General features: G+C 69.4%; 52 protein-coding genes and 1 pseudogene (2 of these 53 only partly in view). 25 read left to right on the top strand and 28 right to left on the bottom strand.

Features of this window, described 5'->3' with window-relative positions; translation table 11 throughout:
- The 5 genes and pseudogenes from ACIBJH_RS01810 to ACIBJH_RS01790 all read right to left on the bottom strand — a co-directional run.
- Nucleotides 1-416 carry the 5' portion of a hypothetical protein gene (locus tag ACIBJH_RS01810; RefSeq protein WP_399114881.1) on the bottom strand. The gene continues 97 nt to the left of window position 1, outside the view, so the window shows 416 of its 513 coding nt (coding positions 1-416); it begins with the start codon at nucleotides 414-416; the stop codon falls past the left edge of the window.
- A gap of 52 nt (nucleotides 417-468) precedes the next feature.
- Nucleotides 469-1,065 carry a hypothetical protein gene (locus ACIBJH_RS01805; protein ID WP_399114880.1) on the bottom strand — a complete coding sequence of 199 codons (597 nt, stop codon included), beginning with the start codon at nucleotides 1,063-1,065 and terminating at the stop codon, nucleotides 469-471.
- Complete coding sequence (locus ACIBJH_RS01800) at nucleotides 1,062-2,942, bottom strand: alpha/beta hydrolase (protein WP_399114879.1); 1,881 nt, start codon at nucleotides 2,940-2,942, stop codon at nucleotides 1,062-1,064. Before ACIBJH_RS01800 ends, ACIBJH_RS01805 begins: the two co-directional genes overlap by 4 nt.
- Complete coding sequence (locus ACIBJH_RS01795) at nucleotides 2,939-3,343, bottom strand: hypothetical protein (protein WP_399115616.1); 405 nt, start codon at nucleotides 3,341-3,343, stop codon at nucleotides 2,939-2,941. Before ACIBJH_RS01795 ends, ACIBJH_RS01800 begins: the two co-directional genes overlap by 4 nt.
- A 252-nt stretch (nucleotides 3,344-3,595) precedes the next feature.
- Nucleotides 3,596-3,745 (bottom strand): annotated as a pseudogene (locus ACIBJH_RS01790) (helix-turn-helix domain-containing protein); the annotation flags it as partial.
- Nucleotides 3,746-4,228: 483 nt separating this feature from the next.
- On the opposite strand from ACIBJH_RS01790, the gene ACIBJH_RS01785 reads away from it, so the two are divergent.
- From ACIBJH_RS01785 to ACIBJH_RS01755, 7 genes are all read left to right on the top strand, one after another.
- Nucleotides 4,229-4,747 carry a hypothetical protein gene (locus ACIBJH_RS01785; protein WP_399114878.1) on the top strand — a complete coding sequence of 173 codons (519 nt, stop codon included), beginning with the start codon at nucleotides 4,229-4,231 and terminating at the stop codon, nucleotides 4,745-4,747.
- Between the two features lie 131 nt (nucleotides 4,748-4,878).
- Nucleotides 4,879-7,089 carry a glycoside hydrolase domain-containing protein gene (locus tag ACIBJH_RS01780; protein ID WP_399114877.1) on the top strand — a complete coding sequence of 737 codons (2,211 nt, stop codon included), beginning with the start codon at nucleotides 4,879-4,881 and terminating at the stop codon, nucleotides 7,087-7,089.
- A gap of 98 nt (nucleotides 7,090-7,187) precedes the next feature.
- Nucleotides 7,188-7,460, top strand: a complete 273-nt coding sequence (locus tag ACIBJH_RS01775; RefSeq protein WP_399114876.1) for a hypothetical protein — start codon at nucleotides 7,188-7,190, stop codon at nucleotides 7,458-7,460.
- 22 nt (nucleotides 7,461-7,482) lie between these two features.
- Nucleotides 7,483-8,184, top strand: a complete 702-nt coding sequence (locus ACIBJH_RS01770) for a hypothetical protein (RefSeq protein ID WP_399114875.1) — start codon at nucleotides 7,483-7,485, stop codon at nucleotides 8,182-8,184.
- A gap of 166 nt (nucleotides 8,185-8,350) precedes the next feature.
- Entirely contained in the window at nucleotides 8,351-10,780 is a 2,430-nt protein-coding gene (locus ACIBJH_RS01765) for a hypothetical protein (RefSeq protein WP_399114874.1), read from the top strand.
- A gap of 47 nt (nucleotides 10,781-10,827) precedes the next feature.
- Nucleotides 10,828-12,099 (top strand): hypothetical protein, encoded by a 1,272-nt coding sequence (locus tag ACIBJH_RS01760; protein ID WP_399114873.1) that lies wholly within the window; start codon nucleotides 10,828-10,830, stop codon nucleotides 12,097-12,099.
- A gap of 28 nt (nucleotides 12,100-12,127) precedes the next feature.
- Entirely contained in the window at nucleotides 12,128-12,631 is a 504-nt protein-coding gene (locus tag ACIBJH_RS01755; protein WP_399114872.1) for a hypothetical protein, read from the top strand.
- Here the strand turns inward: ACIBJH_RS01755 and ACIBJH_RS01750 are convergent.
- Nucleotides 12,573-12,941 (bottom strand): DUF192 domain-containing protein, encoded by a 369-nt coding sequence (locus ACIBJH_RS01750; RefSeq protein ID WP_399114871.1) that lies wholly within the window; start codon nucleotides 12,939-12,941, stop codon nucleotides 12,573-12,575. The two genes, ACIBJH_RS01755 and ACIBJH_RS01750, sit on opposite strands and share 59 nt — an antisense overlap.
- A gap of 166 nt (nucleotides 12,942-13,107) precedes the next feature.
- Here ACIBJH_RS01750 and ACIBJH_RS01745 point away from each other — a divergent pair, with 166 nt between their 5' ends.
- The 4 genes from ACIBJH_RS01745 (at nucleotide 13,108) to ACIBJH_RS01730 (ending at nucleotide 16,234) form a co-directional block, all read left to right on the top strand.
- Nucleotides 13,108-13,860, top strand: coding sequence for a prepilin peptidase (locus ACIBJH_RS01745; protein WP_399114870.1), 753 nt, complete (start codon nucleotides 13,108-13,110; stop codon nucleotides 13,858-13,860).
- A gap of 39 nt (nucleotides 13,861-13,899) precedes the next feature.
- The gene (locus tag ACIBJH_RS01740) at nucleotides 13,900-14,472 is read left to right on the top strand and encodes a dihydrofolate reductase family protein (protein ID WP_399114869.1); all 573 of its coding nucleotides are present in this window, start codon (nucleotides 13,900-13,902) and stop codon (nucleotides 14,470-14,472) included.
- A 40-nt stretch (nucleotides 14,473-14,512) separates the two neighbouring features.
- Nucleotides 14,513-15,385: an LLM class flavin-dependent oxidoreductase gene (locus tag ACIBJH_RS01735; protein ID WP_399114868.1), complete on the top strand. Its 873-nt coding sequence runs from the start codon at nucleotides 14,513-14,515 to the stop codon at nucleotides 15,383-15,385.
- Between the two features lie 63 nt (nucleotides 15,386-15,448).
- A complete protein-coding gene (locus ACIBJH_RS01730; protein WP_399114867.1) occupies nucleotides 15,449-16,234 on the top strand; it encodes a class I SAM-dependent methyltransferase in 786 nt (261 codons plus the stop codon).
- A 1-nt stretch (nucleotide 16,235) separates the two neighbouring features.
- Here the strand turns inward: ACIBJH_RS01730 and ACIBJH_RS01725 are convergent, their stop codons facing one another.
- Nucleotides 16,236-17,396, bottom strand: a complete 1,161-nt coding sequence (locus ACIBJH_RS01725) for a winged helix DNA-binding domain-containing protein (protein WP_399114866.1) — start codon at nucleotides 17,394-17,396, stop codon at nucleotides 16,236-16,238.
- Nucleotides 17,397-18,025: 629 nt separating this feature from the next.
- On the opposite strand from ACIBJH_RS01725, the gene ACIBJH_RS01720 reads away from it, so the two are divergent.
- From ACIBJH_RS01720 to ACIBJH_RS01705, 4 genes are all read left to right on the top strand, one after another.
- The gene (locus tag ACIBJH_RS01720) at nucleotides 18,026-18,799 is read left to right on the top strand and encodes an isoprenyl transferase (RefSeq protein ID WP_200717436.1); all 774 of its coding nucleotides are present in this window, start codon (nucleotides 18,026-18,028) and stop codon (nucleotides 18,797-18,799) included.
- A 310-nt stretch (nucleotides 18,800-19,109) separates the two neighbouring features.
- Nucleotides 19,110-20,435: a PhoH family protein gene (locus ACIBJH_RS01715; RefSeq protein ID WP_019072758.1), complete on the top strand. Its 1,326-nt coding sequence runs from the start codon at nucleotides 19,110-19,112 to the stop codon at nucleotides 20,433-20,435.
- A gap of 430 nt (nucleotides 20,436-20,865) precedes the next feature.
- On the top strand, nucleotides 20,866-21,555 hold the full coding sequence (locus ACIBJH_RS01710; RefSeq protein ID WP_362975461.1) for a transglycosylase SLT domain-containing protein: 690 nt from the start codon (nucleotides 20,866-20,868) through the stop codon (nucleotides 21,553-21,555).
- A 148-nt stretch (nucleotides 21,556-21,703) separates the two neighbouring features.
- On the top strand, nucleotides 21,704-23,017 hold the full coding sequence (locus ACIBJH_RS01705) for an AI-2E family transporter (RefSeq protein ID WP_399114865.1): 1,314 nt from the start codon (nucleotides 21,704-21,706) through the stop codon (nucleotides 23,015-23,017).
- 140 nt (nucleotides 23,018-23,157) lie between these two features.
- Here ACIBJH_RS01705 and ACIBJH_RS01700 read toward each other — a convergent pair whose 3' ends face one another.
- Together ACIBJH_RS01700 and ACIBJH_RS01695 are read right to left on the bottom strand one after the other, a co-directional pair.
- A complete protein-coding gene (locus tag ACIBJH_RS01700) occupies nucleotides 23,158-23,694 on the bottom strand; it encodes an alkyl hydroperoxide reductase (protein WP_399114864.1) in 537 nt (178 codons plus the stop codon).
- Between the two features lie 7 nt (nucleotides 23,695-23,701).
- Complete coding sequence (locus tag ACIBJH_RS01695; RefSeq protein ID WP_399114863.1) at nucleotides 23,702-24,253, bottom strand: peroxiredoxin; 552 nt, start codon at nucleotides 24,251-24,253, stop codon at nucleotides 23,702-23,704.
- A gap of 134 nt (nucleotides 24,254-24,387) precedes the next feature.
- Here ACIBJH_RS01695 and ACIBJH_RS01690 point away from each other — a divergent pair, with 134 nt between their 5' ends.
- From ACIBJH_RS01690 to ACIBJH_RS01675, 4 genes are all read left to right on the top strand, one after another.
- The gene (locus ACIBJH_RS01690; protein ID WP_399114862.1) at nucleotides 24,388-25,344 is read left to right on the top strand and encodes a LysR substrate-binding domain-containing protein; all 957 of its coding nucleotides are present in this window, start codon (nucleotides 24,388-24,390) and stop codon (nucleotides 25,342-25,344) included.
- Between the two features lie 176 nt (nucleotides 25,345-25,520).
- Entirely contained in the window at nucleotides 25,521-26,423 is a 903-nt protein-coding gene (locus ACIBJH_RS01685; RefSeq protein ID WP_399114861.1) for a MarR family transcriptional regulator, read from the top strand.
- A gap of 69 nt (nucleotides 26,424-26,492) precedes the next feature.
- Nucleotides 26,493-26,852, top strand: coding sequence for a roadblock/LC7 domain-containing protein (locus ACIBJH_RS01680; protein ID WP_399114860.1), 360 nt, complete (start codon nucleotides 26,493-26,495; stop codon nucleotides 26,850-26,852).
- Nucleotides 26,853-26,856: 4 nt separating this feature from the next.
- Nucleotides 26,857-27,285, top strand: a complete 429-nt coding sequence (locus ACIBJH_RS01675; RefSeq protein ID WP_019072752.1) for a hypothetical protein — start codon at nucleotides 26,857-26,859, stop codon at nucleotides 27,283-27,285.
- Between the two features lie 28 nt (nucleotides 27,286-27,313).
- Here ACIBJH_RS01675 and ACIBJH_RS01670 read toward each other — a convergent pair whose 3' ends face one another.
- The 5 genes from ACIBJH_RS01670 to ACIBJH_RS01650 all read right to left on the bottom strand — a co-directional run bounded on the left by ACIBJH_RS01670 (nucleotide 27,314) and on the right by ACIBJH_RS01650 (nucleotide 32,125).
- Nucleotides 27,314-29,653: an ABC transporter permease gene (locus ACIBJH_RS01670; protein ID WP_399114859.1), complete on the bottom strand. Its 2,340-nt coding sequence runs from the start codon at nucleotides 29,651-29,653 to the stop codon at nucleotides 27,314-27,316.
- A complete protein-coding gene (locus ACIBJH_RS01665) occupies nucleotides 29,650-30,342 on the bottom strand; it encodes an ABC transporter ATP-binding protein (protein ID WP_399114858.1) in 693 nt (230 codons plus the stop codon). The genes ACIBJH_RS01670 and ACIBJH_RS01665 overlap by 4 nt, the downstream gene beginning before the upstream one ends.
- On the bottom strand, nucleotides 30,339-30,863 hold the full coding sequence (locus ACIBJH_RS01660; RefSeq protein ID WP_019072749.1) for a PadR family transcriptional regulator: 525 nt from the start codon (nucleotides 30,861-30,863) through the stop codon (nucleotides 30,339-30,341). Before ACIBJH_RS01660 ends, ACIBJH_RS01665 begins: the two co-directional genes overlap by 4 nt.
- A 105-nt stretch (nucleotides 30,864-30,968) precedes the next feature.
- On the bottom strand, nucleotides 30,969-31,202 hold the full coding sequence (locus tag ACIBJH_RS01655; RefSeq protein WP_399114857.1) for a hypothetical protein: 234 nt from the start codon (nucleotides 31,200-31,202) through the stop codon (nucleotides 30,969-30,971).
- Nucleotides 31,199-32,125, bottom strand: coding sequence for an SPFH domain-containing protein (locus tag ACIBJH_RS01650; protein WP_399114856.1), 927 nt, complete (start codon nucleotides 32,123-32,125; stop codon nucleotides 31,199-31,201). Before ACIBJH_RS01650 ends, ACIBJH_RS01655 begins: the two co-directional genes overlap by 4 nt.
- Before the next feature lie 246 nt (nucleotides 32,126-32,371).
- On the opposite strand from ACIBJH_RS01650, the gene ACIBJH_RS01645 reads away from it, so the two are divergent.
- Entirely contained in the window at nucleotides 32,372-34,732 is a 2,361-nt protein-coding gene (locus ACIBJH_RS01645; RefSeq protein WP_399114855.1) for a transglycosylase domain-containing protein, read from the top strand.
- 62 nt (nucleotides 34,733-34,794) lie between these two features.
- On the opposite strand, the gene ACIBJH_RS01640 is transcribed toward ACIBJH_RS01645, so the two are convergent.
- From ACIBJH_RS01640 to ACIBJH_RS01610, 7 genes are all read right to left on the bottom strand, one after another.
- Nucleotides 34,795-36,252, bottom strand: coding sequence for a catalase (locus tag ACIBJH_RS01640; protein WP_399114854.1), 1,458 nt, complete (start codon nucleotides 36,250-36,252; stop codon nucleotides 34,795-34,797).
- Nucleotides 36,253-36,349: 97 nt separating this feature from the next.
- Entirely contained in the window at nucleotides 36,350-38,434 is a 2,085-nt protein-coding gene (locus tag ACIBJH_RS01635; protein ID WP_399114853.1) for a SpoIIE family protein phosphatase, read from the bottom strand.
- Nucleotides 38,435-38,736: 302 nt separating this feature from the next.
- Nucleotides 38,737-39,429, bottom strand: a complete 693-nt coding sequence (locus ACIBJH_RS01630; RefSeq protein ID WP_399114852.1) for a DUF402 domain-containing protein — start codon at nucleotides 39,427-39,429, stop codon at nucleotides 38,737-38,739.
- A 72-nt stretch (nucleotides 39,430-39,501) separates the two neighbouring features.
- A complete protein-coding gene (locus tag ACIBJH_RS01625; RefSeq protein ID WP_399114851.1) occupies nucleotides 39,502-40,887 on the bottom strand; it encodes a class II fumarate hydratase in 1,386 nt (461 codons plus the stop codon).
- 59 nt (nucleotides 40,888-40,946) lie between these two features.
- Nucleotides 40,947-44,015: an NACHT domain-containing protein gene (locus tag ACIBJH_RS01620; protein ID WP_399114850.1), complete on the bottom strand. Its 3,069-nt coding sequence runs from the start codon at nucleotides 44,013-44,015 to the stop codon at nucleotides 40,947-40,949.
- A gap of 13 nt (nucleotides 44,016-44,028) precedes the next feature.
- Nucleotides 44,029-44,502, bottom strand: coding sequence for a hypothetical protein (locus tag ACIBJH_RS01615; protein WP_399114849.1), 474 nt, complete (start codon nucleotides 44,500-44,502; stop codon nucleotides 44,029-44,031).
- A gap of 110 nt (nucleotides 44,503-44,612) precedes the next feature.
- The gene (locus tag ACIBJH_RS01610) at nucleotides 44,613-46,283 is read right to left on the bottom strand and encodes a fumarate hydratase (RefSeq protein WP_393035617.1); all 1,671 of its coding nucleotides are present in this window, start codon (nucleotides 46,281-46,283) and stop codon (nucleotides 44,613-44,615) included.
- A gap of 179 nt (nucleotides 46,284-46,462) precedes the next feature.
- Between ACIBJH_RS01610 and ACIBJH_RS01605 the strand changes: the two genes are divergently transcribed.
- Both ACIBJH_RS01605 and ACIBJH_RS01600 read left to right on the top strand, forming a co-directional pair.
- A complete protein-coding gene (locus ACIBJH_RS01605; RefSeq protein ID WP_399114848.1) occupies nucleotides 46,463-47,179 on the top strand; it encodes a DUF1707 domain-containing protein in 717 nt (238 codons plus the stop codon).
- A 173-nt stretch (nucleotides 47,180-47,352) separates the two neighbouring features.
- Nucleotides 47,353-47,727 carry a WhiB family transcriptional regulator gene (locus ACIBJH_RS01600; protein ID WP_399114847.1) on the top strand — a complete coding sequence of 125 codons (375 nt, stop codon included), beginning with the start codon at nucleotides 47,353-47,355 and terminating at the stop codon, nucleotides 47,725-47,727.
- 96 nt (nucleotides 47,728-47,823) lie between these two features.
- On the opposite strand, the gene glpX is transcribed toward ACIBJH_RS01600, so the two are convergent.
- Complete coding sequence (gene glpX / locus ACIBJH_RS01595) at nucleotides 47,824-48,858, bottom strand: class II fructose-bisphosphatase (protein ID WP_019072737.1); 1,035 nt, start codon at nucleotides 48,856-48,858, stop codon at nucleotides 47,824-47,826.
- Nucleotides 48,859-48,984: 126 nt separating this feature from the next.
- On the opposite strand from glpX, the gene ACIBJH_RS01590 reads away from it, so the two are divergent.
- Entirely contained in the window at nucleotides 48,985-49,506 is a 522-nt protein-coding gene (locus ACIBJH_RS01590; RefSeq protein WP_399114846.1) for a DUF4245 domain-containing protein, read from the top strand.
- Between the two features lie 18 nt (nucleotides 49,507-49,524).
- On the opposite strand, the gene ACIBJH_RS01585 is transcribed toward ACIBJH_RS01590, so the two are convergent.
- The 5 genes from ACIBJH_RS01585 to ACIBJH_RS01565 form a co-directional block, all read right to left on the bottom strand.
- A complete protein-coding gene (locus ACIBJH_RS01585; RefSeq protein ID WP_399114845.1) occupies nucleotides 49,525-49,932 on the bottom strand; it encodes a VOC family protein in 408 nt (135 codons plus the stop codon).
- Nucleotides 49,933-50,197: 265 nt separating this feature from the next.
- Nucleotides 50,198-50,788, bottom strand: coding sequence for a malonic semialdehyde reductase (locus ACIBJH_RS01580; RefSeq protein WP_399114844.1), 591 nt, complete (start codon nucleotides 50,786-50,788; stop codon nucleotides 50,198-50,200).
- Nucleotides 50,789-50,974: 186 nt separating this feature from the next.
- Nucleotides 50,975-51,220 (bottom strand): exodeoxyribonuclease VII small subunit, encoded by a 246-nt coding sequence (locus ACIBJH_RS01575; RefSeq protein ID WP_019072733.1) that lies wholly within the window; start codon nucleotides 51,218-51,220, stop codon nucleotides 50,975-50,977.
- 9 nt (nucleotides 51,221-51,229) lie between these two features.
- Nucleotides 51,230-52,447, bottom strand: coding sequence for an exodeoxyribonuclease VII large subunit (gene xseA, locus ACIBJH_RS01570; RefSeq protein ID WP_388104661.1), 1,218 nt, complete (start codon nucleotides 52,445-52,447; stop codon nucleotides 51,230-51,232).
- 53 nt (nucleotides 52,448-52,500) lie between these two features.
- Nucleotides 52,501-53,868: an APC family permease gene (locus ACIBJH_RS01565; protein WP_399114843.1), complete on the bottom strand. Its 1,368-nt coding sequence runs from the start codon at nucleotides 53,866-53,868 to the stop codon at nucleotides 52,501-52,503.
- Between the two features lie 98 nt (nucleotides 53,869-53,966).
- Between ACIBJH_RS01565 and ACIBJH_RS01560 the strand changes: the two genes are divergently transcribed.
- Both ACIBJH_RS01560 and ppgK read left to right on the top strand, forming a co-directional pair.
- Complete coding sequence (locus ACIBJH_RS01560) at nucleotides 53,967-54,992, top strand: 4-hydroxy-3-methylbut-2-enyl diphosphate reductase (protein ID WP_399114842.1); 1,026 nt, start codon at nucleotides 53,967-53,969, stop codon at nucleotides 54,990-54,992.
- A 29-nt stretch (nucleotides 54,993-55,021) separates the two neighbouring features.
- Entirely contained in the window at nucleotides 55,022-55,768 is a 747-nt protein-coding gene (gene ppgK, locus ACIBJH_RS01555; RefSeq protein ID WP_399114841.1) for a polyphosphate--glucose phosphotransferase, read from the top strand.
- Between the two features lie 64 nt (nucleotides 55,769-55,832).
- Here ppgK and ACIBJH_RS01550 read toward each other — a convergent pair whose 3' ends face one another.
- Nucleotides 55,833-56,272 carry the 3' portion of a DUF6542 domain-containing protein gene (locus ACIBJH_RS01550; RefSeq protein ID WP_399114840.1) on the bottom strand. Its footprint extends 136 nt past the window's final position, so only the last 440 of its 576 coding nucleotides appear in the window; its start codon lies beyond the right edge, outside the window; it ends in the stop codon at nucleotides 55,833-55,835.

The raw sequence follows: 56,272 nt of genomic DNA, 5'->3' as shown, positions 1-56,272 counted from the left end.
GTCTCCGTCGCCTCAAGGCGACCGTCGGCACAACGTCCGACGGTCCACTGGCGGCTCACGGTCCGGCTGGGCCCGCGCGCGTACTCCGACGTCACCTGAAGTCTCGTCGGAGTTCCGACCCGGCTGAGCTCCCACTGCTCCTCAAGAGCGCGCACTTCGTGTTTTTCGTGGTTCAACCGCATCCGGATCCGCACGGCGTGACTGACCTCGGACCGGACGAAGACCTGCTGCCAGGCGGGCTCCGTCAACCGCCACTCCGCGAGGAGGTCACACCGCTCACCGCCGCCGTAACGGACGACGTACGGAACCTCGGGCTGGTTGAGGCCGAGCAGGGCCGCCCGCAACTCCTCCCCGGGAACCGGCGACACCCCTTCTGGCGGGGGCTGGGTGCCGGTCAACTTGTCGAAGAGTCTCATGGGGTCTACCTACGGAGGTCGGGGCGGACGGCGCAATCCGCACCGACGCCGGTCAGTACTCCTTGCTGAGGTCGGTGCCTTCAGGGGCGCGGTAGCAGCCGGAGACGACGGTGACCGCGAGCAGTGGTTCCTTCTCTCCGGACGGACCCGTGATGTGTAGTGAGGCGTTGACCGAAAATGGTTCCGTCCTCGAATCAGCGGTGAGTTCGAGGTTCTTGTTCGCGCTCGTGTCGGGGCCGTAATCGACGATCTTCCAGCCGTTCTTGGGGAGTGCTTCCCGGAGCCGTTGGAATCCGGCCTTCAGCTTGTCGGGCGTCACGTCATAGATCGACCAGGGGTGGTCCATGCGGTAGAGGTGATCGGGATCCTTGTCGCAGAGGGCGACGCCGGCACCTCCCCCCGCCACCTTGCCTTCTTTGATGCCGATCATGTCGAGGATCTGGCTGGAGAGATGGTCAGCCTTCGCTCTGGCCTTATCCACAGCCAGGGTGGTCGGCTCGGGGCTGCCAGTGCTACGGGCGTTGCTGGCGTCGTTCGCGTCCTTCGAGTTCACGTCTTCTGAGCATCCCGTCATGACGAGGGGCAGGATCATGGCCACGGTGAATGTGGCGAGTCGACGCTGGGCTGACCGATGGCTGAGACTGTTCACTTGTCTTCCTTCACATCGCCGTAATTGCCAACCACGACCGCCGCCTGGTTCTGCAACGACAGAGACCCCTCGTTCCAGTAGCCGCTGTGGCCGCTGGTGTTCACGTCCATCCGATGTGCCCCGAACGCCTCGTCGGACGGGATGGTCGTGACGTATCCGGCGTTGTAGGGAACCCCGTGGTAGTACTCCACCCCCCATTTCTCGCCGCCCAGGAACGATCGGCCGATGTAGGGCACAGGATCGTCACTGGCGGCCTCGGACCACACGTGTTCGCTGCCCACGCCCAGGTCGCTCGCGTCGCCCACCAGCATGCCCGGGCTACCGGCGACCACGATGTCGTCGGCGGCGATGTGGTGTTCCTTGGTGGCGGCGCCGACGACGGTTGTGCCGTAGCTGTGCGCGATGACCGTCGTGTGGCTGGCGTCGGCGCCGCCCTGGGCGGTCTGCAGGCCGTCCAGGAAGTTGTTCAGCTCGGGCGCGGAGTCGTAGGCGTAGCTGGCCCGGGGAGAGTCGGTGAGGATGTTCTGCGGGGCGTCGTAGCCAATCCAGGTGATGGTGGAGGTGGATTCGCCGGGGGCCACCTGATGCGCCCGCCGCCATGTCACCGTCATCCGGTTGATGCCGCCGGTCGCGTTCTCCAGTTTCGCCCCCGTCCCCGGCACGTACACAGCCGTGTTGTCCGCCGTGTCCGGGTTCCCGTTGGCGATGATCGCGTGCCCGTCGCCCTTGGTGTCGAAGCCGAGCAGGTACGCCTGCGGCAGGCCGGACTCGCCGTTCTTGCCGGGCGCGCCGCTCGCGTCCAGTCTGGCCTGGACCGCGTCCATTCCCTTGAGCTGGGACCGTAGCCGCAGGCCGCCCTTCTCCTGCCACTGCCGCCAGCTCGGGTTGACGACAGTGGTGGGAGGATCACCGGCCTGGATGTAGTGGGACGGCTCGGGCCCCAGGCGCTCGTACCGCTGCCACACCTGTGCCCGGGTCTCCGCCAGCACCATCCGGTTGGAGGTGTCGCGAACCTCGGACGGCAGGCCGTCGAGCGCGCCGATCTCGGCCGGATAGAGCGTCGCGTACTCGTCGCGTTGGTCGGCGGTGAGGCTGTCCCACCACTTCCTGTTCGCGGCGGGGGCGGCACCGTGCGGAATGCTCTTCTTGTCGAGGAAGCCACCCACGGTCTTGCGGACGGCCTTCATGTCCGCGGCGGCGTCGATCAGCATGTCGTCGGTGACGTCCAGCCCGGCCGGGGCCTTGAGTCTGCGGAGCACCGGCGCGTAGCGGGCGTCGATCTCGCCCGCGGCGCGCACGGCGTTCGCGATGCGTTCGGCGATGTCCTCGGCCTTGGCCCTGTTGGGGTTGTCGCCGCCCTCGCCCTTTCCGGGCAGGTAGGGGACGAGTGAACCCGCTCGCGCCGTGCCGCCGCCCGCACCCGGGGCGAACGGAAGGGAAGGGCTCACCGGTTCCGTGCCCGGGACGTACGGACCGTAAGGGACCATCGACGTGCCGTCCTCCGAGACGGGCGGAGGATACGTGACCGAACCGTCCTCGTTCACCGTGAACGTGAGCGCTTCGGCGTCCTGCAAGGCCTGGCTCAGTGTTCGCTGAGGCCCTTCGAGGTCGGCGGCGAGGGATTCCAGAGTCGTCCGGAGGAGGCCGCATTCGGCATGGACGTACTGGTAGTTGCGGCTGAGCCGATCCAGGTCACCGGCCGCCGCGGTGGCTGTCTCGCCCTTCTGGGTGGACCTGACCGGAAGGGTCATCTCCCGGTCGACCCGGAGGCGGACGGTGTCGGCGCGGTGGCTGACGTTGCGCCAGCCCTCGGCTGCGTCCCGGTATTCGGACAGCTTCAGGTCGCGCAGTTGCTGCCAGGTGGGCACCGTCGTCACCGCGCCCAGTCCGGGGTGTTGCCCGTCCGGACACCGCCTGCCCGGCTCGCGACCTGGTGGTCGACCTCGCCGAAGTGCTTCCCGGTGCCGGCCAGGGTTCCGTGCAGTCGGCCGCATTCGTCACGGACCGCCGTGAGCCGGGCCTCCCAGGTTGCGCGTGTCTCGTTCAGCGCGGTCGTGCAGTCGAACCCCTTGGTGCCGCTCGTCAGACCGGCGTCGGCTTCTTTGAGGTCTGTCAGACCGCTGTTGGTGTCGGTGCGCAGTTCGTCCGCGACGCCGGACGCGCTCGTCCACGGCGTCCTGCTGATCCGCAGGTCGGCGTCGCCGCCGCTTTCGGTGCCGCTCGCGCCCCCGGTCGCGGTGCTGCCGCCCCCTCCGCCGTCGAGGTTCGCCAGTTGCATGCGGGCACCTCCCGCAGCACCGGCGCGGGGCGGAACGCCCACGGCCGACTCCCAGTCAAACCCCACGTGTCTGCCCCTCCCACGCCATGCGTGGCCCCCCAAGTCCCTTAGTGCGCCGCCGTGTTGCTGTGAACGCGCGACCTCGACACCGCCCGTCGAAAAGCACAGTAGCGAGACCTCATCACGGGCCCCATCCGTATCGGCCACCAGACCTGCCTGAGTACCCGTACTCAGGCAGGCATCCGCCCCCCCGATGCCCGACTCCATGTTGGACACCTTCGTGCGGTCCAGCCCGAGCAGACCTGCTGCGTACTCGGTGGTCCTGCCCGCCGCAAGCCGCATCTTGCGCAACTCGGCGCCCAGGCGTCGCTGACGTTCGGTTGGCGCGGGCCGTGTGGGCAGTGACTGGCGAGTCCGTCCATGACGGGAGCCTCGGTCCGTTCGAAGCGGCCTTCGGGAACATCGTCGCCGCGCCGTGACCGGCAACTTCTCCTGACCGACCGGACTTTGAAACAGCCCTGGTGGACAGCGCGCGTACACCGCCGAAAAGCTGCCCCGAGACGCTTGAACGCCGCTTTTGGTTGTGCACGAATCTCATACCGATGCAGTCGCGAGCGCATTCCAAGTAACCGCTTACAACGAACTAATCCGGCTGTTTTCGGAGTGTACCGGACCTGGTCAATTCCATGGCGGCCTGAGAGAATTATTCGCCGGTACCCCCACGGATGACATAAACATCTCCGAATGCGATATCACCTCAACTGCGGGCATCCCGGCCCAGGCTACCAACCGTATAACCGGGATGCCGCGCAGTGGAACACGACAGGAGTGGAATCTGTGCGTCCCCTGTTCATGATACGGCGATTAGCGACCGTGTTCTTCGCGGTGCTGGTTCTTTTGGGTCTGACCACTCAGGCTTCGCTGGCCCGGAGCCCCGGACCCACGGGTTCCGCCGTCGCGACCCGCAGCGACGGCATCACCGTCCGGCTGGCCGCGGGGGCCGACACCGCCACCGCCGAGGCGGCCGCGTCGAACCCGCAGGCCGTCGCCGCCGCTTCGACGGTGTGCGGCGGGAGTTACAACACCCTGGCCTACATCGACGCCTCCCTGCCCGGCGACACGGGGGCGGTCAGCGGCAGCATGGCCGCCTACGTGGGCGGCGGGTACCTCTGCATCGTGTTCTACAACCAGACGCCCGGCGGCGCCAACTGGATGTACCTGCAAGCCTGTCCGGGCACCACGACCAGCTCCGCCTGCGGCTATGACTCCGGCACCTTCAGCTCGTATGCCGGCCCTGTGTACATAACGACCGGTTCCGGTGGGTGCTTCACCGTGGCGTATCTGCTGGAGACCGAGGCCGAAACCGGCTATCTCGTCAACGGCAAGGAAAGCTACAGCTGTTAGCGGCGACTGTACTGAAATGAGGCGTAAGCCGATCCCGTTTCAAGCGGTCGAACGGCCACGGCGAACGTGCGGCTTACGCCTCTCTCCCTTTGTTGCCCCACCGCAGAAGCGACCACAGGAGAAGTGGACCCATGGCGGACGAATTAGTGCTGCGCGCGCAGAGATTCGTGAACGAGACCTACGGCACCATCATCGGCATGACGGTCGACGAGGACGGCAAGACCGGCTGGAACACGATGTACGCCCTCACGCGGGCGCTCCAGTACGAGCTGGGAATCACCGCACTGTCCGACACTTTTGGACCCACCACCCTGAGCACGCTCACGTCGAAGTACCCGAAGCTGAACGCCTCGACGGTCCCCTCCGCCAACTTCTGCCGGATCATCCAGTCCGGCCTCTACTGCAAGGGCTACGACGGCGGTGAGATCGACGGCACCTACAACTCGCGCGTCGAGGCCGCCGTGACGAAGCTGAAGTCCGACATGGGTGTGGGCGGGGTCTACACCGGAAGCGACGTGACACCCAAGGTGTTCAAGGCGTTGCTCAACATGGACCCCTACGTGCTGGTGGACTACGGGGACAGCTTGGGCAGTGCCGGTATCCGTTCGATCCAGCAGTGGCTGAACGGGCGCTATGTGACCCGCGCGGACTTCTTCATCATCCCCTGCGACGGCCATCACTCCCGCGATGTCGCGAAGTCCATGCTGTACGCGATCCAGTACGAGATCGGTCTGGCGGACGGCGTGGCCAACGGGGTCTTCGGCCCGGCGACTCAGACGGGCATCAAGGCTCACACCCTCACGGTGGGCAGCTCGGGTGCCTGGGTGTCCCTCTATTCGGCCGCCCTGATCCTCAACCAGCGCAGCAGTACCGTGTTCTCCAGTTCCTACACCTCCGCGCTGGCGGCGGAGTCGACGAGTTTCCAGGCCTACGTCGGTCTTCCCCAGACCGGAAACGCCGACTTCCCCACCTGGGCGTCCCTGCTGGTCTCCTATGGTGACCAGTCCCGTCCCGGCACCGCCTGCGACTGCGTCACCACCGTCACCGCCGAGAGGGCGACGGCCCTCAAGGCGGCCGGTTACAAATACGTCGGCCGCTATCTGTCCAACGTTCCCAACACCACCCTGGACAAGGTGATCAAGCCCGGCGAACTGGCGACCATCGCCGACGCCGGACTGAGCTGCTTCCCGATCTACCAGACCTGGGGCGGCAGCAACGCGTACTTCAACTACCCGCAGGGAACGTACGACGCCTACGACGCGATCGAGTGGGCGAAGTACCACGGCTTCAAGGACGGAACCCGCATCTACTTCGCCGTCGACTACGACGCGCTCGACGCCGACGTGACCGACTACGTCCTTCCGCACTTCCGCGGGATCTATCGGGTCATCCAGGAGAACTCCCGGTATCTGGTCGGCATCTACGGTCCGCGGAACGTGTGTTCACGAGCCATGGTGGCGGGCTACGCCGACGCCAGCTTCGTCTCGGACATGTCGAGCGGTTTCTCGGGGAACCTGGGATACCCGTTGTCCAACAACTGGGCTTTCGACCAGATCGCCACCGTCGCCGTCGGGTCGGGAACCGGTTACATCGAGATCGACAAGAACGTCGCGTCCGGCCGGGACATAGGCCAGAACAGTTTCGACCCCGGCTCGTACACCGACGGGCTGGACGCCGAGTTCGACGACACCTACCGCGACGCCATGCTTCAGGAAGTGCGCGGTTACCTGGAATCCATAGGGGTCCCCGAAACCGGCGGGGACGGCTGGACCGACAGCGACTGGGCGACGCTGGGCGGAATATCCAACAGCAAGGCGTTCGATGTGGTCGTCGGCACGGACTGGCTCTTCACCTCGCTCGCCCGCCAGCTCAAACTGCGCAAGGCGTTGATCCAGGCCCCGGTGCTCTGGGAACTGCGTAAGTTCAACCCGTTGGACCCCGTCGCGGATCTCGCCGTCCAGAACGGTCTGAAGGACGACTGCAGCACCGGGTGGGGACAGATCTTCGGCTGGGTCGCCATCGAGGCGCGGAACTACTGCGTCCAGCAGGGAATCATCAACGGCACGCTGCTGGTGCCGGGGACGGCGGGGAACCTGACGGACGTGTGGACCCAGCTGCACGACGATCCGGTGTACAACGTGAAGACGGCCGCCTACCTGACGATCTACAACGCGTACCAGATCGGCCTGTCCCGGCCCGGCCTGGACACGAGCGACGTCGATTCCCAGGCGATCCTGGCGCGCTACAACGGAACCAACGACGCCGCCCAGGAGTACGGCAGGCAAGTCGGCGGCCTCTACCAGGTACTGGAGAAATACTACAAGATCGTGCGAAATCTATGAACTCCCGCACAGCTCCTGACACTTTCGCCCGAACACCTTCGGTCCGCCGGACATGGACAGCCCCCGTCGTCGTCAATCTCGTCCTGGGGATTGTCGCCGTGATCCCCGTCTGGGCCCTTGTGCTGTTCGCGGTGAACTACCCCCTCGCGGGGCTGGGAATCACGCACCGGGATCCCACGGAGAACGACGGCATGCTGCCCTGGCTGCTGGTGCTGGTACCGATGTGGGCGGCGTTCCTGGGGCTGTGGATTCCGGTCAACCTCGCGATGCGCCGAAAGCGGGACATCGTCAAACGGCGTTACTGGACCGCCAGTTCACTGCTGGCCCTCCTTCCCATGGTGGCGTTGATGTTCTTCATCGAGAACAAGTGAAACGAAAGGGAGATGCAGCGGGATGGCTCACATCACGAGACGCACGGTGGTACAGAGCACGGCAGTTCTGGGCCTGGCCGGTGTGACCGGCGGGCTCCTGGCGGCGCCTGCCGCCGCCGAGGAAGCCGCCTCGGAAGCAGAGGACACCGCCCGGCCCACCTCCCTCAACGGGTGGGAGCTGATGGAGCAGACCAACGACATCTCAACGGTGTGGACGCGCCCGGTCCCCGGCACGGACTGTTCCGTCGCTGTCTGCATCGGGGACGCGGAAACGGTCCTGGTCCACGTGATCCGCCGCTTCCACTACGAGGTCGACGAGTTGCGCAGGGGCGATGTCGTCGGCTGGCGCACCCCGAGCGAGGTCAACAAGGGGCTGACGGAGTCGAACCAGGCCTCGGGCACGGCCGTTCAGATCCGCCCGGGCTCCTACCCGGCCGGGTCGAGGGGCGGATTCTTCTCGTCCCAGCTCATGGTGATCCGCGACATCCTGGCCGAACTCGACGGCGTGGTCCGGTGGGGCGGCGACGACAGTCGGCCGGACGAGTCGCTGTTCTCCATCGATGTGAAACCCGCGGACACACGGCTCACCGCGGTCGTCGAGAAGATCCGTGCCTGGAAGGACACCCCGGGCAAGGGCCCCGGCACTCCGGTGGACGTCCGGGCCTCCGGGAGGCGGAAGGCCGCGAAGGCACTTGAGAGCCGCCAGCAGGGAACCGCGGCCTGAGCCCGAGCCGACTGGGCCCTCACGAGGCGTCACCATCGTTCTGGCCTGGGCCCACCGGCAGTCTGGGTACTGATTTGGGCCCACGGGCCCATCTCGGACATCGATCCCCTCCCTAGCCTCTGGAAGCTCAGGCGGTCTGGTGAGCGATGGCGGGGGACGGGGAGACATGGCCTCGATCGAGGGAGCCGCAGCGGTCGGCGGGAGAGGTGGGCCGGGCGGGCGCCGGGAAATGCCCGCCCCGCTCGCCACCGCACTGGTGCTGGTCCACACACTCTTCGCGGTCACCGTCGTCGGCGGCCTCGGAGTCCTGCTGACCGCCACGTCGTACGGCACGCTCGACGGCCAGGTCGTCGCCCTCGTCGCCTACGCCGCCGCGCCGGGCGTCCTCGGCCGGTGGCTGGCCCGGCGGAGCTGGGAGGGCGGGACCCGGGTCCGGCTCGGACTCGTCGCCGTACAGGGGTGGTTGATCCTCGGCGGTGTCGTCAACCTCACCTCCGGGTCCGCCCGCGGCGGCCTCCAGCTCTTCCTCCCGATCGTCATCGTGTTCCTCCTGTTCCGCCCGGAGAGCCGCGAGTGGTACGGCCTCGCCGAGCTGGAACGTGTCGAGCGCCGCCCGTTCTCCCTTGCGCGGCTGATCCGTTGGCGCCGGGACGAGGGGCAGACGGCGGTGGAGTACGCCGGTTTCATCGCGATCGTCGCCGCCATCATCGCGGCCCTGCTGGTCACCGGCCTCGGCACCCAGATCTTCGGCGGCATCCAGTCGGAGGTCTGCAAGGTCACCGGCACGGGCTGCGGCACCGGCACCACTACAACAACCACAACCACAACCACCGAGACCGACACAACGGGCGCCGACAAGCCCGCCCCCGCCCCCGCCGCCGACAAGGGCGACGACGGCTGCTTCTCCGGCGTGGGCGCCTTCTTCGGCTGTGCCGGCGACCAGGTCGAACAAGCCGGCCAGGGCCTCTTCGTCGACGGCGTCTGGGGCGACCTCACCGGTATCTACGACATGGTCCGCCACCCCGTCGACACCGTGAAGGGCATCGGCGACTACGGCAAACAGCTCGGCGACGACTGGTCCAAGAACTCCAAGGACGCCGCCAAGAAGTGGTCCGACGGCGACTACGGCGGCGCCCTGTGGGACTGGGGCAGCGCCTCCGTGAAGACCGGTGGCACGGTCCTCTACGACGTGTTCATCGGCGACGACGTCGCCAAGGACTGGAAGAACGGCGACAAGACCCGCGCCGTCACCCACGTCCTGTGGAACGTCGGCTCCCTCTTCATCCCGGGCTACGACGGCGCCAAGATCGTCGAGAAGGTCGGCGACCTCGGCAAGATCGGCAAACTGGGCAAGCTCGGCGAACTCGCGGAAAAGGCCGCCAAGGCGGCGGACGACGCGAAGAAGGCGGCCAAGGCCGGGGACGTGGCGGGCGCGGAGAAGGCGGCCAAGGAGGCCGACGACGCCGCCGAGGAAGCGGAGAAGAAGGCCGAGAAGACCGGCTGCACGATCGGCGCGCCCATCCGGCGGATTCCGTACGAGGGCAACGGTCCGAAGGACGACGGTCCGAAGGACGACGGTGGCCTCACCGGTTCCTCCGGCACGGGCACCACTGTCCTCGCCGCCGGCGACTCCCCGTACGTCGTGCTCGCCGCGGACGGCTGCGACGAGGGCGCCAAGAAGGAGGCCGAGGATGCCCGTAGGAAAGCGGACGAGGCCGACGCGGCCGCTCGCGCCGCCGCCCTGCAGCACGCCGCGGACGAGCTGAAGAAGGTCATCGCGGATGCCAGGGACAAGCAGAAGACGCCCAGGAACGAGCGGTTCACGCTCGACGAGAAGAAGATCGACGACCTCGTCGCCAAGGCCAAGGACAACCCGGATCTGAGCAAGGGGGAGATCGGGACGGCCGAACTGACCCAGTCCCTCAAGGACTTGGCGGACATGCTGAAGAACACGACCATCGACAGCCAGAGCCGCGGTTCGCTCGGCGGCCCCGTGCTCAGGGCCGGCAACCGCTACCAACTGGCCGAAGCCATGGCCGAGGTCAAGGCCGCGACACGCGCCGCGGACGACGCCGCCGAGGGCACCAAGGTCTATGCCGGCGTCGGCGCGAAGAAGGGGCGCCCGACCGTGGACATGGGCGACGGCACGACCGCCGATCTCAGCGGTATCGACGACGCCGACGTGGTCTACAAGGGCAAGGACGGCAACCTCAACGTCGTGGAGGTCAAGAACACGGGGCAGGCCACCACCCAGGCCTCGATCCGCGCCCAGGCCCAGAAACTGGCCGACTGGCAGAAGGCGCACCCGGGCCGCGAAGCCCGCTACGAGATCGTGACGCAGGACGGCTGGGACAAGGTCTTCGACGGTTTCCAGAAGGACAAGAAGACCGGCACCCGTCCGGACGGCACGCCCGCCCAGACCCTCGCCGACAACGGACTCGACCTTCGCGTCGCCGGCCAGGACATCTCGCCGCGGCAGCTCAGGGCGATGAACGACGCGTGGAGCAGGAAGACTCCGGCCGAGCGGCAGGCGGCACGGGACTCGGGCAAGATGAAGGACCCGAAGACCGCCATGCAATACCTGGGTGTCTCCTGATGGCGGCGCGGACGAGCGGACGACGAGAGGAAGGGAGCGGCCGGACCGTGACCGCACATCACCTGCTGCCCGCGACCATGCGCCGGCTCCCGCCCCCGTGGAACGACCTGACCCGGGAACGGAGGCAGCGCCTCGACGCCCTGCCGCACACGGAGGCGAACGAGCGTGCAGCACTCGACGCACTGACCGCCGCGCTCTCCGGCCCATTGCCCTCACCCGCGCCGCGCGTTTGGAGCGATGAGTCATGGGAGTGCTACGACCGTGTCCGTCAGGAGGCTGGGTACCGGCTGGCCCACGCCATGCCGACGGCGGGCCAGTTCACCCGCGAGGGCGTCAGCGACGTACTCGGGGAGTGGGCGAACGCCGCACAGCCGCCGGTGCCGTCCTGGTGGCTGGAGGACCAACTGGACTTGATCGCCGAGGAGTTGGTCCGCGACGACCTTTCGGGCTGGACCCACGACGTGTTGAACTGGCTCCAACAGCGGCAGCCCTACGACGGGGCAGGCGTCGCGGCGATCGCCGAGCGGTGTGCCGTGCACGGCCTCGCTGCCCACGACGCGGTGAGTCTTCTGCGACACCTCGGCCCGCCCCACGGCGAGCGCGCACTGCTCCGTCTCGTGCGGGACGACAGAGTGAGCGAGGACAGCCGCGCCTGGGCGAGAGACTCCCTGATACGGCTGCGCCGCCCCGGCTACGAGGCCCGCGCCCGGCAACCGGCGCAGGGAGAACACCCCTTGCTGCCTCCCGCCGTACGCGAACTCCCCTACAGCTGGGCCGCCGGCTTCCAGTGGCCAGCCGAACTCCCGGAAACCGACGACAACATCACCCGCGCCCACGCGATCCTCCAGGCTTGCGCCCCGACCGCACCCGTACCCGAACCCGTCCCCGACGCCGACTGGACCGGTGACGAGGACGAGGAGGAGCCCGCCTGGCTTGAGATCCGCGTGGTGATGCGGGACCTCATGCCGTACGCGAGCCTGGTCACCGAGGAACGGATGACCGAGGCGGTCCAGGAGTGCTCGCTGCTGGGCATCCCCGGCGCACCGCCCGACCCGGACAGCGAGGAGGCGGAGCGCTTCGTCCGGCGGTGGGTGACCTGGATCGGCGGCTGGATCGCCGGCGAGGTCTTCACCTGGCTCGGCATGTGCGTCGACGACGACACCCTGGTGACCCCGTGGGCCATGGAACTCGCCGAACGCTACGCCCGGTTCGGCGTCGTCACCGACCGAGCCGTGTCGATGCTCAACTGGCACGGCACCGTCCCCCGCAGCCGCGAGGCCCTCGCCCGCCTGAGGGCGGACGGCACACTGTCGCCGTGAACGAGCCGGAGAGCAGGCGAGGTTGACGATGCTGCTCGCGAATCTCTTCGTCGTGGCGGAGTCGCCCCGCGCCGAAATCCGGCGCGCCCTCGCGGACTTGCTGGGCCTGCCCGAAGAGGCCGTGGACGTGGGGGACTGGAACCAGGAGGACCGGAACTGGGCGGCCCCGGTGCTCTGCACCTACTGCCCGCTGCCTCCGGGCGACCTCGCGCTCTGCCTCGACATCACCGTCACCGCCCCGGCCGCCGGCGACCGCACGGAAGCGGACCTCGCCCTCGGTATCGCGGCCAGGGTGGGCAGTTCGGTCCTCTACCCCGCCGAGTCCTACCCACCGAGCGCCACTTGGGCGGCGGTCCCCGACGGCCGTACGGTCCGATGCAGCATGGAGTCGGTCGAGACGGGCTACGGCGCGGACGCCGACCTCTACCCGTTCCGCGTCTACGACGTGGCAGCACAGGTACCGGACCTGCCACCTATGGCCCCGTCTCCACCGCCACCCGAACCCCCACCCCCAGCCCCCACCCCGCCATGACCCCCGCCTCCGCCTCCAGCACATGCCGGGACCGGAGCCGCGGCAGGCCCAGCCGCCCCGGCCGCATCGTGTGGACGGCGACGACCTCCAACTTCCGGTTCAGGTACGCCACATCGATCGGGAAGCGCATCCGGAACGTGTGCACACTGCTCGCCGGCGAGAGCAGCATCGCCCCGTCGATCCCGTCCCGGCCGAGCAGCCCCTTCGTGCGCGCCCGGTAGGAGGTCGCGAGCTCCAGCGGAACGGCGACCGTGCCCGCGGCCCCCCGCACGATCAGCTTCCCCCGCCCGTCACTCCACCGTCGTCCCATACCGGGCCACCTTCCCGCGCCACTCGGATCCATATCCCTGTCCCCCATTCCCCATCCCTTGTCCCCTGTCCCTCCGGTGACGATCGACCGTATCCACCCCGCACTGGGCCCCACATGGGCCCACGGACCCATGCCCCGCCCGCCGCCGCCCGGATATCGTCCCCGCGTGCGCCTGATTCCGATCGTCGTGGGTGCCCTGTGGGGCGCGTGGTCGGGCCTCCTGCTGCCCCGCGCCGCCCACCGCCTCTCCGTCGAGGCCGAGGACCCCTGGAACGGACACTGCCCCGACGGGCACCCGATCAAGGGCCCGTTCGACGGCTGGCTGGGCCGCGCCCGCTGCGACGGAACCGGCGGCTCACAGCGGTGCGGTTCCTACGGCCCCAGCACCCCCGTCGTGTCCGGCGCGACCGCCCTCGTCTGCGGGGCACTCGCCGCGGCCACCGGCCCCCACCCCGAACTCGTCGTCTGGCTGCTCGCCGCTCCCGTCGCCGTGCTCCTGGCGCTCGTCGACCGCCGGGTGCACCGCCTCCCGGACGTCCTGACCCTCCCCCTCGCCGCCGCCACCCTCGCGCTCCTCGGCGTCGCGGCCCTGCTCCCCGCCGGCGCCGGCTCCTGGCTCACCGCCCTGCTCGGCGGACTCGCCCTCGGCGCCGGGTACTTGGTGCTGTATCTCATCAACCCCGCCGGCATGGGCTTCGGCGATGTGAAGCTCGCCCTCGCCCTGGGCACGGCCCTCGGCTGGTACGGCTGGCCGGTGCTCGTCACGGGCGCCTTCGCGGGAGTGCTGTACGGCGCGCTGTACGGCCTCGGCATGGTCGCGCTGCGCCGGGCGGGCCGTAAGACGGCGATTCCGCTGGGGCCGTTCATGCTCGGCGGCGCGTTCACGGGTGTGGTGCTGGGAGCGTTGGCGGCGGCGTGAGACGCTGACGAACCCGGTTCTGAACGAGGTGACGTACCCGTGCGGAAGATCTCCTACATGATGTCCGTGTCCCTCGACGGCTTCCTGGAGGGCCCCGACCGGGACATCAGCTGGCACCTGGTCGACGACGAACTCCATCAGCACATGAACGACACCCTCCGTCCCATGGGCGCCTTCGTCGACGGCCGGGTCACCCACGAACTGATGGCCGCCCACTGGCCCACCGCCGCCGCCGACCCGGACGCCTCCGCGGTCACCGCCGAGTTCGCCGCGATCTGGCGGGACAAGCCGAAGATCGTGTACTCGCGGACCCTGCCCGCCGGTCCCGCCGAGTGGAACACGACCGTCGTGTCCGAGGTCGTCCCCGAGGAACTGCGCGCCCTCAAGGAACAGCCCGGCGGCGACCTCTGCCTCGGCGGCGCCGACCTCGCCGCCACCTTCCTCCGGCTCGGCCTCGTCGACGAGATCAAGGTGTACGTCCACCCGGTCCTCATCGGCCGCGGGAAGCGGATGTTCCCCGAGACCGACACCCACACCGCGCTCCGCCTCGTCGAGAACCACGCCTTCGGCAACGGGGTCGTCCTGCTGCGCTACGAGCGGGTCGCCCCGTAAATCCGTTGTCCGCCGTGCTCCCACCGGATAGGAAGAAACCATGACTGGACTCGGCGCGGTGTTCCGGCCCCAACTTCCCCCCGAGCGCCTGCGGGCGGTGGTCGAACTCGCCGACGCCTCCGGGCTCGAAGAGCTCTGGCTGTGGGAGGACTGCTTCCGCGAGGGCGGGATCTCGGCCGCCGCGGCGGCGCTCGCCTGGAGCGAGCGGGTGCGGATCGGGGTCGGACTGCTCCCGGTCCCGCTGCGGAACGTCGCCATCACCGCGATGGAAGCCGCCACGCTGTACCGGCTGTTCCCGGGGCGCCCGGTCCTCGCCGTCGGCCACGGCGTACAGGACTGGATGGGCCAGGTCGGCGCCCGCGCCGAGTCCCCGGTGACCCTGCTGCGCGAGCACCTCGACGCGCTGCGCGCCCTGTTGCGCGGGGAACGCCTCACGACCCAGGGCCGCTACGTCAAGCTCGACGACGTCGGCCTCGACTGGCCGCCGGCCGCTCCCGTCGAGATCCTCGCCGGCGCCGGCGGTCCGCGCACCCTCCGCCTCTCCGGCGCCGCCGCCGACGGTACGGTCCTCACCGCGTCCACCGCACCGGACGGCGTCCGACGGGCCCGTCGACTCATCGACGAGGGACGGGAGTCGGCGGGCCGTACGGAAGCGCACCAGGTCGTCGTCTATCTCCTCACCGCCACCGGACCCGGCGCCGCCGCCCGCCTCCGCGCCGAACTCGCCGAAGAGGGCCTGGAGTCGGTCCCCGACCTCGGTGTCGCCGGCGACGCGGGTGCCGTCGCGAAGGCCGTCCAGCGCCTCGCCGAGGCCGGCGCCGACACGGTCGTACTCCAGCCCACCGGCGACGAACCCGACCCGGAGGCCTTCGTACGCTTCGCGGCGGAGGAGGTCAGGGCACTCGTCCCCTGACCCGCCCCGCGCCGCTTCGAAAATCGGCAGCGCCCACTGACACCGCCCTGCGACCATCGGCCCATGGGCAACAGCAGGAGTTTTGAGGATCTCGTCGCGGAAGGGGCCGCCGTCCCCACCGAGGGCTGGGACTTCTCCTGGTTCGAGGGGCGGGCCACCGAGGCACGGCCCTCGTGGGGCTACGCGCGGTCCGCCGGGGACCGGCTCATCTGGGTGAACACCGTCCTGGACGTCCAGACCGGGGGAGGGGAGGTCCTCGACTTCGCGCTGAGCCGGGCCGCCGTCCAGCCCCCGATGCTCGTCGCCGCCACCGAGAGCTGGCCGCCCAACATCGCCAAGGCCACCGCCCTGCTCCGCTCGCGCGGGGTCGTCGTGGTCGCGGTGGCCGAGGACGCCCCGCTGCCCTTCGCGGACGCGGCCTTCGACCTCGTCCTGAGCCGCCACCCGATCCGCGCCGACTGGCCCGAGATCGCCCGCGTCCTACGCCCCGGCGGCACCTACTTCGCCCAACACGTGGGCCCCCGCAGCGCGTTCGAACTCGTCGAGCACTTCCTGGGCCCCCAGCCGGAGGGCGTGAGCGGTGCCCGAGACCCCGAGCGGGAGCGGGCTGAAGCCGAGGCCGCGGGCCTTGAGATCGTCGGCCTGCGGGCCGAGCGGCTGCGCATGGAGTTCCACGACATCGCGGCCGTCGTGCACTTCCTGCGCAAGGTGATCTGGATGGTCCCGGACTTCACGGTCGAGGCCTACGAGCCCCAACTCCGTTCCCTGCACGAGCAGATCGAGGCCACGGGCCCCTTCGTGGCCCACAGCACCCGGCACCTCTTCGACGTACGCAAGCCGCTCGCGTGACTCAGGCGTGCGGCCCCGAGGCGACCTCCCCGATCACCAACTCGGCCCGCGCCTCCAGCACTTCGCCCACCCGTTCCGCCCACTCGCCCAACTCCCGCTCCTGCCGCGCCGTCAGCCGTCCCAGCGGCTCCACGGTGACGGTCGTACGCCGTCCCTGCCTGCGCTGGTGCCAGACCCCGGCCACCACCCCGTCGACCAGCAGCACGGGGTAGTTGCCGGCCTGCCCGCCCGCCAGTGCCCGGCGGTACGCGGCACCCGGGAACAGCGTCTCGCGGGGCTGGGCGGCGATGACGTAGGCGTCGAAGTAGGGGAGGAGGCGCACGCCCCGGACGGGTTCCTCGGGGAATGTCGTGTCGCCCGCCGTCACCCACGCGCGCGTGCCCTCGAAGTCGACCTCCTCGATGCCGCCCTCGGCGGCGCAGGTCTCGAAGAGCGTCGTCGCCCAACCTCCGGGCGCCGCGAGCCATTTGGCGAAATCCGGTGGGGTCGCCGGGCCGTAGGAGCGCAGATATCGGTGGACGAGTGTGCGCAGGGCCTCGGTCGTGGGGAGCGGGGTGAAGCGGGGCGGGCGGGTGTAGGTGACTTTGCGGCCGCGGTTCGGGCCGAAGCACAGGGCGCCGGACTGGCCGGCCCGGTGCAGGACCTGGCGCCAGCGCGGCCACAGGTCCTGGAAGGCCGGCATCACCCGGTCCCCGGCCCATGGACCGGTGCGGGCGACGACCGCCTCGTCGAGTTCGTCGATGGTCAGGGTCTTGCCGTCCAGGGCGTCGGCGACGGCCGCGACCACCTCGGTGGCCTGGGTGTCGGTGAGCCGGATGTCGGGGGCGAACCGGCCCGTGCCCGGGATCGCGGTCAACGCGGCGCTCCACAGCGGGAGTTCGCGGGTGGGCAGTAGATGGACGGTCCCGCGCGGGCCGTGGGTCTTGAGCAGGGAGGCAGGTGAGCCGTCGGCCTGCCACAACGCCGTTCGCACGTCCGTCCTGGTCCGCCCGGCCGCCCGTACCCCCACCGACACCTCCGCCGCGGACAGCACCTGCGCGTGGGCGGCGAGCATCGACGCCACCACGTCGGCGACCGGTGTGCCGGTCCCGGCCGGGGTGCCCAGGAACTGCCGTTCGAGACGGCGGGCGCTCGCCATGGTCCAAGTGATCTTCACGGTCATGCCCCGACGCTAGGGCCGAACTAGGTCACCGGATGTCCGCCACACCTCCACGCGGTTTCCACATCGTTATCGAGATCGACTCGCTTCCCGGCCATCTCCTCACGTAAGTTCGGACCAAGGTAATTCGCGTGAGCAAAGCTGCGCGGTGGGCACCGCGCGGTGGAGGGGGCTGCGCGGTGCCCTGCCCCGTCAAGTGGACGTTCACTTGCGGTGTCACCCCTGAGAGCGACACGCCGGGGGTTGGCGGAAAACCCGCATGTTCGCCTCGTAATCCACTGCGAACCGGCCATGATCAGGGCTGGAATCAGCGCTTCAGGGCCCCTGGTCGCGTTGTCGGCCGACTCCGGAGAGTAGTTGTGGCACGCCGATGCGCGCAGCATCACTTACGAAGGGTTATGGTGGAAACCCCCCCTCGGGCCGGTCCGTATCCCCCCCACGGACCGGCCCGATTTTTTGTGCCCCGCGGTGACGACCCCCGCGCCCCCCTCGCACCCTCCCGCACCGGCCGTCGCCGAGACCGACCTTCGTGCCGAACCGGGATGAGCCCAGACACCCCTTGGGGGAACCGGGCTCCGGCGGGGGTAGGCTTCGACGCCGGGGACTGCCATCCACGGAGGGGCTGACAACACGTGAACGTGCGCGACACCCTGCGCCGCCTGCTGGTCAGGTTCTACGCACGCAGGGTGGGAGGCCATCTCGACCACGCGTCGGTGCCCAAGCACATCGGCGTCATCATGGACGGCAACCGGCGCTGGGCGAAGGCCGCGGGCTCCACCACCGTCCAGGGCCACCGCGCCGGCGGCGACAAGATCGAGGAGTTCCTCGGCTGGTGCAGCGAGACGGACGTCGAGGTCGTCACCCTGTGGCTGCTGTCGACGGACAACTTCGACCGCCCCCAGGAGGAACTCGGCCCGCTGCTCGGCATCATCGAGAACGTCGTCAGTTCCCTTGCCGCGGACGGCCGTTGGCGCGTCCACCACGTCGGCACCCTCGACCTGCTGCCGTCCGGGATGCAGTCCGTCCTCAAGGAGGCGGAGGAGTCCACCGCGCACATCGACGGGATACTCGTCAATGTCGCCATCGGCTACGGCGGCCGGCAGGAGATCGCCGACGCGGTCCGCTCGATGATCCTGGACGCCGCCGACAAGGGCACCTCGCTGGAGGAGCTCGCCGACCACGTGGACGTCGAACTCATCGGCAAGCACCTCTACACGGGCGACCAGCCCGACCCCGATCTGGTGATCCGCACCAGTGGGGAGCAGCGGCTGTCCGGATTCATGCTCTGGCAGACGGCCCACTCCGAGTACTACTTCTGTGAAGTCTTCTGGCCCGCCTTCCGCAAGGTCGACTTCCTGCGCGCGATGCGTGACTACGCCGCGCGACACCGGCGTTACGGCGGATGACCGGCAAGGCGCCCCGAGTACCCCGTTTGGTGCACAAGTAACAAGGAGTTCACCAGGGCGTCGTCATATGCCGTGGCATGGCGGCGCATGTTCGAGGGCATAAGCCAAGCAGGTCGACGCCCGAACCACGGGTGTCGTATCTCAGCGGACGGCACGGGGCCGTCCGCCCGGGAGGCCCTTTGCACCAGTTCGACCGTGCGGTCAGTACGGGCGAGACGGAGGGCCGGTCCTCGGCCCGCGCATTGCGGTCCGGACCGGTCCAGCTCCTCTCCGTCGCTCCCCGACCTCTTCCGAGGGGGTACGTCCTTCCGTGGTGACCAGCACAAAGCGCCGCCTGCCTGACCGGCGCACCTATGTTCTCGACACCAGCGTTCTGCTGGCCGACCCGAACGCACTGAACCGCTTCGACGAGCACGAAGTCGTGCTGCCGATCGTCGTGGTCACAGAGCTGGAGGCCAAGCGGCACCATCCCGAACTCGGCTACTTCGCCCGGCAGGCCCTGCGCCTGCTCGACGAGTTCCGGGTCCGGCACGGTCGCCTCGACGCCCCCATCCCGATCGGGGAACTCGGCGGCACCGTCAGGGTCGAGCTCAACCACTCGGACCCCAGCGTGCTGCCCAGCGGGTACCGCCTGGGGGACAACGACTCCCGCATCCTCGCGGTCGCCCGCAATCTGCAGGCCGAGGGGTACGACGTCACCGTCGTGTCGAAGGACCTTCCGCTCAGGATCAAGGCCTCGTCCGTCGGACTCCTCGCCGAGGAGTACCGCGCGGAACTGGCCATCACGGGCTCCTCCGGCTGGACCGGAATGTCCGAACTGACCCTGCCGGGTGAACAGGTGGACATCCTCTTCGAGGAGGGCCACGTCTACGTCCCGGAAGCGGCCGACCTTCCCGTGCACACCGGGCTGACCATCCAGTCCGAGCGCGGCAAGGCGCTGGGCCGCGTCACCGCCGACGGCAACGTCCGGCTGGTGCGCGGCGACCGGGAGGCCTTCGGCATCAAGGGCCGCAGCGCGGAGCAGCGCATCGCGCTGGATCTGCTGCTCGACCCGGACATCGGGATCCTGTCCATGGGAGGCCGGGCCGGCACCGGCAAGTCCGCGCTCGCGCTCTGCGCGGGCCTGGAGGCGGTCCTGGAGCGCCGCCAGCACAAGAAGGTCATGGTCTTCCGGCCGCTGTACGCGGTGGGCGGACAGGAACTGGGCTATCTGCCCGGCTCCGAGGCCGACAAGATGGGCCCCTGGGCCCAGGCGGTCTTCGACACGCTGTCCGCGGTCACCAGCCGCGAGGTCATCGAGGAGGTCACCGCCCGTGGGATGCTGGAGGTCCTGCCCCTCACCCACATCCGCGGACGCTCGCTGCACGACGCGTTCGTGATCGTGGACGAGGCGCAGTCCCTGGAGCGGAACGTCCTGCTGACCGTCCTGTCCCGAATCGGTGCCAATTCACGGGTGGTTCTCACCCATGACGTGGCCCAGCGGGACAATCTGAGGGTCGGTCGCTACGACGGTGTCGTCGCCGTGGTGGAGAAGCTGAAGGGTCACCCGCTCTTCGCGCATGTGACGCTCACGAGGTCCGAGAGGTCCCAGATCGCGGCGCTTGTGACCGAAATGCTGGAGGACGGCCAAATCTGAGGTAGTTGCACGTCAGTTGGCGCCGCCCCGCAAAGCCAAGGAGCTTAGCGGGGCGGCGCTTTGGCGTCCTGCTGTTTCTCCAAATCCCCTGGGGCAAACGGGATGTGAGCTTTCACACGCAACTCAGAATTGCCACCCGGCGTCCGGTTACGGCAGAGTCTCACTCCTGTCAGGCCCCGCATACGACACACGTGTACCCCTGGGGGTACCCCCGCACTTTAGGTAGTGGGGGAGGTACGCACCAACTTGAGCATCACAGCCAACTCCACAGCGAAGTCGTATGCCGCCCGCTCTTCACGCGGCGCTCCCCGAGCGGGAGTTGCCCACCGGGCCCGTGCCTCCCGTGACCCCGTAGGTGGGAGGCCAGCGTTCAGGGGCACGATTGCGTCCGCCAGGGTCACCGAAGCGGACGATGCTGGAAGGAAACCGTGTGAGCCGGATTTCGGTCCGGGGATTCGCAGTGGCTTCGGCCACCGCGGTCACCGCCGTCGGAAGCGTCGTGGGCGTTGCCTCTGGCAGCGTCGCTCAGACGCAGAACAATGACGCCGAGACGACGGCAGCCGACACCACGCTCCTGGCGGACATCCCCACGGGCCAGCAGGCCCAGGTGCAGACCGCCTCCTTGACGCAGCAGGCCGACGCCCAGGCGATCCAGGCCGACGCGAGCGCCAAGAAGGACGCCGAGGAGTCGGCCCGCCTGGCCGCCGCGAAGACCGCGGTCGCCAAGAAGGCAGCAGCCGAGAAGGCGGAGAAGCTGGCCAAGGAGCGCGCGGCGGCGAAGTCCGCAGCGAGCCGTTCCTCCTCCAGCTTCCCCGTGCAGAGCTCCTACACGGTCTCGCAGATCCAGGCCATGGCCGCCCAGATGGTGCCGAGCGGCCAGTTCCAGTGCTTCAGCAACATCGTGTCGCACGAGTCCGGCTGGAACTACCACGCCGTCAACGCCTCCTCCGGCGCCTACGGTCTCTTCCAGGCACTGCCCGCCTCCAAGTACTCCTCCGCGGGCTCCGACTGGCAGACCAACCCCGCCACCCAGATCAAGTGGGGCCTCAACTACATGGACAGCCGCTACGGCAGCCCGTGCGAGGCCTGGTCGTTCTGGCAGGCGAACAGCTGGTACTAGTCGTAAGCCCGGTCCCGGGCCGCTCGACCTCTCAACCTTTGAAGGCCCCTCCCCGTCCTAGGGGGAGGGGCCTTCGCCCTGTACGGTCGGACACGCAACGGCTCCAAGGGGGAGTGGGGTGGGGACAGACGGGGGAAGAGGGCGGATCATGTCGCGAGTGCCAGGGTGGCTCGGCAGGCTCGGCAACGGGCTGAGCGAGATGGGGGAGCGCTTGGACGAGCGCCGTGCCGAGGTGGAGAAGGAACACACCGACGCCGGGCCCGAGTTGCCGGCCGCCGACCCCGAACCCCCGGAGCCCGCCCCGGTACCCGTCACCATCGCCCGTGACCGCCCCGACCCCGCGCTCGCCGTGCCCTGGGGTGTGCGAGTGGCCGCGGAGGCGGGCTGGCGGCTGCTGATCCTGGCCGGCACGGTCTGGGTGCTGATGCGGGTCATCAGCGCCGTCCAACTCGTCGTCCTCGCCTTCGTCGCCGCACTCCTCATCACGGCACTGCTCCAGCCGACGGTGGCCCGCCTGATCCGCTACGGCTTCCCGCGCGGGGTGGCCACCGCCCTCACCGCGATCCTCGGCTTCGTCGTGATGGGCCTGATCGGCTGGTTCGTGACCTGGCAGGTCATGGCCAACATCGACAACCTCTCCGACCAGGTCCAGAACGGCGTCGACGATCTGCGCAACTGGCTGCTCAAGGGCCCGTTCCACGTCACCGAGAAGCAGATCAACCAGATCGCGAAGAACCTCCGCGAGGCCATCGGCGCCAACACCGACCAGATCACCTCGGCCGGCCTGGAGGGCGTCCAGGTCATCGTCGAGGCCCTGACCGGCATCCTGCTGACGGTCTTCTCGACCCTCTTCCTCCTCTACGACGGCCCGCGCATCTGGCAGTGGACACTGAAGCTGGTGCCCGCGGCGGCCCGGCCGGCGATGGCGGGCGCGGGCCCGCGCGCCTGGCGCACCCTCACGGCCTACGTCCGCGGCACGGTCATAGTCGCCCTGATCGACGCCATCTGCATCGGCATCGGCATCTACTTCCTCGGCGTACCGATGGCCGTGCCGCTCGCCGTCTTCATCTTCCTGTTCTCGTTCATCCCGTTGGTGGGCGCGGTCGCCTCCGGCGCGCTGGCGGTCGTCGTCGCGCTGGTCACCCAGGGCGTCGTCGTGGCCCTGTTCACCCTGGGCGTCGTTCTCGCCGTCCAGCAGATCGAGGGCCACATCCTTCAGCCGTTCATCCTGGGCCGGGCGGTCCGGGTCCACCCCCTCGCGGTGGTCCTCTCGGTCGCCGCGGGCGGGATGATCGCCGGGATCGGCGGAGCGGTGGTGGCAGTCCCCCTGGTCGCGGTCACCAACACGGTCGTGAGCTACCTGAAGGCCTACGCCCAGGGCACGGAGCCGGCGCCGAGGCTGTCGCCGAAGCCGAGGGGGGCTACGGCGGTTTCATCGACACCGCCGGACCAGACCCCGTAACGACCTTTCCCGCCCACCCACCCGTTCACCGTTTCTTGAAAGGTTCACCATTCGACTGACGGTGAACGGGTGGTGGGTGGGCAAAGGCCCGGGGGTCTGGGGGCGGAGCCCCCAGCGGGCAGCCGCACGGAAAGCCGAAGTCACACAGCCCCCAGTACCGCCTCCGCCTCCAACGTCACCCCCACCGCCTCCACCACCGCCGCGATCTTGAACGCCTCCTGGATCACGTCCCGTTCGACCCCCGCCTTGCGCAGTACCTGCTCGTGCGAGTCGAGACACATCCCGCAGCCGTTGACCGCGGACACGGCGAACGACCACAGCTCGAAGTCGACCTTGTCGACCCCGTGGTTGCCGATGACGTTCATCCGCAGCCCCGCCCGCAGGGTGCCGTACTCGTGGTCGGACAACAGGTGCCGCGTCCGGTAGAAGACGTTGTTCATCGCCATGACCGCGGCGGCGGACTTGGCGGCCGTGTACGCCTCCGGCGACAGGTGGGCCTTCGCCTCCGGCGCCAACTCCCGCAGCACTAGCGGCGATCGGGACGCGATCGCCGTCGCGAGGACCGTCCCCCACAGCTGCTGCGCCGGCAGGTCGGAGTTGCCGATCACCGAACTCAGGTTGAGCCTCAGGTCCTTGGCGTAGTCCGGTATGGCGGACTTCAGGGCGTCCAGCGACATTGTCGGCTCACTTCCCGGCGAGCAGCGCGCCCGCGTCCAGCGTGGCCTCGCCCTTGGTCCAGTTGCACGGGCAGAGCTCGTCCGTCTGGAGCGCGTCGAGGACCCGCAGGACCTCCTTGGGGTTACGGCCGACCGAGCCCGCGGTCACCATCGAGAACTGGATCTCGTTGTTCTGGTCCACGATGAACACCGCGCGCTTGGCGAAGCCGTCCTCGCCCTCGATACCGAGGTCCCGCATCAGCTCGTGCCGGGAGTCGGCCAGCATCGGGAACGGCAGGTCGCGCAGGTCGTCGTGGTCCTTGCGCCAGGCGTGGTGGACGTACTCGGAGTCGCCGGAGAAGCCGAGCACCTGGGCGTCACGGTCGGCGAACTCGTCGTTCAGCTTCCCGAAGGCGGCGATCTCGGTGGGGCACACGAAGGTGAAGTCCTTGGGCCACGCGAAGACCACTTTCCAACCCTCATAGGTCTTGTGAGTGATCCGTTCGAACTCCTTGCCCTTCTCCAGCGAGACACAGGCGGTCAGATCGAACGACGGGAACTTGTCACCGACAGTGAGCACTGGCTCTCCTTGCAGCGGAAAGCACCCAAGCGGAATGGGTGCTTCTCGTGGGTTTGTCGGCCCCGATCCTGGCACAACGTGCATTGATTGTGGAAATAGCTACACTGGCGCGTGTTGATCGGAGGCGGCTATCAGTGACCGTTAGTAATACGAGTAAGAGACGCCAGCCCAGCCTGGCCCAGCTGCGCGCCTTCTCCGCGGTCGCCGAACACCTCCACTTCCGGGACGCCGCCGCCGCGATCGGCATGAGCCAGCCCGCCCTGTCCGGTGCCGTAGCCGCGCTGGAGGACACCCTCGGCGTGACCCTCCTGGAGCGCACCACCCGCAAAGTGCTCCTCTCGCCCGCCGGCGAGCGGCTCGCCGTACGGGCGCGGGCCGTGCTGGACGAGGTCGGGGCGCTGCTGGCCGAGGCGGAGGCCGTGCGCGCTCCTTTCACCGGGGCGCTGCGCCTCGGGGTCATCCCGACCGTCGCGCCGTATCTGCTGCCGACCGTGCTGCGGCTGGTGCACGACCGGTACCCGGACCTCGACCTCCAGGTGCACGAGGAGCAGACCGCGAACCTGTTGGAAGGGCTGACCACCGGTCGCCTCGACCTGCTGCTGCTCGCCGTGCCCCTCGGGGTGCCCGGGGTGGTCGAACTCCCGCTGTTCGACGAGGACTTCGTGCTCGTCACGCCGCTCGGCCATCCGCTCGGCGGGCGCAGCGGCATCCCGCGCGAGGCGCTGCGCGAGTTGAACCTGCTGCTCCTGGACGAGGGGCACTGCCTGCGCGACCAGGCCCTCGACATCTGCCGGGAGGCCGGGCGCGCGGACGCCCCGGTCACTACGACAGCCGCCGGGCTCGCCACCCTCGTGCAGCTCGTCGCCGGCGGGCTCGGGGTCACGCTGCTGCCGCGCACCGCCGTACGCGTCGAGACCACCCGCAGCGACCAGCTCCTCACCGGCTACTTCACCGAGCCCGCCCCGACCCGCCGGATCGCCCTCGCGATGCGCACCGGAGCCGCCCGCCGCGCCGAGTACCAGGAGCTGGCCGCCGCCCTCCGCGAGGCCCTGCGACCGCTGCCGGTGCGGGTGCTGGGCACCGGTAACTGACCGACCCCGTTCGGTCAAATGAGCGTCGGACAAAGGAAATCGAACGGCGGGAATTCTCAACTTCCGTCACCCGCAGGCAGGTAGGAAGAACCCCGCCGGAATATGCGCTCGGACTGATACACCTTCACCCCTCAGCGCTACACGTCAGGTGCGTGTACGAAAAGCCTAGGGGAGTGATGTCGGGCATTCGGGATTCCCTCGGCCGGGTCGGTCACGACCTGCTCGCGGCGGCTCTCTCGGCCTGTGGGCGCGAGGAGTTCACCGGGGGGCTGCGGGTGTCCGGCAGACCCGGCGGGATCTTCCATCTGCGCGGCGGGCTCGTCATCGCGGTGGAGAGCCCCGGCGCGCCGGGCCCCGAGGCACTGCTGCTGCGCTCCGGCCGGGTCACCGGCGAGCAATGGGCCGATCTGGTGCGGGAGTCGGGCGGCTCGCGCTGGCCGGTGGCCGGACTGATCGCCCACGGGTACGCGGGCGCGGCCCAGTTGCGGATCGTGTGTGTGCTGGCCCTGCACGACGCGGCCTTCGCGGTCGTCGCCGGAGACGTCGACCACTGCGAACGCGCCCCGGACGCAAAGCCGTTGGCCCCCGTCGGCATCGGCGAACCCCCGATCCGGCTGCTCCAGGACGGGGCCCGCAGACTCGCCGCGATCGCCGCGCTGCCGTATCCCGTACGGCCCGACCTGGAACGCCCCCGGGCCCCGGCCGGCGGCCTCGACGAGGCCGGACTCGGCATGCTGCAACGGGAGTTGCTCTCCCATGTCGACGGCCGCCGTACCGCCCGCGATCTCGCCTTCCGGACCGGGCGCGGGGTCTACCCGGTCACCGCCGAGGTCGCGCGGATGCTCGCCGAGGGTCTGCTGGAGTGCTCGGACGCCCCGGTGCCGATCCCGGTCCGGGTGCCGGCCGAGGAGCCTGTCCTGCGTCGTGAACCGGCGCCCGCGCCACCGCAGTTCACCGCGCCCACCGCGCTGCCCCGCCGTAATCCGGGGGCCAGCGGCATCACCGAATCTCTCGTCCCCGAAAAGAGCGGGGCGGGCTGGAAAGGGTTCTTCCGCCTGCGGAACGGAACCTCGAAATGACCCTGACGACAACATGCGATCAGTTTTAGGGGAGTTGAGTAAGTGGATCACAAAGCCCTGACATTGGAAATGCGCACACTGCGGGAACAGGTGACCGGAATCACCGACACCGCGCTCACGGCGGCCGACGGACTGCTCATCGCGGCCGACACCGCCGATTCGATCGACCCGGAGGTCCTCGCCGCGCTCGCCGCGGCCGGCCTGGGCCTGGCCCGGCGCACCGCCGCGGCCACCGACCGCGGCACGCTGCGCCAGACGGTGACGTACGGAAGTCACGGCTGCGCCGCGACGTACGCCGTCGGCGACACCGCGCTGATGGTGGTGCTCGGCGACGAGGGGATGGACGTGGACCGGCTGCATCTGGCGGCCCGGCCGACGCTCGACCGGATCGAGTCGATCCTCACCGAGAAGGCATCAGAAGGAGTGTGAAGGGATGGCGACGAAGCGTATGACCCCAGGATTCTCCGACCAGGTGATGGGCCTGGTCAAAACCCTCCGGACCGATGCCCCCGACTGTGTGGCCTCGGGCGTGGTCGACATGTCCACCGGCATGCTGCTGTCGTACGAGACCATCGACAACCACCCGCCAGAGGTCCTCGACCTGCTGGCGGGTGCGACCCTCGACCTGTTCCAGGGCCGGACGGTCGTGATGATCGAGGACGTCTTCAAGGAGCGTCGCGGGATCACCAGTGACCACCACTTCTTCCAGGAGATCCTCGTCAACAGCGAGAACCTCACCCATCTGTTCGTGCGGATGACCGAGCAACAGGACGTGGTCGCCGTGGTGGTCTGCCGCAAGTCGGTGAACGTGGGCATGCTCTTCGCCCAAGTCCGGCGCGTGGTGCGGGAGTACGGACTCTGACGAGGGCGGACGGGCGGCTGCGGGCGGACTACTCCGTGCGCAGCCCGTCCGGCCGCATCATCCGCAGCAGTGGCGGCAGGCTGAGCAGTGTCACCGCCAGGACGACCGCCCCACCGATGCCGGTCATCATCAGCACGCTCGTCCAGTCGACGACCACCGGCGTGGCCGTCATCTTCAGCAGCACCGTGCCCAGGGTCAGCCCCACCGTCGAGGCCAGGGCCAGGCCCAGGCCGATCGGGATCGCCGTCTGCCACAGCACCGACAGGCTCAGTGTGCGCCGCCGGGTGCCGAAGGCGACCAGCGCCGACAGCAGCTTCCTGCGCTCGCGCAACTGCTCCAGCTGCGACACCAGCAGGCTCGCCCCGATGAGGACGAGCACACAGGTGGCGCCGACCAGCAGTCCGGTGCGGATGGACGTGAACTGCGCCGACTGCCGGGTGGCCACCAGGGTGAACACGTCCGACAGCGGGTCGAGCTTCGCGGCGGTGTTGCGCACGTAGTCGGTCGCGTCCGCCACCGAGGTGTCGAGCGTGATGAACACATGCTGGTTCAGGGTCTGCCTCGCGTTCGCGGGCAGCGCGCCCGAGGTGATCAGCAGTCCGTCGCGGGCGTAGCCGGTCGGGTCCTCGCGGTGTGCCGCCGTCTTCAGGCCCGCGGGCACCTTCCAGGCCACGGTGTGGGCCGGTGACGAGTCGTACGACGGGTCGAAGTACACCGTCCGGCCCGCCTTGGCCGTCTTTGCCGTCTGGAGTTCGGAGTCGGTGCCGCCGCCGGTGATCCGGTAGATGTCACCGTCGCGGCACCCCGTCAGACGGGCCACCTGCTGCAGATCGGCGCAGCTGCCGACGGCGACTTCCAGTTCGGCGTTCGGGTTGTCGGCCCGGTCGCCGACCGAGGTGAGCGAGATGGGCGAGGTCCGCCGCACGCCCTTGGTCCGGGCGAGCTGCCCGTTGGCCTGGGCCAGCGAGGTGCCGCCGTCGACGGTGACCTCGATCTGGGCCCGGTTCACGTCGTTGCCGGTCTCCTTGGTGTAGTCGCCCTCGACGCCGGCGAACAGCATCTGCAGCGCGATCGCACCGGCCACCGCGACCGCGATGCCGTTGACCATCCTCGCGGCCGTACCGCTGCTCAACTGGAGCCTGCGGACGGCGAGTTGCCAGGACACCGAGCCGGAGTTGAGCCGGGCCACGGTGGCCTCGACGATCCACGGCAGCAGGGCGGTGATGCCGACGAGCAGCAGGACCGTGCCGCCGATCACCAGCCACTGGTTGAAGTTCCCGTTGGTGCCGCCCTGGCCGATCATCGGGTAGAGCATCGCGAGGCCGGCCAGCGGCATCATCAGCCGCCACCACAGCCGGCGCCGCGGCGGCTTCGCCTTGCGGACCACCCCGAGCGGTTCGATGACGACCCCGCGCAGCGCGAACAGCGTCACCAGGACCGCCGAGGCCGGTACGGCGACGGCGACAGCGAGGGCGAGCAGCGGTGAGGGGTTGAGATCGCTCGGGAACATGCTGATGTCCCGCACTTCGAACAGCGACGCCAACTGCCGCCCCACCAGGAAGAATCCGGTGCCGAGGACGAGTCCGAGGAGCGCCCCCGCGAGCGCCTCGCCGCCCGCGATCCGGCGCGCCATCCGTCCGTCCGCGCCGACCAGGCGCAGCGCCGCGAGCCGCTGGTCCCGGCGGTCGCCGCCGAAGCGCACGGCCGCCGCGATGAACACGCCGACCGGCAGCAGCAGGACGACGAAGACGATCAGGAGGAGCAGCAGCAGGATCGGGTCGAGCTTCTCCGGAGTGCTGCCCGGGGAGGGCCCGAAGTAGTTGATGCGTTCGACGCTGCTGCCGGCCTGGTGCTGGTAGAGGTCCTTGCCGCCCGCGTAGTAGGCGAGTTCGGCGGGTCCGATGAGCCCGGTCTGCGCGATGGTGCCGGTGATGCGGTAGGGCAGCCGCTCGCGCAGCAGCTTGCCGGAGCCGGACTTGAGGAGCTTGTCCAGCGCGGGGGAGACGACCATCTCGCCCGGCGCCGGGAACTTCGCGACCCCCGGCGGCAGCGGCGCCTTGGCGCCGTCCGGCTCCAGCATCCGGCCGCGTACGTCCTTGGTGCGGAACGTGGTGTCGGAGTTGGCGATGACGAGGGTGTTGTCCGCCTTCGGCAGCACCTTCCCGCTGTAGGTGAAGTCCTGCCGCGCGTTGCCGCGGTCGTCGCGCTGCGACAGCGCGTTCGGCAGCGCGGTGGTGAGCAGCAGCAGCGCCACCCCGAGCCCGACGCCGACCGCCGTCAGTACGGCCCGCACCCAGCCCTCGCGCCCGCCGGCGAAGGCGAACCGCACCCCCATGGCCAGATCCGCGGCCCATTGACGCCCGTTCATACGATGCGCTCCATGTCCTTGGACTTGCCGTCCCGTACGACGATCTCGCGGTCGGAGTACGCGGCCACCCGGGCCTCGTGCGTGACCAGCACGACGGCCGCGTTGGTGGATCTGGCGGCCTCGGTCAGCAGCTCCATCACGCGCTCGCCGTTGAGCGAGTCGAGCGCGCCGGTCGGCTCGTCGGCGAACAGCACGCGCGGGCTGGTGACCAGCGAGCGGGCGACGGCGACGCGCTGCCCCTGACCGCCGGAGACCTCGCCGGGCCGCTTCTTGGCGAGGTCGTCGACCTCAAGGCGCTCCATCCACTGGAGCGAGGCGCGCTCGGCCTCCTTGCGGGCGGTGCCGTTCAGCCGCAGCGGCAGCGCGACGTTCTCGACGCAGGTCAGCTCGGGCACCAACTGGCCGAACTGGAACACGAACCCGAACTCCGAGCGGCGCAGCGCGCTGCGCTGGGCGTCGCTCATCGTCGCCATCTCCTGCCCGTTGTACATGATCGAGCCGGAGTCGGGCGGCACGATCCCGGCGAGGCAGTGCAGCAGCGTCGACTTCCCGGACCCGGAGGGCCCCATCACGGCGACCACCTCACCGGGGTGGATGGAGAACTCGGCGCCGTCGAGCGCGGTCGTCGGTCCGTAGGCCTTGCGCAGCTCCTGGGCCGCGAGCAGGGAACCGGCGGGATGTGTCGTCACTTGGCCACCACCTCGGCGAGCTTTTCGAGACGCGCCGCGGTGAGTTCGAGCCACCGCAGGTCGGCCTCCAGATGGAAGAGGGCGTGGTCGCAGATCAGCTGGTCCGCGAGATCGCCCTTGCGCTTGCGGTCGGTCAGGATCCGCATGCCGCGCAGATGCTCGGAGCGCTGCACATCGAGGATCTCCGCCGCGTCGCGGTGCGTGAGCAGCGCGAGAACGACCTTGGTGTAGAGGGTCGACTGCAGATACGGCTCGGGCTTCTCGGGCGTCGCGAGCCACTTCTGTACGTCGGTGATCCCGGCGTCGGTGATCGCGTACCGCTTGCGCTCGGGACCGCCGCCCGCCTCGATGCCGTCGACCTCGACGAGGCCGTTCTTCAGCAGGCGGGACATCGTCGAATAGACCTGGCCGTAGTGCAGCGGCCGGTCGTGACCGAACTTCTCGTCGAAGGCCCGCTTCAGGTCGTAACCGTGGCGCGGGCCGGACTCAAGGAGCCCCAGAAGGGTGTGACCGATGGACATGCGGAGCACTCTACACAGTGCGTATACCCGGTGTGTATACGCACTGTGTGTAGATCATGGCCGGGGGTACGGCCCCGCAGGTGGGGGCCGATTGTCACGGTTGTGTCACTGGGGCGGCCGACCGCGGCGGGGGATGGGCCCGGCGTCCCCGGGAAGCCGCCCTGCCTCCGCGAGAGCCCGCCGCAGCAGGAACTCGATCTGCGCGTTGGCGGACCGCAGTTCGTCCCCGGCCCACCGCGCGACGGCCTCGTACACCGCGGGGTCCAGCCGCAGCAGCACCTGCTTGCGTTCCTGCTGCGGCCGGCGCTTCGCCCCGGAGGGCTCCGAAGGGTCTGTCACTGGTAGAGGGTCCCCGTGTTCAGCACGGGCTGCGGCGCCCGGTCCCCGCAGAGCACCACCAGCAGGTTGGACACCATCGCCGCCTTCCGCTCGGAGTCCAGCTCCACGATGTCCCGCTCGGTGATCCGGGCCAGCGCCGCCTCGACCATCCCGACCGCCCCGTCCACGATCTGCCGCCGGGCCGCGACGACCGCCCCGGCCTGCTGCCGCTGGAGCATCGCCGAGGCGATCTCGGGCGCGTAGGCGAGATGCGTGAAGCGGGACTCGATGATCTGGACGCCGGCCGCCTCGACGCGCGCGCTCAGTTCGAGGACGAGTTTCTCGGTGATCTCCTCGGCGTTGCCGCGCAGCGAGAGCCCGCCCTCGTCGTGGGAGTCGTAGGGGTACTCGATGGCGATGTGCCGTACGGCCGCCTCGGTCTGGATGGCGACGAAGTCGCTGTAGTCGTCCACCTCGAAGGTGGCCTGCGCGGTGTCGCGGACCTTCCACACCATGACCGCGGCCAGCTCGATCGGGTTGCCGTACGCGTCGTTGACCTTGAGGACCGCGGTCTCGTGGTTGCGGACCCGGGTGGAGATCTTCGTGCGCGCGGTGAAGGGGTTCACCCAGCGCAGCCCGTCCTGCCGGATGGTCCCCCGGTAGCGCCCGAAGAGCTGCACGACCCGGGCCTCGCCCGGCGCCACCGTGTTCAGCCCGCGCATCGCGATGACCGCGGCCAGGAAGACGAGGATGCCGCCGACGATCAGCGCGGCCTTGCCGCCGGGCGCGGTGACCGCGGTGGCGGTGGCGAGCAGTCCGGCGGCCAGCAGCAGCCCCGCCAGTCCGAGGACGAGCGCCAGCGCGCCGCCGATGCTGTGCGCGGCGAACTCGCGCACACGCGGGGCGGGCATCTCGGGTACGTCCGCGGGCGTGTCCGTGGTCATGGTGGTCCCCCTGTGTCGGTTCATATCTCGGTTCTAGCAATCTGATATCAGATTACCCCTCCATGGCAACCCTCAACCCCTTTCGGACGTCGGTTCCATAAGGACGGGTGCTGATTGTCACGTCCGTAATGGGCCGGATCGGCAGCCCTTTGTCACAACTCCTGGTGTTAGCTTTCTGAGCTGACTTGACGGGCGAACCTGTGTGACACCAGAGCACAAGAGAGCGAAGCGGAGCGGAACGGACTCATGGGACGAGCGGAAGAGAGACGAGCGCGCCAACGCGGTGGCCACCGCGCGGCGCCCAAGACCCGCCGCTCGTCGGGGGCCACCGCCACAGCCACAAGGCCGGCGGGGGGCGCCTCGGACGGCACGGGCAGCGCGGATGCCAAGGACGCCAAGAGCGGTAAGAGCGGTAAGAGTTTCATACGCAGACTCTTCACCTGGAAGAAGATCCTCGGCACGTTCCTCGGCTTCTGCCTCCTCGGCATCGGCGCGTTCATCGTGCTCTACATGATGATCAGCATCCCCGAGGGCAACGCGACCGCGAAGCTCCAGAGCAACGTCTACAAGTACAGCGACGGCTCGATCCTGACCCGCAGGGGCCAGGTCAACCGGGAGAACGTGGACCTCTCGCAGGTCCCGAAGCCCGTCCAGGAGACCTTCGTCGCCGCCGAGAACAAGACCTTCTACAAGGACGCCGGCGTCGACCTCAAGGGCACCGCGCGCGGCCTGCTCAACACGCTGTCCGGCAAGGGCGCGCAGGGCGGTTCGACGATCACCCAGCAGTACGTCAAGAACTACTACCTGACGCAGGACCAGACCGTCACGCGCAAGCTGAAGGAACTGGTCATCTCGCTGAAGCTGGACCGTGAGAAGTCCAAGGACTACATCCTCGCCGGGTACATCAACACCAGTTACTACGGCCGCGGCGCCTACGGCATCCAGGCCGCCGCGCAGGCCTACTACCAGGTCGACGCGAGGAAGCTCTCGGTCGAGCAGGGCGCCTATCTCGCCGCGCTGCTCCAGGCTCCGAACCAGTACGACTGGGCGATAGCCACCGACACCGGCAAGAAGCTGGTGAAGGCGCGCTGGAACTACGTACTGGACAACATGGTCGAGCAGAAGTGGCTCAGTTCCACCGAGCGTGCGGGCATGACGTTCCCGACCCCCAAGGCGCCCAAGGCCGAGGCCGGCATGGAGGGGCAGAACGGCTACCTGGTGACCGAGGCCAACGCGGCGCTGGAGAAGCAGCTGATCTCCAGTGGCCAGGCCGCCAACACCAAGGAGGCCGAGGCGCTGGTCGACGTGGGCGGCTGGACGATCACGCTCAACATCGACAAGAAGAAGCAGGCCCAGCTGGAGAAGTCGGTCAAGTCCCAGCTGACCAGCAAGCTCAACGCCAAGAAGCGCAAGGTCGACGGGAACGTCCAGCCGGGCGCGGTGTCCGTGGACCCGAAGACGGGCGCGGTCGTGGCGATGTACGGCGGCGCGGGCTACACCCTGCACTACCGGAACAACGCCACCCGCACCGACTACCAGCCCGCCTCCACCTTCAAGCCGGTGATCCTCGCCGCGGCCCTCGCGGACGACGCCAAGACGCAGTCCGGCAAGACGATCACCGCCGACACGCTCTACGACGGCACCAGCAGGCGTCCGGTCGTGGGCAGCGACGTCGCCTTCGCGCCGGAGAACGAGGACGACCAGAACTACGGCAAGGTCACCGTCCAGACGGCGATGAACAAGTCGATCAACTCGGTCTTCGCGCAGCTCGGTGTCGACGTCGGCATGGACAAGGTGATGAAGACCGCCGAGCAGCTGGGCATGGACCCCGGCGACCTGAAGGCCGTACCGGCGCAGACCCTCGGCACCATGGGCGCGAGCCCGATGGAGATGGCCGGCGTCTATGCCACCTTCGACAACCACGGCCGGAAGGTCACCCCGGCGATCATCAAGTCGGTGTCGCACAACACGCGCACGCTCACCATGCCGAACCCGATCGGCGCCCAGGTCATCCCGCGCGAGGCCGCCGACACGGTGTCCTCGGTGCTGACCGGTGTGGTCGACGACGGTACGGCGAAGGTGTCGGTGGCCGAGAACAGCAAGCGCGACGGGCAGCAGGTCGCGGGTAAGACGGGTACGTCCGACAACAACCTGTCGGCCTGGTTCACCGGCTACACGCCCGACCTGGTGACTTCGGTGGGCCTGTTCGGTGAGGACGCCAAGTCCCACGCCCAGGTCCCGCTGACCGGCGCGACCGGTCTGATCACCGCGGGCGGCGGCCGTATCAACGGTGGTGGCTACCCGGCGCAGATCTGGGCGACGTACATGTTCGGAGTGACCAAGGCGAACAGCAAGTTCGACCTGAACACCGACCAGGGCGCCGCCGTAGAGCCGGACTTCACGCCGACGCCGAGCGCGACCGTGTCGGCGACACCGTCCGAGACGCCGACGACGAAGAGTCCCTCGCCGACCCCGACGACCGAGTCGCCCACGCCGACCCCGACACCCACGCCGACCCCGACACCCACCCCGACGCCGACGACCAGTCCGCCGATCACACCGGGCGACGGCATCACCGACCAGCCGCTCGACCAGTTCGGCCAGTAGCCGGGTCGTACGAGCGAGAGGGCGCCCGGCACACGCATCGCCGGGCGCCCTCTCGCGTGCCGCTACTCGAAGTTCGCGGCGATCCGGTCGCCGAGTGCCTTGTCCACGTGGCGCCAGTAGAGCAGGGCGCGGTCGAGGACCGAGCGGGACACGTCGGCCTTCAGATGGCCGGTGACGTTCGACACCAGCCGGTCGCGGGCCGCGTCGTCCAGGACCTCGCGGACCATCGTGCCGGCCTGCCCGAAGTCGTCGTCCTCGCGGTGCAACTTCGTTGCCTCGCGGACGAGTTCACCGGCGGTCTGCCAGCTCGCCGGGTCGCCGAACTGTCCGTAGTCGGCAGCCGGTCCGCCGTAGGAGTTCGGGGCGTACGGCCGGGCCGCGTTGGACGCCTCGTACCGCATCGGGCCGTCCTTGGCATAGGAGTTGACCCGCGAGTGCGGCCGATTCGGCGGCAGCTGGGCGTAGTTGGGGCCGATCCGGTAGCGGTGGGTGTCCGGGTAGGAGAACAGCCGGCCCAGCAGCATCTTGTCCGGGGAGGGGCCGATGCCCGGGACCAGGTTCGAGGGCTCGAAGGCGGCCTGCTCGATATGGACGAAGTAGTTGTCCGGGTTCCGGTTCAGGGTCATCCGGCCGACGTCGATCAGCGGGTAGTCCCCGTGCGGCCAGACCTTGGTCAGGTCGAAGGGGTTGAAGCGGTAGTCCGCCGCGTCCTCGAACGGCATGATCTGGACCTTCAGGCTCCAGCTCGGCGCGTTCCCCGACTCGATCGACTCGTGCAGGTCCCGGCGGTGTTTGTCGCCGTCGGACCCGGCCAGTTCGTCGGCCTCGGCCTGGGTGAGGTACTCGACGCCCTGGTCGGTCTTGAAGTGGTACTTCACCCAGAACCGCTCACCGGCGCCGTTGATCCACATGTAGGTGTGCGAGCTGTAGCCGTTCATGTGGCGGTACGTCTTCGGGATGCCGCGGTCGCCCATCAGCCAGGTCACCTGGTGCGCCGACTCGGGGGAGAGGGTCCAGAAGTCCCACTGCATGTCGTTGCTGCGCAGCCCGGTCGCCGGGTGGCGTTTCTGCGAGCGGATGAAGTCCTGGAACTTGATGGTGTCCCGGACGAAGAAGACCGGGGTGTTGTTGCCCACCATGTCGTAATTGCCGTGTTCCGTATAGAACTTGAGGGCGAAGCCGCGCGGGTCGCGCCAGGTGTCGGGCGAGCCCTGCTCACCGGCCACGGTGGAGAACCGGGCCAGCATCTCGGTGCGTTTGCCGGGCTGGAAGAGGTCGGCCCGGGTGAACTGGCTGACGTCGTTGGTGACTTCGAAGAAGCCGTACGCGCCGCTGCCCTTGGCGTGCACCACCCGCTCGGGGACCCGTTCCCGGTTGAACTGGGCCATCTTCTCGATGAGGTAGTGGTCCTGGAGCAGGATCGGGCCGTCGGGTCCGACGGTGAGCGAGTGTTCGTCGCTCTCCACCGGGATGCCGACGTTGTTCGTGGTGTACGGAGTGTGCTGGGGTGCCTGCGTCACGAGCGTCCTCCTGTTCGGAAGAAAGTAGGTCGCTTTCGCTTCGCGTACCCCAGCAGTCAACTCCCACGCCGGGACCTCGGCAACTTTTGGACGGGGTCTAATTCCGGTTCAGTTCGAACCAGACCACCTTTCCGGTGCTGAGCCGGGTCGCTCCCCACCGACGGGCCAGTCTGTTGACCAGGTAGAGCCCGCGCCCGCCCTCGTCCGTGGCCCGCGCCTGCCGCAGCCTGGGCAGCTGGGGCACGTCGTCGCCGACCTCGCAGCGCAGCACATCGGTCCGCAGCAGCCGGAGCGTGACCGGCCGCGAGGCGTACCGCACGGCGTTCGTCACCACCTCGCTGACCAGCAGCTCCACCGAGTCGCTCATGTCCTCCATGCCCCAGCGGGCCAGCGCCCGCCGGGCCAGCCGACGGGCCTGACCGGGCGCGGAGTCCTCCGGGTCGAGGAACCAGTACGCCACGTCGCTCGGCGCGATCCCGTCGAAGCGGGCGGCGAGCAGCGCGATGTCGTCGTCCCGGTCGCCCGGGCCGAGCATGTCGAGCACCTCGTCGCACAGGGCTTCCAGGGGCGGCGGATGGTCCGGCCCGGTGAGCTGCGCGACCGCGGCCAGCTTCTCGCGCAGCTGCTCTATGCCGGTCCAGACGTCCCTGAGGCGCGACTCGACCAGCCCGTCCGTGTACAGCAGCAGCGTCGCTCCGGCGGGTGCGTCCAGTTCCACGGCCTCGAAGTCGACGCCGCCGACCCCGATCGGGGCGCCGGGCGGCACCCGCAGCACCTCGGCCCGGCCGCCCAGGTGCAGCAACACGGGTGGCGGATGGCCCGCGTTGGCGATGGTGATGCGGTGCGAGACCGGGTCGTAGACCGCGTAGAGGCAGGTCGCCATGCGGTCGGTGCCCAGGCGCTGGGCCTGTTCGTCGAGGTGGTGCAGGACCTCCTGCGGGGGCAGGTCGAGCCCGGCCAACGTCTGTGCGGTGGTGCGGAGTTGGCCCATGATCGCGGCCGAGGTCATGGAATGCCCCATGACGTCGCCGACCACGAGGGCGACCCGGCTGCCGGGCAGCGGGATCGCGTCGTACCAGTCGCCGCCCACCCGGGCCGTCTCGGCGGCCGGAAGGTAACGCGAGGCCAGCCGCACACCGGTGGGGCGCGGCAGAGTCTCGGGGAGCATGGTGCGCTGCAGCTCGTCGGCGATGTACGCCTCACGGCCGTAGAGCACCGCCTTGTCGATGCCCAGGGCGCTGTGCGTGGCGAGTTGGGCCGCGACCAGGAGGTCGTCGGCCTCGAACGCCATGCGCTCGGGGCGGCGCAGGAAGAGCGCGGCGCCGATCACCCGGCGCCGGCCGCGCAGCGGCGCGAGGATCGCCCGCTGGCCGGCCGGGACGATCAACTCGCCGCCCTCGCCGAGCAGTTCGGGCAGTGCGGCACGGGCGGCCGGGGAGTCGGCGAAGACGGGGCGGACGCCCCGCAGCACCTCGTTCAGCGCGCCGCCGGGCCTGACCTCGCACAACTCGGCGGTGACCGCCGACAGTTCGGACGGCTGCTCGGGCTGGAGCGCGGGCATGAAGCCGTTCTCCGTGTCCCGCTCCTCCGGGATCCGGTCGGTACGGCGCAGCCGCAGCACGACGGGACCCGTGGGCCGCTCGTCGCCGACCGGCAGCGGGTCGCGCAGATAGACCAGGATCGCGTCCGAGAAGGTCGGCACGGTCGCCCGGCACAGCCCCATCACGATCTCGTCCAGGTCGATGCCGCGGGCGATCCGCCGGGTCGCGGCACCCACGAAGCGCAGCCGGTCCCCGTCCCGCCGCATCGGCATGGGACCGCCCGGGGGCAGTCCCTGTCCCGTACGGCGCTCCTTGGCGGCGGAGTCGGGGCCCGGCTGGGCCGGGATGCCCTCGGGCGCGGGACGCGGGCGGTGGGCGTCGGGTTCGGCGGCCGAGGGCTGGGAGTGCTCGGAGCCACCTGCGGTGTCGGGCTTCACAGGGGTACCTGCCGGGTCCTTCCCCTTGGCGCGGGACGTGCTCGTACCCGGTGCCGAGGACGGCTCACCGGTGCGTGCCTGAGCCGGTAAGGCCGGGGCACCGGACGGCCTTGGCGGCGGCGTCGGGGTACGCAGAAGCGCCCCACGGGGGTCCGTGGGGTCGGCGCCCTGTGGGCGCTCGAAAGAGGTGGGGTGCTCCGTCACGCGTGTCGAATCCGTCCGTCCGGGACCGCACGTGTCGCGTGCGGATCGTCCCGCCGAAATGCCGATACCCGGAATACGTGCCCCAGGAACGGAATTCCCGCGTGGTCAGAGGCTGTTCCTGTGTCGCCGGTGGACCGGCGGCCCTCAGAACCGGTGTCGCCGGTGTTGCCCTCGTACCCCTCGCTCACGTCCTGCCGCCCCTCGGTGACATCTGGTCAGTCCCGGTACATGCTCCGGGAGTTGTCGCGGTGCCCTTGCGGAGGACGATCCTACGGTTGCGCACCGGGGGCGCATCAAGGGTCTCATGTGGACATGTGCGCGGGGGTGCGGTCCCAGTCCTCCGGAAGTGAAGGTACAGCCCAGGACGGATCCGGGCGCCAGTGCTGCCAACCATCCGCGAACGGCGGACCCCACGAGCGGATCGTCTCCACCGCCGACCAGCCCGCTTTCCGTACCCGCTCGGCGAGTTGGGGATCCATCAGCCCGTCCCGCTGGGCCTGCGCGAACTCGTCCTCGTCACGCCACTGCCAACTCCGGTCGGGGTCAACGGTGATGTCCAGGAAGTGGTCCTCGGAGTCGACCCCGCCGGCCCAACGGGCCAGCGGTTCCTCAAGGTTCACGTACCAGTTCTTGAACCGCCATCCCGGCTCCCAGAACAGCCACACCGACCACGGCTCACCGGGCCGCGCCAGCTTCAGCACACCCGTACCGAACCAGCGGTCCAGCTGGACCGTGCGCGGCTTGGTGTACCGCGTCTCCAGCGGCTCCCCGTGCACGGAGGTGCCGTCCGCGAGCACCGGCTTCACACACTCGGTGCCGGGCGCCATCCAGACCGCGAGCAGCTCCTCGTCGTCGCGGACGACCGTGACGGGGCGGGCGATGTGGAAGCGCGGTCCGGCGTTCTCCCGATAACGCCACAGGATCTGACTCCCGGGCGCCCAGAAGGCCGTAGACGTACCCGCTTCCACCGCTCTCACCGCTCCACCGTCTGCCATGAACAGATATTAGGTGCCCCGGGCATACGACGCTGCGGCGCGCGTCACGGTTCTCGCCATGGCGACAATTGGTTACGGACGCGTCATCCGCAGGACATCGAGGGCCTCGTCGAGCTGCGCGACGGTCAGATCACCGCGCTCCACATAGCCGTTCTCCAGCACGACTTGGCGGATCGTCTTGCGCTCCGCCAGTGCCTTCTTGGCCACCTTGGCGGCCTCCTCGTACCCGATGTACTTGTTCAGCGGCGTGACGACGGACGGCGACGACTCGGCGTACTCACGCGCACGCTCCCGGTGCGCGACGATCCCGTCCACGGTCCGGTCGGCGAGCAGCCGCGACACGTTGGCGAGCAGCCGAATCGACTCCAGGACATTCTTGGCGATCACGGGGAGCATCACATTGAGCTCGAAGTTGCCCGCGGCCCCGGCGGTGGCGACGGTCGCGTCGTTCCCGACGACCTGCGCGGCGACCATGAGCACGGCCTCCGGAATCACCGGATTGACCTTGCCGGGCATGATCGAGGACCCCGGCTGCAGATCCGGCAGCGAGATCTCGGACAGCCCGGTACGCGGCCCGGACGCCATCCACCGCAGATCGTTCGCGATCTTCGTCAGCCCTACGGCGATGGTCCGCAGCTGCCCGCTGGTCTCGACGATCCCGTCCCGGGCACCCTGCGCCTCGAAGTGATCCCGCGCCTCGGTCAGCGGCAGCCCGGTGACGAGGGAGACCTCCGCGATCACGGCGGCGGAGAACCCGGGCGGGGTGTTGATCCCGGTACCGACGGCGGTCCCGCCCAGCGGCAGCTCGGCCAGCCGCGGCAGCGAGGCCTGCAACCGCTCGACGCCGTACCGCACTTGGGCCGCGTACCCGCCGAACTCCTGCCCCAGGGTCACCGGGGTGGCATCCATGAGATGCGTCCGCCCGGACTTCACGACATCGGCGAACTCGACGGACTTGCGCGAGAGCGCGCCCGAGAGATGCTCCAGGGCGGGGATGAGGTCGTGGATGACCGCACCGGTGGCCGCGATGTGGATGGAGGACGGAAACACGTCGTTGGACGACTGCGAGGCGTTGACGTGGTCGTTCGGGTGGACGTCCCGCCCCAGCCGCTCGGTCGCGAGGGTCGCGATCACCTCGTTGGTGTTCATGTTGGACGAGGTGCCGGACCCCGTCTGGAACACGTCGATCGGGAAGTGCTCGTCCCACGCCCCGCCGGCCACCTCACGGGCCGCCTCCTGGATCGCCTCCGCGATGTCCTTGTCCAGCACGCCCAGTTCGGCGTTCACCTTGGCGGCGGCACCCTTGATCCGGGCCAGCGCCTCGATGTGGGCGCGCTCGATGCGCTGCCCCGAGATCGGGAAGTTCTCCACGGCCCGCTGCGTCTGCGCCCGCCACTTGGCGTCCGCCGGGACCTGTACCTCGCCCATGGAGTCGTGCTCGATGCGGTAGTCGCTCATACCTGTATATCGACCGGGAGGGCGGGGATGTTCCGGGACCGGTCCGCCGAATGGTCTGGTCAACGGGTACGAAGCTGCTCGTCCAGCCTGCCCAGCTCGTCGAGCAGCCGACTGTCGTCCCGCCATTTGGTGAGCTGGGCCAGGGCTTCGGGGGAGATTCCGGGGGTGGGCTCGGTGGGGGAGCCGCTCTGGAGGACTGTGATGCAGCGGCGGAGGGTCTGGCGGTCCAGGGCCAGGGGGGCGCCTCGGGGGACGGTGCGGATGCGCGACACGTAGTCGGTGGCTTCCTTGGCGTCGCGGAGGCCGAAGAGGGCGGTGAAGAAGGCGGGGCCGCCGGGAGAGCCCTGCGCGATGGCGCGGGTCAGGGTGCGGTGGCGGCGGAGTTCGCGGTAGAGGGGGCGGATGGCTCGGCGGAACACCGGGGGTGCGAGTGTGTAGATCACTACTGCACCGCCTCCCACTAAGAGGGCGTACAGCACCCGTGGCGTGTGCTGGACCACTGTCAGCAAGTAGTTGACGAGAATGGCTGTCCCGAGCATCAGTGAGATGGCTAAGGCCACCAGGGCGGTGCGCAGAGCGAGTCTCTTCTTCAACAGCCTGCGAACCAGATGACTTTCGAACACAAGGACGTACGGCACGACGAACACCACTCTCGGCGCGCTGAATCGCCAGGAGGGAGAGGCCCGACGAACAACGTAGAGGAGACTGGGTCCCCACAGGGCGGCGTAGGTGCTCAGCAGCGTCCAGACCAGTGCCCAGACCGCCGAGTCCTCTCTTGAAAACACCAGCAGCACCAGGATCCCCATCGCCAGTGCACAGAGAGCCGCGGCTCCCACGGCGATGCCCACCGTCAACCGTCCGAACCCGATCCTGACCGTTCGGACGCCGCCCTGCTCCAGAAACCTGTGGATCAGGCGTCGCCCCGCTCCGTAGGACAGAGGCTCGCTGACCTGGACGTACCAGAAGAGGATCCAGATAGGGCCGAGAACCCAGCACGAGCCCATCAGGAGGCCACCCAGTACGTCCACCAGGCCCGATTTGCCGGAGAACACCAGGAACAGCGTGCTGAGCACGCCCCAGAGCAAAACCACCTTCGGTGCCCAGCCCGCGAGCTTCCGCAGCGCGACCAGATCTTCATCCACCCGCAGCCGCCGCAGATCCCCGTCGAACGCCCGAGTTTCCGCGGCCGACGACTTCTCCCCGAGGCGAGTGACCAGCAACCTGCGGACAGCCCTGCGCACTGTCTCCGGAACCTCGGGCAACATCGCGCAGTCCCGCAGCGCCGTCATCCGCAGCCAGTTGCTCTTGCCCGCGAACGCCGCCTCCACGTACGACTGGCGCAGCCCTTCGGAGAGCAGCGGTATGCAGTCCAGGGCGAACTTGCGGTCGCTGATGCTTCCGTGCTGCCACGCCCTCGCCACCAGGTCCTCGACCAGCGTCCGCACGGGCGCGTGCGGCAACTCCGGCCGGCCCTGGTAGGCGGCGGTCAGCAGTTCCAGGGTGTGGACGGCCCGGGGCGACCAGGTGAACCCCTCCGCGCCGGCCCGGTCCGCATGGTCGCGTTCGTCGGCCAGGACCTCGCTCAGCGCCTCCAGCAACGGGTCCGTGACCTCGACCGTACCGTCCTGGAGCACGGTCACGGCGGTCTCGCGCCACTGCCCGCTCGTCGCCAGCTCACGGGGCGGCACGGCCGACGGGTGCTGGGCCACGTACCGGCTGGCGAAGTACTGCAGGACGCGCCGATGGCCGAAGAACATCCTGCGGCCGGACTGCTCGGCAGGTCCCGCGCCGCTCTCGTTCCCCATCGGTTCTTCCGGAGAGGAGACCAGGATCCGTGACTCCGCGAGCACGCGGATCATCAGGTCGCGGGTCGCGGGATCCCCGGCGTCCCGGGAGATCTCGCCCCGGAAGGTCCGCTCGTCCACGGACAGTCCGCCCCGCGTCCCGGTCAGCTGGAACGCGAAGCGGGCGAGGAAGTCCTCGATCCGACGCTGCGGTCCGCCGACCCGACCGGTGGGCTCAGGGCCGTCATGGCTGTCACCGCCGTCACGTCCGACCGCCGACGACAGCGCCTTGCGCAGCCGCGACGCGGCGTACTCCTCGAACAGCGCGCTCGGACGGTCCGGTACGGCGTCCCTCTCCCGTACGTACGTGGCGAGGAGATGCAGGCTGAGCGGATTGCGCAGCTCGGTCGCGAACCCCCGGCGCGGGTCTGTCAGCAGCGCCTGCACGCGCGCGAAGTCAGCCTCCTTGAAACCGAGTCTGCCCAGGAACACCTCCTGCTGTTCCGGATCCAGGCCGAGAAGCTGGAGCCGGGTCCAGCCCGACGCACGAGGGCCCTTGTACTCCCGCGCGGCGACCACGCACCGCCCGCCGCCCTCGACGAGTTCGATGACGGTCTCGATGTACGGCGCCACCGCGGCGTCGATCGTCGGACTGTCGAGTACGGCCGGGATCTCGTCGAAGGAGTCGAGCAGCAGGGTGACCCGTCGCCGCTGGAGGTCCTCCGTGAAGCAGTGGGCGAAGTACGTCGCGACGGCGGTGCTGCCCCGCGGTCCGGTCTGCGCCATGATGTACCGCCGCAGTACATCGGTGTTGATCTCGTGCGGTTTCGCCCTCAGCTCGCGGAGGTTGACGTAGAGCGGCAGGGGTCCTTCCGGGTCGCGGCCCTCGGCGATCTCCTCCAGCCGCGACATGGCGTGCTGCCGCAGGGCCACGCTCTTGCCCGCGCCCGCGCCGCCCTGAAGGAGGATCAGGTCGGTCTCCGGGTGGGCCAGCACCTGCGGCAGCGGCCGGACCGCCGAGCGTTCGCGCCACCTCAGGGGACCGCGGCGGCGGCTGGTCACCGTACGACCGTCGACGTCCTCGACGATCGCGGACAGCTCGACCAGCGTGTCGTCCAGCCAGTGCATCTCGTCGAGTGTGGAGGTCAGCTTCCGCAGCAGCAGCCGGGCCAGCGACCGCCGGAAGTCCGCGGCGTCCGGAGGCGGCGGCGGGACGCTCTCCGGTGCCCCGCCGAGTGGTTTGCCGGAGCTTCCGGGAAGGTGGACGGCGCCCGCGTTGATGACCGTCTCCGCACGCCAGTTCGGCTGCTCGTAGCCCGGTTGCGCCGCGTCGGATCCCCGCATCGCACGGGGCCGATCAAAAGTGGTGGCCGCCGGCCCAACGGGCCAGCTCGTCCACGGTGTTGCCCAGCTCGGTGGCCGCGGCGGCGGTGCCGCGCAGGGCGCGCAGCCGATGGGCGAGCCGGGTCAGCCGGCCGGTGACGGCGTCGTCGGTCCCGCCGGGCGTGGCCTCGGTGTCATCCGGGCCGGCCAAACCTTCCGTGTCCTCTGTGTCGTCCGAGCCTTCCGCGTCCGGTTCGGCGGATGTACCGGCGCCGTCGCCGGCCTCGTGCGTGCCCCCGAGGGCGTCCTCGGCGATGTCGGCGAGCTCCGCGTCGAGAGCAGTGCGTTCGGACTCCGGTACACCCTCCAACGCCCCGATACGTGACCGCAGTTCGGCGACCGCTTCGGCGAACTCCGCCGGCCCGCTCTGCTCCGTCAGACGCAGATCGCCGGCGATGTTGTAGACCCGGCTGTTGTGGAGCTGCCAGGAGGACTGGTCGAAGGTCATGCGTGCTCCCCCGAGAGTGACAGGCCATCAGGGTAGGGCCCGGCAGTCCCCGTTGACATCACGAACAACCGCATTGCCCTCGCCGACCGGGCCCGAACCGAGACGCCCGCTCAGCCCAGCCCAGGCCCCCGCACCGGAATGTGCGTGAACGTAGGCTCCGGCGCCGGGTTCTGGAAGAAGTCGTTGCCCTTGTCGTCGACGACGACGAACGCCGGGAAGTCCTCGACCTCGATCTTCCAGACGGCCTCCATGCCGAGTTCCTCGTACTCGACGACCTCGACCTTCTTGATGCAGTCCTGGGCGAGCCGGGCCGCGGGCCCGCCGATCGAACCGAGGTAGAAGCCGCCGTGCGCGTCACACGCGTCGGTGACCTGTTTGCTGCGGTTGCCCTTGGCGAGCATCACCTTGGAGCCGCCCGCCGCCTGGAACTGCTCGACGTAGGAGTCCATGCGGCCGGCCGTGGTCGGGCCGAAGGAGCCGGACGCGTAGCCCTCGGGGGTCTTCGCCGGCCCGGCGTAGTACACCGGGTGGTCCTTCAGGTACTGGGGCATCTCCTCGCCCGCGTCCAGCCGCTCCTTGATCTTGGCGTGCGCGATGTCGCGGGCCACGACCAGCGGGCCGGAGAGCGAGAGCCGGGTCTTGACCGGGTACTTGGTCAGCTCGGCGAGGATGTCGTCCATGGGCTGGTTGAGGTCGATCCGGACGACGTCTTCCTCGGCGGAGTCGAGGTGCTCGTCCGTCGTCTCCGGCAGGAAGCGCGCCGGGTCCGTCTCCAGCTGCTCCAGGAACACGCCTTCCGCGGTGATCTTCGCGACGGCCTGGCGGTCGGCCGAGCAGGACACGGCGATGGCGACCGGGCAGGACGCGCCGTGCCGGGGCAGGCGCACCACCCGCACGTCGTGGCAGAAGTACTTGCCGCCGAACTGCGCCCCGATCCCGATCCGCTGCGTCAGCTCGAAGACCTTCTGCTCCAGGTCCTTGTCCCGGAAGCCGTGGCCCAGCTCCGAACCCTCGGCCGGGATCTCGTCCAGGTAGTGCGCGGAGGCGTACTTCGCGGTCTTCAGCGCGTACTCGGCGCTCGTACCGCCGACGACGATGGCGAGGTGGTACGGCGGGCACGCGGCCGTACCCAGCGAACGGATCTTCTCCTCCAGGAACTTCATCATGGAGCCCTCGTTGAGGACCGCCTTCGTCTCCTGGTAGAGGAACGACTTGTTGGCCGAGCCGCCGCCCTTCGCCATGAACAGGAACTTGTAGGCGCCGCCGTCGGTCGCGTACAGCTCGATCTGCGCGGGCAGGTTCGACCCGGTGTTCTTCTCGTCCCACATGGTCAGCGGGGCCATCTGCGAGTACCGGAGGTTGAGGTTCAGGTAGGCGTCGTAGATGCCGCGGGACAGGGCCGACTCGTCGCCGCCCTCCGTGAGGACGTTCTGTCCGCGCTTGCCCATGACGATCGCCGTACCGGTGTCCTGGCACATGGGCAGCACGCCGGCCGCCGCGATGTTCGCGTTCTTCAGGAGGTCCAGCGCCACGAACTTGTCGTTGTTCGACGCCTCGGGGTCGTCGATGATCCGGCGCAGCTGCGCGAGGTGGGCCGGCCGCAGATAGTGCTGGATGTCGTGGATCGCCTCGGCCGCGAGCTTGCGCAGCGCCTCCGGCTCGACCTTGAGGAACGTCCGCCCGTCGGCCTCGAAGGTGGAGACACCCTCGGAGGTCACCAGCCGGTACGGGGTGGTGTCCTCTCCCATGGGGAGCAGATCGGTGTACGCGAACTCAGGCATCGCAGCCCATTCCTCACTCGACAGACGGCCGCCCGCCGACACTGGCGGGCGCTCACCAGCGTAGAACCTGCCGCTGACAGCGAGCTTGTGAGGTAAGGCTCAGTTCGCCGGGGGCCGCACCACGCCAACGTTGTCCACACCCCTAGTCGCGATCTATCGCGTTTCGGTACTCTGCTGTCGTGGACCTTCAGAAGCAGCCCGCATCCGCGCCCACGGCCCCGCAGCCCGCGCCCGCCGCGTCCGCGCTGCGCGCCTCGGACGCCGACCGTGACCGCATCGCCGACATCCTGCGCGACGCCCTGGCCGAGGGGCGGCTGAGCGCCGACGAGCACGCCGAGCGGGTCGAGGGGGTGCTGAGCGCCAAGACGGTCGGTGAGCTGGAGGTCTTCATCCAGGATCTGCCGGCCGCCCATGGGCACCGGGCGACGGCCCCGTCGTACAGCCCCGCGCCGAACCGTCCGACGGAGGGCGCGATCCCGGCCGAGGCCGACGGGCACGTGGTGGCGGTGTTCAGCTCCGCCATGCGCAAGGGCCGCTGGCGCGCCGGCCGCCGGATGCATGCGTACGCCGTGTTCGGCAGCGTCGAGATCGACCTCAGCGAGGCGATCTTCGAGTACCAGCAGGTCGTCATCAAGGCGATCTCGGTCTTCGGGAACGTCGAGATCCGCGTCCCGGAGAACGTGTCGCTGCGCGGCACCGGCGGTGGTGTCCTCGGCAACTTCGAGGTGGACACGCTGGACTCGCTGGAGCCGGACGCGCCCGTGATCTACGTCGACGGGTGGGCCGTACTCGGAAACATCGAGGCAAAACCCAAGCGCGGCAAGCTCGTTGCGGACATTCTCGATCGGGTTCAGCGCAAGGTCGACAAGGGTTTGCGCAAACACCTGGACCGTTGACGGTTGTGAATCGGGACACATGTGGAGCTGATCGGTCCACGCCGGTCCGCCCCTGACATCGCGCACAAGCACACGGAAACCAGCGGTTCGGAACTCAGTGCATAGGCGCGCGCACAGCGGGTAGGCCTTGCTGCATCGTCTCTCGCTCGCGAAGCCGTCGTCAGGAGTAGACCGTGCTGCAACCGCCGCATTCGTCCCTGCAGGTAGCTGTTGTTCCGGCCCAGCGGATGCCTGCGCGAGACAGGGACCAAGACGCTCCCTGGCACACCGAAGCGGTGTGCCGGCGCGACGAGGCCGGCCTGTTCTTCGCACCCTCCAAGGAACCCACCGCCGCCCGGCTCTCCCGCGAGGACGCCGCCAAGCGCGTCTGCGCGCGCTGTCCGGTCATGGTCGAGTGCCGCGAACACGCCCTCCTCCAACCCGAGCCCTACGGCGTCTGGGGCGGCCTCACCGCCGCCGAACGCCGAGTGGTCCTGGCCAGGCGCCGCCGCCGCGACCTGGAACTCCAGAAGGCGAGGGCGGCGGGCCGCATAGCAGCGGCAGGCTGATCGACGTAGAAGAGGCGCCCCCACCGCACCGGGGGCGCCTCTTTCACGTACGACCGTGTGGTCGTGGTTCTTGCTGTGGCTGTCGCTGTGGCGTGGCTACTTCGCCCGGTCGAAGTCGATCGCGCTGTAGGCGCGCAGCTTGCTCAGCCGGTGCTCCGAGTCGATCCTCCGCACCGTCCCCGACTTCGACCGCATCACGATGGAGTCGGTGGTCGCGGTCTCCGACCGGTACCGCACCCCCCGCAGCAGCTCCCCGTCCGTGATCCCGGTCGCGACGAAGAACACGTTCTCGCCGGAGACCAGGTCGTTGGTGGTGAGCACCCGGTCCAGATCGTGCCCCGCGTCCAGCGCCCGCTGCCGCTCGGCGTCGTCCTTGGGCCACAACTTCCCCTGGATGACGCCCCCGAGGCACTTCACGGCGCAGGCCGAGATGATCCCTTCGGGCGTGCCGCCGACACCGAGCAGCAGGTCGACGCCGGTGCCTTCGCGCAGCGCCAGGATCGACCCGGCCACATCGCCGTCGGAGATCAGCTTGATCCGCGCACCGGTCTCCCGGATCTCCTTGATGATCCCGTCGTGCCGAGGCCGGTCCAGTACGACGACGGTGACGTCCTCGGGCGTGACCCGCTTGGCCTTGGCGACCCGGCGGACGTTCACCGAGATCGGGGCCTCGATGTCGACGAACTCGGCGGCCTCGGGCCCGGTGACGAGCTTGTCCATGTAGAAGACGGCGGACGGGTCGAACATCGAACCCCGGTCCGCGGCGGCCAGCACGGCGATCGCGTTCGGCATGCCCTTGGCGTTGAGGGTGGTCCCGTCGATCGGGTCGACGGCGATGTCGCACTCGGGCCCGGTGCCGTCACCGACGCGCTCGCCGTTGAAGAGCATCGGCGCCTCGTCCTTCTCGCCCTCACCGATGACGACGACGCCGTTCATCGAGACGGTGGAGACGAGGGTCCGCATGGCGCGCACGGCGGCACCGTCGGCGCCGTTCTTGTCGCCGCGCCCGACCCAGCGGCCCGCGGCCATCGCGGCGGCTTCGGTCACCCGGACGAGTTCCAGGGCGAGGTTGCGGTCGGGGGCCTCGGAGGGGACTTCGAGTTCGGACGGCAGATGATGATGCTCGGTCATCGGAGCGCACCTTTCTGATACGACGACGGCCGGATGAGGGTATGGCCACGACTCTATCGCCAGGCAGACAAAATGAGCAGGGGGCCCCACGGATGAGCGGACCAGGGCACCTGCGACGATAGGGACGTGGCAGGTTCGAACGGCAAGCAGAAGACGGTCCGGGACATGATTCTCTCCCTGGGCCTGATCGGGATCGCGGCGGCGATCGTCTACCTCTTCATCCCGCACAGCGACCACGCTCCGGACGTCAAGCGGGTCGACTACCGCGTGGAGCTGCTCACCGCACGCCGCGCGGCGCCGTACCCGGTGGCGGCGCCGGAGGGCCTGCCCAAGACCTGGAAGGCGACCTCGGTCCGCTACGACGGCGCCGCGTTCGACGCCTGGCACCTCGGGTTCAGTGCCCCCGACGGTCAGTACGTGCAGATAGAGCAGTCGACTCAGAAGCCGGCCGACTTCATCGACACCGCGAGCCAGGGCGCCACCGCGACGAAGACCACCCAGACCATCGGCGGCCACACCTGGACCCGCTGGACCGGCGGCCGCTACGACGCCCTCGTGCTCGCGGACAAGGGCTCGACGACGGTCGTCGCGGGTACGGGCTCCTTCGCCCAACTGACCGAGATGGCACAGGCGTTGAAGACGAAGTAGCCCGACGGTGTCCCCGCTCTACGGCCGGACGTACGGCCGGGTCATGATCTCCATGTTGTGGCCGCTCGGGTCCTCGAAGTAGGCGCCGCGACCGCCGAAGAGCTGGTTCGTCCGGCCGGGGTCCTTGTGGTAGGGGTCGGCGTAGTAGGTGACCCCGACCGCCTCCAGGCGGCCGATCATGGTGTCGAACCGCTCCTCGGGCACGAGGAACGCGTAGTGCTGCGGCTGGACGGGCTCGTCGCGCTTCTCGTAGAAGTCGAGCGTCACGCCGTTGCCGAGGTCGACCGGGACGAACGGCCCGAAGGGCGCGCCGACCTCCAGACCCAGGATCGCGGCGAGGAACTCGGCCGACAGCTGCCGGTCGGCGGCGTAGACGGCGGTGTGGTTCAGCTGGACGGTGGTCGGCAGTTCGGGTTCAAGTGACATGTGTGGGCGGGTCTCCGAGTCTTGGGTCCGATGAGAGCGCCACGTGCGGGCGCCAGGAGGGAAGACACGGAGAGACGGCGGGGCTCTGGCCCGCCTAGTGCTCACGCCGAGGCCGGGTGCCCCACTCGTGAATGGCCCATGGCCGACCCGGCAGTCACGGCACGGACCCTAGTGCCTCACCGAGCGTCACGGCAACGCCGAGTACGGAAGGTCCCGGCGTGGACAGTCTCCTGCCCGTGCCGGGGCCCTGTGCGTGTCACACGTCTCAGACGGTGGTGACGACCTCGTCGTACGCCAGTCGCGGGGAGCGCGGGAACCAGGCGTCCTCGCCCGGCTTGCCGATGTTGATGACGACGAACGGGGTGTGGTCGTCGTCCAGGAACTCCTTCTGGACGCCCGCGAAGTCGAGACCGGTCATCGGGCCCGCGGCGAGGCCGGCGGCGCGGATGCCGATGATGAAGTACGCGGCCTGGAGGGCGGCGTTCAGCGCGGCGTTGCCCTCACGGACGGAACGCTCGCCGAAGACGGCGTCCTTGGCCTGCGGGAAGTGCGGGAACAGGTTGGGCAGTTCCTCGTGGAACTCGTTGTCCGCGGAGAGGATCGCGACCAGCGGGGCGGCGGCGGTCTTCTTCTGGTTGCCCTCGGCGAGGTGCTGCACGAGGCGCTCGCGGGCCTCGGGGGAGCGGACCAGGGTGATGCGCAGCGGCGACTGGTTCATCGAGGTCGGGCCGTACTTGACCAGGTCGTAGATCGCCTGGACCTGCTCGTCGGTCACGGGCTCGTCGGTGAAGGTGTTCGCGGTGCGGGCCTCGCGGAACAGCAGGTCCTGGGCGGCGGGGTCGAGAACGAGAGACATACGAGAACTTCCTCGGGGGGCCGGAAGCGGATTTACCGGACCGCGGTCCGGTTAGGCTGACGAGACCGACCGTACGCGACGGGAGGTTCAATGTTCAACCAAAACTGGAGCATGGTGATCCGCCTCACAGCGAACCACTGTTGCCGCTACCGACCGCCGCTGCTCGGCGCCCTTTGCTCGGGGCCGCTACTCGGCGTCGCCCTCCGCGGCCTCTTCCTCCGCCAGCGCCGCGTCCAGTCGCGCCCGGGCCCCGTCCAGCCAGCGCCGGCACACCTTCGCCAGCTCCTCGCCCCGCTCCCAGAGCGCGAGCGACTCCTCCAGCGTCGTACCGCCCGCCTCCAGCCGCCGTACGACCTCGATCAGCTCGTCGCGCGCCTGCTCGTACCCGAGCGCCTCTGCCGTACCGGCACCTTCGTCAACCTTGCTGGTCATCCGCCCACCTTATGCATGTGCCGTATCGACTCGAACCGTGAACTCACCCTCCGCGACCCGCGCCCGCAGCACCTCGTCGGCCGTCACCTCCTCCGGGTCCCGGACAGCGTGTCCGTCGGCCTTCTGCAGCACCGCGTACCCCCGCTTCAGGGTCGCCGCGGGGGAGAGGGCCACCACGCGCGCGTGCGTGTGGGTCAGCTCCGAGTCGGCGCGGTCCAGGAGATGGCCGAGGGTGCGCCGGCCGCGGTCGAGCAGGGCGGCCACATGGTCCGCCCGCTCGTCGATCATCCGATGCGGATCCTCTATCGACGGCCGGGCCAGCGCCTGCGCCAGCCCGCGCTCCTCCCGGTCGACGAACGCGACCACACACCGCCGAGCCCGGTCGCGCAGCTGCCGTACGCGCTCGTACTCCTCGCCGACATCCGGTACGACCTTCTTCGCCGCGTCGGTGGGGGTGGAGGCGCGCAGGTCGGCCACGTAGTCCAGGAGCGGGTTGTCGGGCTCGTGCCCGATCGCGGACACCACGGGCGTACGGCACTCCGACACCGCCCGCACCAACTGCTCGTCGGAGAACGGCAGCAGATCCTCCACGCTGCCGCCGCCCCGCGCCACGATGATCACGTCCACGCCGTCGAGCGCGTCCAGCTCCTTCACCGCCTGCACGACCTGCGGCACGGCGTGCACGCCCTGCACGGGCACGTTGCGCACCTCGAAACGGACGGCGGGCCAGCGGTGCCGCGCGTTCTCCAGCACATCCCGCTCGGCCGCCGAGGCCCGCCCGCAGACCAGCCCGATCAGCTGCGGCAGGAACGGCAACGGCTTCTTCCGGTCGGCCGCGAACAACCCCTCCGCCGCGAGGGACTTCTTCAACTGCTCAAGCCGCGCGAGGAGTTCACCCACCCCCACCGGCCTTATCTCCGTGGCCCGCAACGACAACTGCCCACGCGGCGCGTACCACTCGGGCTTCGCGAGTACGACCACGCGCGCGCCCTCACTGACGACATCCGCGATCTCGTCGAACACCTGCCGGAAGCAGGTCACGCTCACCGAGATGTCGTACGACGGGTCGCGCAGCGTCAGGAACACGACACCGGCACCCGGGCGCCGTGACAGCTGGGTGATCTGCCCCTCGACCCACACCGCGCCGAGCCGGTCGATCCACCCGCCGATCAGCCGGGAGACCTCACCGACGGGGAGCGGGGCGTCCGGAGCCGTGTTGAGAGCCATGCGCCCGAGAGTAACGGCCCGGTCTGACAACGCGGTCGAGGTGCGCGGGACTGTCAACCGGCGTTCGTACGGGACTGCACCGCCAGTACCACCAGCCCGATCGCCAGCCAGATCGCGCCCACCACCTGAGCCGTCCCCGACGCCTCCACGATCACCGCGACGGTGATCGCCGCCCCCAGCACCGGCACGAGCACGTGCCGCCACCACACCACCGGCCCTCCCCGGCGCCGTACCGCGAACCAGCCCACCACGCTCGCGTGCAGCAGCGTGAAGGCGGTCAGCGCGCCGATGTCGACGACCGACACCAGCTGGTCGAGTCCGTCGTCGCGCCGGGCCGCCCAGACCGCCGCGACGAGGGTGATGAGGGCCGCCGACAGGAGTGCGATCCGCGGTACGCCGTCGTCGGTCTTCGACAGGGCGCGCGGGAGGCGCCGATCGCGGGCCATCGCGAAGACCAGGCGTCCCGCCGCGGCCTGTCCGACGAGCGCCGCGAAGGCCGCGCCGATCGCCTTGCTGACGGCCACCAGGTTGTGCAGCCAGTTGCCGACCGACACGTCGACCGCGTCGTAGAACGCCGATCCCTGTTTACCGGCGTCCGCGGCGAGCTGTGCGGAAGTCGTCGGCTCCAGGAGGGCGACCAGGTACGTCTGGGTGATGAACAGGACACCGGCGAGCGCCAGGCAGAACAGCAGCGCCCTGGCGACCTTCTCGGAGCCGCCGGTGACCTCCTCCGCGAAGGTGGCGACCGCGTCGAAGCCCAGGTAGGAGAGCACGGCGACGGACACCGCGCCGATCACCGCCGACAGCGCGAACGCGTCCTGGCTGCCGTCCCCGGAGAGGGGCGACAGCCAGCCGCGTTCGGCGCCGTCGCGCGCGAGGACGACGATCGCCGACACGACGAAGACGGCGAGTACGACGATCTCCATCGCGAGGACCAGGAAGCCCACGCGCGCGGCGGCCCGCACTCCCCAGAGGTTGAGGCAGGTGGTGAGGACGACCGCCAGCGCGGTCCACACCCACCGGGAGACGTCCGGGACCAGCGCGTTCATGGCGATCCCGGAGAAGAGGTAGGCGACCGCGGGGATCAGGACGTAGTCCAGCATCGCCATCCAGCCGGCGACGAACCCGGCCTCCCTGCCGAGCCCCACGCGCGCGTAGGCGAACACCGAGCCCGCCTGGGGGACGACCCGCACCATCTGGGCGTAGCTGAAAGCGGTGAACGCCATCGAGACCGTCGCCACGATGTAGACCAGCGCGACCGCGCCGTGCGACCTGGCGTCCAGGGTGCCGAACACGCCGACCGGCGCCATGGGGGCGATGAACAGCAGCCCGTAGACGACGAGATCGCGGAAACCGAGGCTGCGCCGCAGCTGAGGCCCCTCGCCGACGGTGGTCCTCGTATCCGTGCCCGTGCCCGCCATCTCGCGTCTCCCGTACGTCGTGTCCGGCCCCACCCCTCCCACTCCACCGCCAGTCTCTCCACCGGCGCGATCTTTGACCCGTCGAGCGCGGCCTTACGATGGGACGCATGACCGCTTCGTCTGGCCGCCGTGTCCTGCTCGCCGCCCCCCGGGGCTACTGCGCGGGTGTGGACCGCGCCGTGATCGCCGTCGAGAAAGCCCTTGAGCAGTACGGGGCTCCGATCTACGTCCGGCACGAGATCGTGCACAACAAGTACGTCGTGCAGACCCTGGAGAAGAAGGGCGCCATCTTCGTCGAGCGGACCGAGGAGGTCCCCGAGGGGAACATCGTGATGTTCTCCGCGCACGGCGTCGCGCCCGTCGTCCACGACGAGGCCAGGCGGGGCAATCTCGCCACGATCGACGCGACCTGCCCCCTGGTGACCAAGGTCCACAAGGAAGCCGTCCGGTTCGCCAACGACGACTTCGACATCCTCCTCATCGGGCACGAGGGCCACGAGGAGGTCATCGGCACCTCCGGAGAGGCCCCCGACCACATCACCCTGGTCGACGGTCCCGGCGACGTCGCCAAGGTCGAGGTGCGCGACCCGTCCAGGGTGGTCTGGCTCTCCCAGACGACGCTCTCCGTGGACGAGACCATGGAGACGGTCGACGCCCTGAAGGAGAAGTTCCCGCAGCTCATCTCGCCGCCCAGCGACGACATCTGCTACGCCACGCAGAACCGTCAGCTCGCCGTGAAGCAGATGGGTGAGGAGGCCGACCTGGTGATCGTGGTCGGCTCGAAGAACTCCTCCAACTCGATCCGGCTCGTCGAGGTCGCCAAGCTGGCCGGCGCCCGCGCCGCCTATCTCGTGGACTTCGCCGACGAGATCGAGGAGGCCTGGCTGGAGGGCGTGACCACGGTCGGCGTGACCTCGGGCGCCTCCGTACCGGAGATCCTGGTCGAACAGGTGTTGGAGTGGCTGTCCGTGCGCGGTTACGAGGACGTCGAGCTGGTCAAGGCGGCCGAGGAGTCCATCACGTTCTCGCTGCCCAAGGAACTCCGCCGTGACCTGCGCGAAGAGGCGGCGGCACTGGTCGCCGAGCGCATCGGTGCGGCCCGTACGACCCCCTCCGGGCAGTGACTGTCAGTCGTTCGTCGTAGCGTGGATCCATGCAGATCTTCGGCGTGGACATCGGTGGATCCGGGATCAAGGGCGCCCCGGTGGACCTGGACAAGGGCGAATTGACCCAAGAGCGGTGCAAGGTGCTGACCCCGCACCCGGCGACGCCGGACGGAGTGGCCGACGGCGTGAAGGAAGTCGTCGACCACTTCGGCTGGACGGGACCGGTCGGGCTCACGTTTCCGGGCGTGGTCACCGGCGGGGCCACGATCCGTACGGCGGCGAACGTCGACAAGAGCTGGATCGACAAGGACGCGGGAGCGCTGTTCGCCGAGAGACTCGGCGGCCTCCCGGTGACCGTCGTCAATGACGCGGACGCGGCGGGCGTCGCCGAGATGCACTTCGGTGCCGGCCAGGGCCGCAAGGGCACGGTGATCCTGCTGACCTTCGGCACGGGCATCGGCAGCGCCCTCTTTGTCAACGGCATCCTCGTCCCGAACACGGAGCTGGGCCACCTTGAGCTGAACGGCCACGACGCCGAGAAGAAGGCGTCCAGCAAGGCCAAGGAGGACGAGGAGCTGACCTGGGAGCACTGGGCCCGCCGGATCCAGAAGTACCTCGCCCATGTAGAGATGCTCTTCTCGCCCGAACTCTTCATCGTCGGCGGCGGAGTCAGCCGCAAGGCCGACAAGTTCCTGCACTTCATCGAGGGCATCAAGGCGGAGATCGTCCCGGCCCAGCTGCAGAACAACGCGGGGATCGTGGGGGCGGCGATGCACGCGGCGGGGGACGAATAGGGAGAGCGGGGCGGGGCGGAGTGGACGGGAGCGGAGGGGCGTCCGTCCGTCCCGCCGCCGGACGTCATCCCCGGCGCCGCCGCCGCACCAGCTGGATTCTGCGGACCGTCGCGATGAGGCCCGCGGCGAGCGTTCCGCCGTAGAGCCAGCCGGCCTGGGTGGCGAGGCCGGTGAACAGGCCCATCAGGCGGTTGACCAGGCCGCCGCTGCCCTCGGCCACCGGGAACAGGCCCACGACGAAGGCGATCGGCACGACGACGGGCGCGGTCAGCAGGTCCCCGCGCCGGATCCAGACCGCCGTCAGCACGCACACCGGCAGGAACAGCACGCCGTACACGGTCAGCGACGCCCCGAACAGCAGCTGGTCGAGGAAGCCGAGGACGAGCATCACGGCCGCGCAGAACAGGCCGCCGCCGAGCCCGGTGAGCCGGGGGTTCGGCAACGGCCGTACGGACGGGGGCGCTGCCGGACCGGGGCGTCGTACGGCCGACGGACGGCGTTGCG

The organism is Streptomyces sp. NPDC050548, from assembly GCF_044457385.1.
Lineage (GTDB): Bacteria > Actinomycetota > Actinomycetes > Streptomycetales > Streptomycetaceae > Streptomyces.
This window is presented reverse-complemented; position numbering and strand designations above follow the sequence as displayed.

Excerpts from the sequence above, each read along its gene's own strand:
- ACIBJH_RS01795 (WP_399115616.1), bottom strand. The coding sequence starts at position 3,343 with ATGCAACTGGCGAACCTCGACGGCGGAGGGGGCGGCAGCACCGCGACC.
- ACIBJH_RS01780 (WP_399114877.1), top strand. The coding sequence starts at position 4,879 with ATGGCGGACGAATTAGTGCTGCGCGCGCAGAGATTCGTGAACGAGACC.
- ACIBJH_RS01770 (WP_399114875.1), top strand. The coding sequence starts at position 7,483 with ATGGCTCACATCACGAGACGCACGGTGGTACAGAGCACGGCAGTTCTG.
- ACIBJH_RS01765 (WP_399114874.1), top strand. The coding sequence starts at position 8,351 with ATGGCCTCGATCGAGGGAGCCGCAGCGGTCGGCGGGAGAGGTGGGCCG.
- ACIBJH_RS01755 (WP_399114872.1), top strand. The coding sequence starts at position 12,128 with ATGCTGCTCGCGAATCTCTTCGTCGTGGCGGAGTCGCCCCGCGCCGAA.
- ACIBJH_RS01750 (WP_399114871.1), bottom strand. The coding sequence starts at position 12,941 with ATGGGACGACGGTGGAGTGACGGGCGGGGGAAGCTGATCGTGCGGGGG.
- ACIBJH_RS01735 (WP_399114868.1), top strand. The coding sequence starts at position 14,513 with ATGACTGGACTCGGCGCGGTGTTCCGGCCCCAACTTCCCCCCGAGCGC.
- ACIBJH_RS01730 (WP_399114867.1), top strand. The coding sequence starts at position 15,449 with ATGGGCAACAGCAGGAGTTTTGAGGATCTCGTCGCGGAAGGGGCCGCC.
- ACIBJH_RS01725 (WP_399114866.1), bottom strand. The coding sequence starts at position 17,396 with ATGACCGTGAAGATCACTTGGACCATGGCGAGCGCCCGCCGTCTCGAA.
- ACIBJH_RS01705 (WP_399114865.1), top strand. The coding sequence starts at position 21,704 with ATGTCGCGAGTGCCAGGGTGGCTCGGCAGGCTCGGCAACGGGCTGAGC.
- ACIBJH_RS01700 (WP_399114864.1), bottom strand. The coding sequence starts at position 23,694 with ATGTCGCTGGACGCCCTGAAGTCCGCCATACCGGACTACGCCAAGGAC.
- ACIBJH_RS01685 (WP_399114861.1), top strand. The coding sequence starts at position 25,521 with ATGTCGGGCATTCGGGATTCCCTCGGCCGGGTCGGTCACGACCTGCTC.
- ACIBJH_RS01680 (WP_399114860.1), top strand. The coding sequence starts at position 26,493 with ATGCGCACACTGCGGGAACAGGTGACCGGAATCACCGACACCGCGCTC.
- ACIBJH_RS01675 (WP_019072752.1), top strand. The coding sequence starts at position 26,857 with ATGGCGACGAAGCGTATGACCCCAGGATTCTCCGACCAGGTGATGGGC.
- ACIBJH_RS01670 (WP_399114859.1), bottom strand. The coding sequence starts at position 29,653 with ATGAACGGGCGTCAATGGGCCGCGGATCTGGCCATGGGGGTGCGGTTC.
- ACIBJH_RS01660 (WP_019072749.1), bottom strand. The coding sequence starts at position 30,863 with ATGTCCATCGGTCACACCCTTCTGGGGCTCCTTGAGTCCGGCCCGCGC.
- ACIBJH_RS01650 (WP_399114856.1), bottom strand. The coding sequence starts at position 32,125 with ATGACCACGGACACGCCCGCGGACGTACCCGAGATGCCCGCCCCGCGT.
- ACIBJH_RS01645 (WP_399114855.1), top strand. The coding sequence starts at position 32,372 with ATGGGACGAGCGGAAGAGAGACGAGCGCGCCAACGCGGTGGCCACCGC.
- ACIBJH_RS01630 (WP_399114852.1), bottom strand. The coding sequence starts at position 39,429 with ATGGCAGACGGTGGAGCGGTGAGAGCGGTGGAAGCGGGTACGTCTACG.
- ACIBJH_RS01625 (WP_399114851.1), bottom strand. The coding sequence starts at position 40,887 with ATGAGCGACTACCGCATCGAGCACGACTCCATGGGCGAGGTACAGGTC.
- ACIBJH_RS01620 (WP_399114850.1), bottom strand. The coding sequence starts at position 44,015 with ATGCGGGGATCCGACGCGGCGCAACCGGGCTACGAGCAGCCGAACTGG.
- ACIBJH_RS01615 (WP_399114849.1), bottom strand. The coding sequence starts at position 44,502 with ATGACCTTCGACCAGTCCTCCTGGCAGCTCCACAACAGCCGGGTCTAC.
- ACIBJH_RS01610 (WP_393035617.1), bottom strand. The coding sequence starts at position 46,283 with ATGCCTGAGTTCGCGTACACCGATCTGCTCCCCATGGGAGAGGACACC.
- glpX (WP_019072737.1), bottom strand. The coding sequence starts at position 48,858 with ATGACCGAGCATCATCATCTGCCGTCCGAACTCGAAGTCCCCTCCGAG.
- ACIBJH_RS01585 (WP_399114845.1), bottom strand. The coding sequence starts at position 49,932 with ATGTCACTTGAACCCGAACTGCCGACCACCGTCCAGCTGAACCACACC.
- ACIBJH_RS01580 (WP_399114844.1), bottom strand. The coding sequence starts at position 50,788 with ATGTCTCTCGTTCTCGACCCCGCCGCCCAGGACCTGCTGTTCCGCGAG.
- ACIBJH_RS01575 (WP_019072733.1), bottom strand. The coding sequence starts at position 51,220 with ATGACCAGCAAGGTTGACGAAGGTGCCGGTACGGCAGAGGCGCTCGGG.
- xseA (WP_388104661.1), bottom strand. The coding sequence starts at position 52,447 with ATGGCTCTCAACACGGCTCCGGACGCCCCGCTCCCCGTCGGTGAGGTC.
- ACIBJH_RS01565 (WP_399114843.1), bottom strand. The coding sequence starts at position 53,868 with ATGGCGGGCACGGGCACGGATACGAGGACCACCGTCGGCGAGGGGCCT.
- ACIBJH_RS01560 (WP_399114842.1), top strand. The coding sequence starts at position 53,967 with ATGGGACGCATGACCGCTTCGTCTGGCCGCCGTGTCCTGCTCGCCGCC.
- ppgK (WP_399114841.1), top strand. The coding sequence starts at position 55,022 with ATGCAGATCTTCGGCGTGGACATCGGTGGATCCGGGATCAAGGGCGCC.